This is a genomic window from Spirochaetae bacterium HGW-Spirochaetae-1, from assembly GCA_002839375.1.
In the GTDB taxonomy this organism is placed as follows: Bacteria; Spirochaetota; UBA4802; order UBA4802; family UBA5550; genus PGXY01.
The window spans coordinates 285,731-343,401 of the sequence record PGXY01000010.1 but is presented as its reverse complement, the minus strand read 5'-3'; the positions used below and the strand labels follow the sequence as shown (position 1 = coordinate 343,401).

Below are 57,671 nucleotides of genomic sequence, written 5' to 3'. Positions count from 1 at the left end.
GCCCGGTGAATTGATCCGTATGACAACAGCCTTGATGCTGCTGTTTTTTTCGAGATCATCAAGGCGCTGGATAATAGCCTCGGCGCCCGATTTCAGGCCCAGGGCGCTGGTTCCCGATGACATCTCAATGGGGCCTTCAATCCGCACAAGCCCGATTCCCGGTCCGAACTTGGGAGTTGCCAGGGCGAATTGCGTATCCTGTGTTTTCTGAATCCTGAGGCTGATATCAACGATGGCAATCACCGATGAGAGAACCAGGAGGGCGAGGATCGATATGAGAATTTTTCTATTTCTGTCCATTATTATATCCTGAAATATTTATATGGCTAATATCGGCGGACTTCCATCTATCCCTGAACATACGGTTAACGTGCAATGAATAAAAAATGCCGTGGAGAATTAATATCTATCAGTCCCAACGCAGACACAGCGGAAGACCCTGTTTTTCGGGGATTCGCAGGAACCATATTCGTATTTAAACCCTTCCCGTTCCCAGCTGCCTTTCTTTACTCTGCTCTTCATATCATCGTTCACGCCTTGACAATCGCAGTAGCTGGCCCGGTATAGTTCTTTGCGGCTCACAATGGATTTGGCCGTTATTTCAGCCAGGACCATGCCTTCCTCGCAGATATAGACATCGACGACCTGGTAACTGCTGTATACCACACCACCCATGAAGGTAAAAAGGAGAATTGACGCGATAATAGTTTTTTTCATGGCCAAACCCCGCTGATTATGATGAACATAATGCTTTATCTTTTCTGTATATTATCAAGCTAAAAAAGGGGATCATAAGCCGAATTCTGTTTAAGCTGCCATCTATCTTGGATGCATGTTGCCATACACCTCCTTGCGACCTACCCACAGCCTTGGACGGGCAGTCCTTGAGCGGCTGTCTACTTGGTCTTGCACCGGGTGGGGTTTACACTGCCACCTGCATTACTGCCGGCGCGGTGAGCTCTTACCTCACCATTTCACCCTTACCACCTCACCCCCCTTACCCCCCTCTCCATATGGAGAGGGGGGTAAGGGGGGTGAGGTGGTGGTATATTTTCTGTTGCACTTTCCGTCGCCTCACGACGCCCGGGCGTTACCCGGCACCCTGCCCTTCGGTGTTCGGACTTTCCTCACCGCCCGCTTTACAGCGGGCCAGCGCGACCGCCTGTTCCCCTTTTTTAGCTATGATTTGAAAGACCATTAATATAAATATAAGGAAACTTCCAAAAAACATTAACGGATGTTTCCTTGTGGGCAATTTCAATGTAAAAACTTCTTTTAATGTTTGCCCATATTACAATTTATATATCATTCCAACTAGTGTCCAGTAAAAAACTAAGATAAAATCATGCTCTGACCCCCATGATCATCGTAAAAATACGGCTTTTACCTGATAATCATTGACAAAGCTCCTAAAAATTAAAGTAATGTACCTTTATCATTTTCTGAGCGGATGTTCAGTCTTGAAACCATCTGTTTTATCACGATTTCAGGAAACATTTACCGGATATTTACATATATTTAATACTGGATAGCGTACGAAAAGGAGCATTATGCACAATAATAACGCCACTGATGAATTGATTATAGCAGGGAAAAAATTCAACTCCAGGCTCTTTATCGGCACCGGTAAATTTTCCTCCCACGCAATAATGAAACAGGCCATTGAGGCTTCCGGTTCAGAAATGGTCACCGTTGCCCTCCGGCGTGTCGACCTGGACAATCCCGATGATGACATGCTGAAGACCGTCATGTCCGCTGAATCCATTCAGTTACTCCCAAATACATCGGGCGCCCGTGACGCTGAAGAGGCCATACGCCTTGCCAGGCTCGCACGATCCATGGGCTACGGCAACTGGCTTAAACTGGAAGTAACGCCCGATCCCCGGTATCTGCTCCCTGACCCCATTGAAACACTGAAAGCAGCCGAGGTCCTGGTTAAAGAAGGATTCATCGTTCTCCCGTATATCAATGCCGATCCCATCCTGGCCAAACACCTGGAAGAAGCGGGAACTGCCACGGTGATGCCCCTGGGGGCACCCATCGGGTCCAACAAGGGTCTCAGAACAGAGGATAATGTGCGGATAATAATTGAAATGTCTAAAATCCCCGTAGTGGTGGACGCCGGTCTGGGCTCACCCTCCCATGCCGCACTGGCCATGGAAATGGGGGCCCATGCCGTCCTGGTCAACACGGCCATTGCCGTGGCCGGTGATCCGGTCCTTATGGCACGGGCTTTCAAAAAAGGCGTCGAGGCCGGACGGGAGGCCTTCCTGGCCCGTACTGCCGCGGCCAGAGACACGGCCGAGGCATCAAGTCCCCTCACAGGGTTTCTCCGGTAGGCCGCCATGTTCACGGAAATATTCGACAGGTACGCTCCGGACCAGGTGAGAGAAAGGATATACAATGCCGGCACAGCCGACATGAAGAATATCCTGGAACGGGAGCATCTTCACGACGAGGATATCTTTACGCTCCTTTCGCCCGCTGCCGATTCCTTTCTCGAGGAAATGGCCGGGCTCGCATCGCACATCACCAGAATGCGTTTCGGCAATGTTATCCAGCTCTATACGCCGTTGTACATCTCCAACGAATGCGTCAATTCATGCCTGTACTGCGGATTCAATAAAAACAACACCATCCGCAGGGTTACTCTCACGATGGACCAGATAGAGCATGAGGCCGATATCATCTATAAAAGAGGCTTCAGGCATGTACTGCTCCTCACGGGGGAACATAAAGGGCGGGTACCCGTATCCATGCTGGCCGAAGTGGCGAAAAGAATCCATTCCCGGTTTGCCTCCGTGTCCATTGAGGTCTATCCCATGGAAACCGATGAATACGCACAAATGGCGGCCTCGGGCATTGACGGTCTCACACTGTACCAGGAAACCTATGATAAGGCCGTTTACAGCCATGTTCATCCCGCCGGCAAAAAACGGGATTTTTATTTCCGCCTCGAGGGTCCGGACCGGGGAGGCCTGGCGGGCCTGCGGAAAATCGGCATCGGCGCTCTGCTGGGCCTGTCGGACTGGAGGATCGAGGGATTTTACACGGCATTGCATGCCCTGTACCTGACCAGAACCTACTGGAAAACGCAGATCCAGGTTTCATTCCCGCGTCTCCGCGAAGCGCCGGGAGGGTTCAACCCCTTCACTCAGGTCCGGGACCGCGACCTGGTGCATCTCATATGCGCCTTCAGAATGCTCCTTCCCGATGCAGGCCTGGTCCTGTCCACACGTGAACCGGCGAACCTGCGAGACAACCTGTTCCCACTGGGAATAACCATGATGAGTGCCGGCTCCTCCACGGAGCCAGGCGGTTATTCAGGACTCGATGTGGCCGATTACCAGTTCCATGTCGAAGACGGGCGCTCCCCGGAAGAGATGGCCCGGGTCATCCAGTCACGGGGTTTTGAACCGGTATGGAAAGACTGGGACCGCGACCTCCTGGGCCGCTGATATTTACAATTTGCTGATTTTTCATATCCTTTTGGAAATATTCTTCTTGTCTGTATGGCAAGATCAATTTAACGTGGCACGTGGTAAAATATCATTCATTTTCTTGTAATCTGTTTTTATACAACGTATATCCTTGCAGCACCTGTTCGCTGATATGAATAGTAATTAAATGATATGAAGGAAGGTTATACCCATGCTTTTAACCGCAACCATATTGGGTGGACTTGGGCTTTTTCTTTACGGAATGAAAGTAATGAGCGAATCCCTCCAGAACGCCACTGGCGAGGGGTTAAAAAACGTATTATGGAAAGTCACCAACAACCGTGTTAAAGGCGTCCTCACCGGTTTTGGTATCACCTCCATTATTCAGTCTTCGAGCGCCACAACGGTCATGCTGGTAAGCTTTGTAAGCGCCGGCCTCATCAACCTGGAACAGTCCATCGGCATCATCCTGGGAGCAAATATAGGCACCACGGTAACGGGATGGATCGTGGCCATCATCGGGTTTAAATTCAAGATAACCACCCTTGCCCTGCCCTCTATAGCCATTGGTTTTTTCCTTCGATTCATGAACAAGGAAAAAGTAACCTATTGGGGAGAAGTCCTCCTGGGCTTCGGGATGCTCTTCCTGGGCCTTTCCTTCATGAGTGATTCAGTTAAGGACCTTCGGGGTTCCGAATCGATCATGAACTTCATGGCCACGTATAGAGCCGATGATCTTTTCAGTACCTTCATGGCTATAATGGTAGGTTCAGTCATCACCATGATAGTACAGTCATCGAGTGCCACCATGGCCATGACCATGACCCTGGCCGTAAACGGTATAATCGATTTCCCTACATCATGTGCCCTTATCCTTGGTGAAAACATCGGCACCACCATTACTGCATATATTGCCTCCATAGGTTCATCGATCTCGGCAAAAAGGGCGGCCCGCGTACACATGCTCTTCAATGTATTAGGCGTCACGTGGATGATCTTTCTTTTCAAACCGGTTGTCATTCCCTTCATCGACTGGATTGTTCCAGGCGATCCCTTTTCCATTGACCAGCTTGTCCGGGAGCGGGTCATCGCCGACCACATGGCGGCTTTTCACACCACCTTCAACGTAGCGAACACCCTTCTTTTTCTGCCCTTCACGGGATTTCTTGCCGCCATAGCAACTAAACTGGTACCGGCAAAAAAAGGAAAACCCGAAGAGGAGGAATTCCACCTGAAATTCATTTCCACTTCGCTACTTTCTACTCCCGCCATGAACCTGAACCAGGCCCGTCTTGAAACGAAACGCATGATGGATATCGTCACCCAGATGTTCAAGATGGTCATGGATATATTCGACAATCCCACGACAAAACTGGGCCAAAACGTTGAGAAGATAGAAACCCTGGAAAACCACACCGACCTTTTAGAAAAGGAAATATCAACCTTCCTGGTGAGAATTTCCCAGGGCACCATCTCCCAGGAACAGAGCCATGAAATAAGCTGCATGCTCCAGCGAGTGAACGAGCTGGAACGTATCGGCGACCACTGCGTGTCCCTGCTGAGACTTCTGCGAAGAAAATATGAAAATAAAATCGAATTCACCGAATCGGCCACGCGCCAGGTACACGAGATATCAGGGAAGGTTGCGGACTTCCTGAACCTCATTGGTCACAATTTCAATTCGTCGGCCAACATTATGACCAAGGCCGATGTCATCGAGAACAGGATCAATGAACTGCGACGGGAAATGCGCCAGGACCATGTACAGCGTCTCAGCGAAAATCTCTGCGATGTGGATTCAGGGCTCATCTTCATCGATATGCTCACCAGCTTTGAGAAGATAGGAGACCATTCCTACAACATCGCCGAGGGTATATCGGGCCTGCGGTATTTTTAGGTTGAAAGGTTGGGTTTATGAGTGATTCCCGCGAGACACTGGTTTATTATAGGGACAACGGCATTCAGAAGGAATCAATATCTGAAAAAGAAAAACAGGTTCTTGATTTCATAAATCAGAAAATAGCCGCCGGCAATTCCCTTGAGGAAATTCTGCATTTTTATTTTCACCAGATGCAGCATCTTATTCCCGCGGACCGCATCGGCATCGCCTTTTTTGAGGAAAACGGCAGCCGCATGGTACTCTACCATGTGATTACCGGTTATTCACCGGTATACCTGGACAGCGGCTATACCGCCGACTCCCGGGGCAGCTCCCTGGAACAGGTATTCTCATCGGAGACTCCCCGGGTCATTAACGACCTTGAGGCCTACTACCTGGAACATCCCCTGAGCGAATCCACGCAACTACTGCTTAAAGAAAATATCATGTCCAGCATGACATGCCCGCTCAGGGTAGAAAAAAGGCCTGTGGGTCTCCTCTTCTTCAGTTCAAAGAATAAATCAGCCTATTCAAGCCATGATATCATGCTCCACCTGGCCGTATCGGAACGACTCAGTCAGGCCGTTGAAAAGGCATGGACTATAAACAGGATGGCCCAGTCCATGAGTTCCTACATGGAAATGCTGGGTTTCGTAAGCCATGAGCTGAAAAGCCCGCTGGATTCCATAATTACCCTGGGTACCACCATGGTCCAGGGATACATGGGTGAGCTCAGCGAAAAACACCGGGACTATATCGACAGGATGGTAAAGAAAGCGCAATACCTCCGCGACATGGCGGCGGAGTATCTCACCCTCTCCCGCTTTGAAAGCTCCGCCATGGAACTGAAAAAGGAAAAAACCGATTTCAACGCAGATATATTGCGGGAATCCCTGGAAATCATACAGCCCCAGCTTGAAGAAAAAAAAATAACTCTTACCACAGCTGCCGATCCCGGGCTGCCCGTGATTGCCTGTGACCGCATGCTCATGAAAATCGTTGTAAACAACCTGTTGAGCAATGCCGTGAAATACAGCAATACCAGCGGAAGCGTGGATATCACCTGCAGTGCAGCAGAGAATACTTTTATGTTTACCGTTCGAAATACAGGCCCCGGCTTTTCACCGGATCAGAAATATCGCCTGTTTAAAAAGTTTTCACGCCTGGAAAGCAAGGAGCTCATGAAACGCAAGGGCTCGGGTATCGGTCTTTACACGAGCTGGAAGATCATTCAGTTTCATAACGGCCGTATCCGGGCCGATTCTGATGAAGGCCAATGGGCGGAATTTTCATTTGAAATCCCATTATCATAAAATTGTTTAAAAAAAAATCCGCGTTGTAACGCGGATTAAATTTGTTGTTAATGGCATCTTAGCAGATGTTGTAATAATTGATTAACAAATAAACAAAAAGAGACCTTTACGCTATATGTGCATGTATCTTTCTGACCAGGTCGTCGATATCCACGGGTTTGGTCAGAAAATCATTGACTTCCGGTAAAAAGCTCTCGCTTTCATTCAGTGAAAAACGTGAGTTGGTCACCTGGTTTATGGCCGTAAGCATTATGATGGGTACTTTTTGAACATCCCTGTACCGCGAATTTTCCCGGGCGCTCCGTATCTGGTAGGCCACTTCGAAACCCGCCGTATCGGTTTCCATCATTATATCGAGAATGATCAGGTCAGGTTTTTCCAGGAGGAGTTTTTTCAATCCCTCCGTACCGCTGTATGCCTCCACCACGTCAAAACCGTTGTGCTTCAGCACCGCTGTTATGGTCTGAACCAGGTCCTTGTCATCATCCACTATCAAGATTTTTTTGCTCATAACATATCTCCACAGAAAATTTATAAGGTACAAAGGACTATCGTTCTAATCCTCCAGCAGCCGGTATATGACATTCCTCTCTTCCCATTCTTTCCCCTGTTCGTACATGTCGATGGGGAATTCCATCTGCTTCATCTCTACAGGAGCGGCTTTCTTGTCAACGAGGCCCAGGGCAAGCGCGACACCGTAGATGATGGCTTCCGGCCTGGGAGGGCATCCCGGTATATAGTAATTAACCGGTATGGCCTTAAAGGCGCCGCCGGTAACATTGTAGGTGTCAAACCAGCATCCGCCGCCCGTGGCGCATGAGCCGATGCCGAAAACCAGTTTCGGTGACGGCAATGCTTCGAAGGCCTTCTTCACCAGGGGAAATGTAGGCCTGGTAACGGCGCCGGAAACAAGCATTACATCGGCATGTCGCGGTGAAGCCACCAGTTTTATACCGAAACGCTCAACATCATAATATGGCGTCAGTACATTCAGAATTTCTATATCGCATCCGTTGCACGCCCCGGTATTGCAGTGATACAGCCAGAGCGACTTGGGAAAAGATTTTTTAGCCAGTTTAGATAACATTCTCATCACCTCATTTCACGGGTCTTTGATAATTCTTTGTCGCCTCGAAAAGCTCCCGGTCGAACTGATCGGTAGTTTTTCTTATCAGGGCGCGCGTCTCCAGCGAATCATACCGGTATCCACGCAGATCCATACGTTCGATGGCATTGGTATTCTCCATGTCATAGCAACGGCCGCAGCGCTGGCAGGTGAGCATGAAAAGCTCCAGCCTTTCAGTTACATCCTCACGATCTCCCGTGGCCAGTTCGAATTCCGTTGAAATGGTTATGGCCTTCTCGGGACAAACGTCTGCGCAGCGTCCGCAGTACGTGCATCGAGAACCGTCATAGAGCATGACCCTGATTTCCTGGCAGTAGTCCCGAACCAGGATACAGCGGGCGGAACAGTGATTGGAACAGGCTCCGCATCCTACGCACTTGTGGTGGTCCCAGTGAGGCTGTCCACGGAAATTTTCCGGAGCCGGGTGCGGTGTAAAAGGATACCCCAGCGTGACGACTCCCGGTTTTAATACCATCAGTACCTGTTTTATTTTACTCGTTAACCACACGGTCTTTCTCCTTATTGTTAGATTTTACAATCCATATACTGACAGTCCCACGGCACAGAGCGACAACAGTATGAGAACGGAATAATATCGAACAGCCTGATCGATCCTGAACCGGGGGTTCGTTGAACCGATAAGGGCGATGATCACGAAAACCACGGCTACCCCGACAAGCTGGGTAAGTATATTCAGCGCATATATTCCGGTCTGCAGGAATGGAGCGAATACCGTAACCAGCAGGGACGCGTAGAACATCTGTTTCAGCATCATGTAATACTTGAACATGGCGTAGTTGGGTCCGCTGTACTCGATAAAGGGTCCCTCGAGAATCTCTATCTCGGCCTCGGTGATATCAAAGGGCTGACGGCCCACAAAGGCCTGCAACGCCACAAGGAAAACCACCAGCATGATTACCACGGAGACGGCATACCCGGTCTGGGCCACACTGAACATGGTGCTTCCGATACCAAGACTTTTCACTTTTACGGCCCCCATGATGAATGTCATGGCCAGCACCGGTTCCACCATGATCATGGTGATCATTTCGCGGCTGGCCCCGATCTGGGCAAAGGTGTTTTTACTTGCCAGGGCTCCCAGCAATACGGATACACCGCCCAGCGTGAGCAGGTATATGATGGTGATGACATCGGCATAACTGGTCAGCACATTTTCTTTGTATCCCAGCGGAACAAAGGCTATGACGGCCAGGATGGATGAGAGAGCCATGAGCGGGGCCGCTTTAAAAACCCAGTTTCCTGCCGAATTGATATTCTCCTTCCCTAAAAGCTTCAGCAGGTCGTAATAGGGCTGCACAACAGGCGGGCCCTGGCGGGACTGAACCCTGGCAGTCAGCTTTCTGATAATGCCCTCGAAAAGCGGGGCCAGCGCAAGAAAAATCACTATATTGATCACGATGTACAGGAATTCCATAATTATCTTCCCCTTTTATAGTTTCTTGACATATTTTCCAGTTCCAGGCGGTTCATAACCTTGATTTTGCCCGACCTGACGTTTACAATATTGACCCGGTCCGTGCATGAAAAGCATGGATCTATACTGCCCAGAATAATCGGGAAATCGGCAAACTGATCGTTTGTCAGCATATCCGGAACTCCCTGAAGGTTCGGATAGGTCGGGGCACGCACTCTCCAGCGATCAGGCCTGTTTTCTTCACCGGTGATAACATAATGGACTGATTCACCGCGCGGCGCTTCTACATTGGATATTCCATGCTTCAATGCCGGCAGAGCTTCTTCGACTTCGGTGATCAGTTCCCCTGCGGGCATCTGATCAAATAACTGTCGGATTATTTTTATCGCTTCAAATATCTCCAGAATCCTCACGACCACGGTGCCCCAGACGTCGCAGCTGTCTACAACGGGAACATCAAATTTTACATCGTTATAAGCTGCGTAGGGATGATCCCTTCTCACATCTATATCAACGCCCCGGGCCCTGGCAACGGGACCAACGAGACTCCATTTAACCGCCTGCTCCCTTGTTATGAAACCGACACCCTTGGTTCTCTTATGGATGGCCGTATCCCCTTTTATCGCTTTGAATATGACCATGGTCTCTTCCTCGACTTTTTTGAGGACATCGAGGATTTCTTTCTGCGTCTCCGGCGTCAGATCGCGGCGAACGCCACCAATGATTATCATGCCGTATGTCTTTCGGTTTCCGGTGATCCGTTCGCAGAGCCACATAATCTGCTCACGCACCCTCCATGACTGCATGAAGACCGTATCGAAGCCGATAAGGTGACCGGCCACACCGAGCCATAACAGGTGCGAGTGGAGACGTTCGATCTCCAGCATGGCAGTCCTTATGTACTCAGCCCGGCGGGATATTTTTAAACCAACGGCTTCCTCAACGGCTTGTGAATAGGCCGTTGCATGGACCGATCCGCAAATTCCACATATGCGTTCCGCTATAAAAGGAATCTCATTATAGCTCACCTGGGTTGTGCAGAGTTTTTCAATGCCCCGGTGCGTCATGAATCCGCGGTAATCGGCACCCTTGATTGTTTCGCCATCCACATACACTGCCCAGTGGTTCGGTTCGTGCAATGATGGATGAAAGGGACCAACGGGTATTACAGAACATCCCTCGGGGCATTCATCGAGCTGATATGCCACGTCTTCCGCCGATGGAGGAACCAGGTCATAGGGTACATCCTTTCTGAGAGGATATATGTTGTCCGGCCAGTCGTCGGCCGTAACAAGTTTTTTCGGCTTGGGATGGCCGGTAAACTTCATACCCAGGAGATCCTGATATTCCCTTTCCGACCATCCAGCACCGGGAATCTCGGGAGTCACTGAATCGAAAACCGGATCCTTTTCAGGTGTTGCTGTTCTCAGGTTCACCAGGAGCTTTTCTCCATCATAAGCGAAACAGTGGATCATCCCAAGGGAACCGTCCCTGCTGATGTTGTCGTATCCGACACCCACCAGGTACCGTGCGCCATCTCGCCACAGTTCATAGGCGACGTTTTTGAAACCTTCCTTTTTTACATCTATATAGAGGCGATCGGGTTTGGGGGTTTCAAATCCTGTAATCACACCGCCGAATTTGCTTTTAAGGTCTTTTTGTAAAGTTTCTGATTTCATAATCTACCTCATTTCAAATTATCAAGAGCATGAAGACTACTTCTTAACATTGCCCCCGGTCCACCAGAGTAAATTTTTCAGTGCAGCAAACATACTGCTGTCTTTATACCTGTTCAGGTTATTAAGATCCTGATATCCCCCGAGCCAGGTCGCCGCGGTGCGTTCCTGTGAACCACCCGACTTACTGAAGAGCCAGGAAAACAAGAAGGCCACTGCCACTACCAGAAGTATAACCGCGGGCACAGCTGCAGAAGCGGTAATGCCTTCCATGTTGCTCACCGAGACGCCCATGGATGATTCAAATACATAACCTGAGAGCGTCATGGCCTTGAAGCTTTCGTGAACGATGGATCCTTCCGAATTTTTGAATATATTTATGAATATGGTGTAATAGAACATGGGAATCAGTCCCTGAACGATGCAGAGAACGGTAAGAATAACCTTGGGAACAAGCATCATTACCGGAACTTCCTTTATTTTCTTTTCCACGGTCCATTGGGTTCCTGAAGAAGTGAATGCCATACCGAAAAATTTGACATAACAGGCCAGTGTAACGGCGCTGGTAAAGAGAGCGATGATGCCGAATATAGCCAGAAAAAGCATCTCGCTTCCGGCCAGCAGTGATGTGGATATAATGGTCCATTTACTGGCGAATCCGCTGAAAGGAGGAACCCCGGCAATGGACAGGGATGCCACACCGGCTATTATGGCGCTTATGGGCATGAGGGTGATAAGCCCGCCCAGTTTATTCAGGTCCTTTGTTCCCGTCGCATAAAGAATACTTCCGCTGGTAAGGAAGAGGAGTCCCTTGAATATGGCGTGATTAAGAACATGGTATAGGGCGCCGACTATCGCTATCAAACCCAGCATTTTCACAAAGGGACTGCTGGAGGATATCATGAGAAGCGAGGCCCCGGCGGCGAATACGATATAGCCGATTTGTCCAATGGAGCTGTAGGCCAGGAGCCGCTTGGCATCACTCTGTTTCATGGACTGGACCGTGCCGATAAAGAGAGTCACTCCGCCGCAGGCGGCGATTATCGTTCCCCATATGGTACCGTTAAAATGACTTTCCGTTCCGTGAGGAACCATCCAGAAGAACGTACGGATGATTCCATAGATTCCGGTCTTCAGCATAACACCGCTCAATAGAGCAGAGATGGGCGATGGCGCGATGGAGTGAGCGTCGGGCAACCAGAGTTGTCCAAGGGGGAAAATACCGGCCTTGAAACCGAACCCGATGAGAATAAGTCCATATATGACATACAGTTTGCCGCCCTGTAGCGCTCCCAGTTTTCCCGTTATGGTGTGGAGAGGGTCACCAAGGGCAACGCCGTCTATAAGCATCGTCCCGCCCATGATGAGCAGCCATGCAAGCTCCATGAGTATGAGATATTTGTTGGCGCTTTTCACATTTTCTTTTTTCTTGTATTCAAACTTCACCAGGAAGTATGATGCGATGGTCATGAGCTGCCATGCTACGGTGAAACCGATGGAGAGATCATCAACGGTGACCAGTCCTACCATCCCCATGATGAATAGCGGAAAATGAAAATAATATCCTTTCAACCCATAGTCGGGATAATGCTCCATGTACTGGATGGAGTAGAAGGCGCTCATAACGGCCATGAAAGATATAATTCCCATAAAGAAAGCCGAAAAGCTGTCTATGAGAAGATATATTTTATACTGGCCCAGTGAAAAGCCGTCGGACAGTGCACCGATGCTGAAAACATCCAGATCCAGGAGCGCTGCTCCGCCTCCGAAGAGGAGCACGTACGATATATTGATAAAAATTACGGCTGCCAGAGTGACAAAGAAAAAATTCAGCCACCCGGCCAGTTTTCTTTTACCGGCTAGGACCGGCGCTATGACCGCTGAAATAAGCAGCAATGTCATACCGGTCAAGAGGTTTCCATACATATTCCCGCTCATTGATATACTCCTTTTGGACTGCAATTTATAGCGCGGACCAGAAGATCCACGATCATATCTGCGCTCTTCCTGACTTCCTGTGATATGCCGACGCCGAAGTCCGTCGTATCCGCTTCTATTCCCAGGAGATACGTCTCCTTGTTGTATTGTTCCAGTATATTCCCGCACAGCTTCAATGACAGCTTATGCGTAGAAATATTTTGTATCACATCATCCAGGTCGTCTATTTTACCGAAAATAACGGACCCCGACGGTGACTCCGTCTGCACGGCGTCTATTATGAGCACCCTGTCACAGTTCAGTTCCGCTATTTTAAAAAGGTAGCTTTCCAGAACATCTTCGACATTGATGATGCTTATTCTTTCCGAGGAGACGTTATCTGTCATGGTGTCAACTATATAGAGACCAACGGCATCATCGCAGCGATAGTAATTACCCATGCCCACGACACAGGTTTTGCCGCTCATGATGCTCTCGATGTCTCCCATGAATTCCATCAGATCTGTTCTCCCAGAGTTTTGATCTGCTTGTATGTATAAACCGGGCCGTCGGTGCAGACGAGCGTTCTTCCTATGGCGCAGTGCTGGCACTTACCGATCCCGCATTTCATATGCCGTTCCAGCGTGGAGATGATACTGTCATCCTTGAGACCGCGTGACATCAGCTCTTTGATGACGCTGTTGAACATGACGGGAGGGCCGCACACGAATGCCACGGTGTTGTCCACGGGTACATTGGCTTTTGCGATAAGCTGGTTGACGAAACCCACATGGCCGTTCCACCCTGCGACGGCATTGTCGATGGAGATGAATGTCTCGAAGCCCTCACTCTTCTGCCATTCTTCGATATTATACTGATACATGAGATCCTTGGGTGTGCGCGCTCCGTAAAGCAGGATGATCCTGCCGAAATCCTTCCGATGCTGCAGAACATGGACTATTGAGGAACGCAGCGGAATCAGCCCGATACCGCCGGCCACATATATAACATTTTTTCCCTTGATATCTTCAAAAGGAAAGCCGTTTCCGAAGGGGCCCCGGATGCCCACCTTGTCGCCCACTTTCAGTTCATGGAGTGCGCCCGTGACTTTACCAACGTTCCGGACTGAAATGTGGAAACGGTCATTTTCCGGGCTCGGGGGAAGCGATACGGCGAATTCACCGGCACCGAATATGGTGCACATTACGAACTGCCCTGACCGGATCTTGAACTCCTTCTCGATTTCTTTGTCCTCAAAGACAAGATAGTAGGTTTTTACATCCTCGATCTCGTCCTTAATCTCTTCCACCACCGCTATCTGCGGAATTGTAACTAGTTTGTTAGAACATGTATGATCGCTCATCGTATCACCTACCCTGTAATTTCTCTTCTTATATAGGTAACTACATTGGGAAGACCTATATCACCGGGACATACCCATGCACATCGACCGCAGCCGACACAGCCCGGCCTCAGATATTTTTTCGACTGAGAATATGACAGTTTGCAGAAGAACCTTTTGTTTCTGCGGTCCTCTACGGGTTTCCGGGGATTGTGGTCGCCGGCCATCCGGGTATACCCCTCGAAAGAGCAGGAATCCCATGCGCGGAGCCTCACCACGCTGTGATCGGGCCTGTTGACGTCCTCAATATTGAAACATGAACAGGACGGACACACGAAAGAACAGGCGCCGCACTCGAAGCACTGGTTGCCGATATATTCCCAGATCTCGGGCTTTACAAAACCCGTAGTCATCCGGTTCATAGCCCGGGAGACCCACGCCTTATTGTCCGTGGCTATAATTTCAAATCGTTCAATGGACTCATCAACCACGGTCTGTTTTTTCCCGGCATAGTCATCGCCGGCTTTCTGCAGACCGAGGGATTCAACGAGTTTCTGTCCTTTCTCGCTTCCAACTTCCACCAGGTACTTGTCATCGATGAGGGTCAGGTTGAGATCATAGCCCTCTTTCGCGCTGGGGCCGCTGTCGGTACATACGCAGAAGCACTGTTTGAAAGGGATAGCGCAGGTGTTGGTGACGATAAACATTTTTTTCCGATGAGCAAGATATACCTCATCGACATATTCCTGTCCCATCATGAACCGGTCCAGACACATGATTCCCGTCAGGTCGCAGGACCGCAGGCCGAAAAGGGCCTTGGGCTCGGGCCCGAACTCGGCCTTCACTTTCGCTTCCTTCGTTTCCCTGTTATAGGAATGGGTCATGATCGACTCGATCTGGGGAAAAACGATTCCCTTGGGAGGCATGGAGGGAATGGGAGCGCCCAGGTCTATTTCATCAATGGAAGTAACTTTCTCGAAGAAGGTCTGACCCGATTCTTTTTCCACGACAGGGCCATATACTGCATAGGATTTGCTCAGCTCTTCCGCTATCTTCTTTACGTCATTCTTATTGATTAGATACATGGCTACACCTTCTCAATTTTTACTGGGATTATGGCGTTTTCGCCCTGATCTATGATCTCCTTGTGCTCCAGGAGAAACTCGGAAATCATATCCTGTATGAAATATGGCACATAGGCAGTTCCCGGCTTAACATCACCGGTAACCTTCACGGCGACCTGCATGGAACCGTGGGCTGAAACGACCTTCACGGGCCACTTGTCCCGCACCTCGATTTTCTTCGCGTCTTCGGGGCATATTTCCACGTATCCCCGGGGATAGAGAAGAAGAGTGGCATTATATTCCCTCTTGGGAATGAAGGTCCTCTTCATGATATTGTTCTGATGCCAGAAATGCTGCCCCTGTCCCATCATGAGAAGGAAGGGATTCTGATCCTGGGCTTTCTTTACGATATAGGTTCCGGAAACGGGAACGAACTTCAGGGCTCCCTTCATACCGGCAATATCAAGCCTGGCTGTACCACCGGGATGTTTATCATTACATGGCCATTTAATGCCGCCAAGTCCGGTAAATTTTTCATAACTGATACCGGAATAGGTTTCGGTCACAAGGGAAATTTCTGTCATGATATCCGAGGCCGAGGCATAATTCCAGCTTGCTCCTTTCTTCCCTGCAAGTGCGGCGTATATCTTCCATGCCGGCTGAACATTTTTGTCCGCATCGGTTTTCTGACGGGAGAGCTGCACCCTGCGCTCAGTATTGGTATAGGTGCCGTCATACTCCACGTAACTTGCCGTTGGAATAACCACATGGGCATAGTCGGTAAAGCTGTTTTCAAAGGCACCGAAATACACGATGAGGTCAAGGCTCTTCATCTCCTTGCTGAACCTGACAATGCTTTCATCATGGTCGACGATGAAGAGGGCCTTGAGTTTCGATGAACTGTCACGAAGCAGATCATAGACGCCTTTGCCCGGCTTACTGTTGAGATCCGTCTTCCATGCTTCATTGAATTTTTTTATAACCGCTGAATCGCCAAGTGACTGATACCCCGGCATGAGGTCCGGGGCCAGGCCCATATCATAGCTTCCCTGCAGATTGCAGATGCCGGTGATGGGGTTGACGCCGCATCCTTCTTTGCCCACTTTTCCGGCCAGGAGGAACAGGTTGTAGATGTAGCTTATGGTATCCTCATCGAGTCCTGATATCCCCGATGAAAAAAATACCATGGCGGTTTTTGCCTTTACCAGGTCACGGGCGATGGCCTTGATGACCTCGGACTCCACACCGGTCAAGGCGGGAATATCCTCGTCCTTCAGGGCACCCAGTGCATTGGCGAAGCCGTCAAGACCTTCGGTATGTTTTTTGATGAAATCATTGTCATACAGGGTATCCTCGATGATGGCCTTGGCCATGGCGGCGATGGCGATCTTTTTGGTTCCCGGTTTTACCTGTACGAATTTTTTACTTAATTTGGCAATCTGGGATTCCCTGCTGCAGATTGTCACGACCTGCGCTCCCCTGAGCGCTGCCTTATGAATCTCGCTTCCCACGATGGGATTCTGCTTTGTTATATCGGTACCCACAACCAGGATGAATTCAGCCTTTTCAATCTCTTCAAGAGAGCCCAGCATACCGGCCATGCCGGTGCCCCTGTGCATGACATTGATACTGTTGCGGTGTCCGGACTCGGAATCTATGCTGATATTGTTGGTTTTAAACACGGACCTGGCGAGCTTCATGAGCAGATAACCGTCTTCATTGGACGAACGGGGCGACGCCAGGAAGGCCAGTTCCTCGGCGGGATTCTTTATATCTTTGCCGATTTTATCGGCGATATAACCCAATGCTTCATCCAGGCTCACCTTTTCAAGGACCCCATTTCTGCGAATCATGGGGCTGGTGATTCTTTCCTCAGTCCTCAGAAGTTCATGCATGTGCCATCCCCTGACACAGAGTCTGCCCTTGCTGACGGGATGGTTCTGAGAAACAAATACTCCATCGACTCTGCCATCTTTCATTTTTAATAGATGACCGCAGCCAGTACCACAGAAATTACAAATGCCGGCCTTATAATCCATACTGTCTTCTCCTCAGCTGGTATATTCCCGCTAATTTTAATAGATCCCCGGAATGTTGGCATCATTTTCCGGGGACTTCCCTGCTAACGGAGGTAAGCGGGAAATCCCCGGAACAATGCCCTCTATATATGTACGTCTACGAACCATTCAAACAGACCTTCACCATCTGTGAGGTCTGGTAAATAAATACCATATATGGCAATGTTTGTCTATAGGGGAAAAAACTTTTGTGGCAGGAGGGAATTATCCCATACATTTACATGGTTTTGTTCATATTCAGTGAAATTGATATCCATAAAACCAATTAAAATATTAAGCAATCTATTACAGAGTATTATAATTTCATTTGCTCATGAATGCACCATTTCTTATGTACAAGTGATGAGTTGCCGTTGCCCTGTTATTTTTTTCAGATATATCGAACCTTCTTCTTTGTCAGGCATATTAGTCATTCAACCGACAAAATGACCGATTCCAGGGCATTCCAGAACTGCCGGTTAATATACAGGGATTCAATGTTAAGAGTAGTTCCCATGGTTACCGCCACAATATTCAGGTCGGGGATGATATTGATGATCTGCCCGAAGAAACCCTGGGCTCTGAAGGAATTCTCCGGTGCGTCGCGTATCATCCTGCCTGTCCCCTTTGTCCCCAGGGCTGAGTACCACGTCCCGGCGTCACGGTTCAGCCAGAACAGGAAACCGTATCCCGCGTTGGCTTCGGGGAATGATGGCGTCGTTGCCTCGTTAATAAATTCCTGTGAAACTATTCTCTCGCCGTTCCAGACACCGCCATTGCAGTACAGCTGCCCCAGTCGCGCCAGATTCCGGCATGAGGCTTTCAGTCCTGCACCGAAAAATATATTGCCCTTCAGGTCGCCCAGCCACACATATTTTTTTATGCCCAGGGGATCCATGAGGTACTTTTTGGCAAAATCCTTTGATGGCATTCCCGATGCCTTGCTTACTATTGTCGACAATGTATTGATGACCAATGCACTGTCATATTTAAATTCATCGCCGGGAGGATCGCTTTCGGCAGTCTGGCAGAGCAAATGCCTTATAGTGGCATTCTCATGTATGGCTGAGTATGGCCTCTCTATCCACCTGGTCACAGGATCATCAAGATCGAGGAGGCCCATGGTATAGGCAATTCCGATAAGTGTGGCGCCGAAGGATTTCGTGACTGACCAGGCTATATTCAGGGTGTCCTTGTTACCGTAATAATATTTTTCGTGGATGAGTACATTATCATGGATAATGACATATCCCTGGCGGCCTCCTAATCTGAATACTGCCGCATCGACCTTTTTCAAAACTTCCCGGTCAATTCCATGGCTTTCGGGAGAATCGATGATCCATTCATCACTGGTACCGCTGTAGCAATAACTCACAGCACTGGGATCATTTACCCCGGTATCCAGTCCGAAATATTCGGGGGATTCCCTGTTTTCTGTGTTGGTCGTATTGGAATCGGCAAAACAACCAAATATAAGGACTGGCGTAAAAAACAGGAGGAACATTATTTTTGATACTATCTGAATTTTCATATATACCCACTCTCCTGAATGCATAATATAATCATGTTACTCTTTTATGGTAATCTGTCAATAAAAAACCGGACAGACTGTTTTTGCCAACCTGATTTTAATTCTTGACTTTTATATTCATTATTGTAATAGTGTTAATATTCGTACATTGTTCGACATTGCAGTACATAGCAATTTTCTTTATCAAGGGGATCACTCATAAACTAAAATTAAAAATGGGAGAAACGGAATGGCAGAAACTAAACGGGAAAAGTTTTACGGATGGTGGATCGTTGCCGGCGGTTTTATTCTCTTTTTCTTCGGTATCGGTCTGGGAATCAATACGGTAGGTATTTTCATCGAGGAAGTGGTCTCCACGCTCCATTTCAGCCGCGGCGATTTCAGCCTGTTCTTTTCCATCGCGGCCCTTTCCATGATGGTGGGAGCCATCATCGTGGGCAAGCTTATCGAACGGATCAGCATCCGCCTCATCATGGGCGTCTGCACCGCACTCTTTTCAGCGGGAATCATACTCTATTCACAGTGCCGGACCCTGGGACAGTTCTACGCCGTCTCGGTTATCATGGGCCTGGGAAGCGCCGGGACCCATATCATCCCCGTCACCTCCATGATCAACAACTGGTTTGTAAAAAAACGGGGCCTGGCCACGGGTATCGTTTTTGCCGGAACAGGAATCGGCGGCCTGGTGCTCAATCCCTTCGTCACCTGGCTCATTGAACAGAAATTCTTCAACATGGAATACGGCTGGCAGGGCGCCTATATCGTAAGCGGCATACTGGCCGCGGCCTTCTGCATTCCCATCGCCCTCTTCGTCATGAAAAAGAGCCCGGCGGAAATGGGACAGTTTGCCGACGGCGAAGCCGCACAGACTCCCGGGGAAGACGTTTCCACGGCGGGCTTCACCGTTGGCGAGGCGGTAAAATCTCCCGTGTTCTGGATGGTGGCAGCCATGGCTCTTCTCTTCAGCGTCATCAACATGGGGATAAATCAGCACCTCTATCCCTACCTGAACGGTGATCTGGGATTTTCAAAAAGCGCTGCGGCCATGATCGTCGGTTCTTACCTGGGCATGACTGTCCTGGGAAAGATATCCCTGGGCGCCATCAGTGACCGAAGGGGTCTCGTTTTTGCCATCACCCTCTTCGTGGCCATAGTCATGGCGGGAATAGCCGTTCTTACACAAATCAATTCGCTCTGGCTTGCCGTTGTGTTCATCATCATTTTCGGATTCGGCAATGTCATCCAGACCGTCATACCGCCCCTGGTCACAGCCCACTGTTTCGGTCTCAAGCAGTACGCCCTGATATTCGGCATTCTAAGCATATTCATGACCATCGGCTCCGGGATCGGTACGCCGCTTTCGGGCTACATGAGAGACTACACCGGCTCATATCACAGTGCCTTTTATATCTACATGGGTCTTCTGGTTCTCAGCCTCGCTGCCGCACTTATGGCCCTTCGTTCAGCTGCTAAAAAATAAAATATTTCCCTCCCCCGGACTTCGGGGGAGGGAAACGTTCTCTGTATCTATCATTCCCCGCGGCTGTGATTGATGACCCACTGTATGGCGAACTGGTTCAGATCCGATGAACTTTCAAAATTCATCTTGTTCTTGATGCGGTCCCGATAATTTTCCACAGTTTTTACGCTTATGTTGAGCCTGTCAGCAATGTTCTTATTTGTTTTCCCGTTGCCGATGAGCTGAAATATTTCGAATTCCCGGATAGTCAGGCAATCGATGGCGGATCGCTCCTTGCGCGAATCGTCGAAGGGAAGACGGTTGAGGATGGTCTCTCGTACCCTCTCACTCAGGTACTGCTTTCCTTCAAGAACTGTTTTGATGGCACTCACCACGGTCCGGGGATCTTCCTGTTTCATGACATAGCCCCGGGCACCGGCCTTCAGGGCCCGCTCTGCATAAATTGACTCATCATAAATGGAAAGAACCAGCACGGGAAGCCCCGAAAAGCGGACCCGAAGCGCCTTTATGAGGTCGATACCGCTGGCGCCGTCCAGGGAAATATCCATGACGACCAGGTGCGGGTTCAGCTTCAGCACCTGTTTTATGGCCTCATCGGAATTTTTAGCCTCACCGCAGACAAAGAGTTCTTCGTCACGGTCTATGATCTGGGAAAGCCCTTCCCTGACAATGGGATGGTCATCGACAATGAGCACACCGGCCTTGTGGGACGAACTATCCACCAGGTAATCACCGAGAACGCCTTCCTCACCGGCGACGACCGGCACCTTCCTGCTGTCCCGGAGAACACAGGTTATCACCGTACCGGCCCCCTCATTTTTGGCCACGGTGAGCGAGGCGCCGATAATCCAGGCCCGGTATTTCATGAGCCGGATGGACATGGTGCTTCCGCCGTTTTCCTCAACCTCCGCTTCACCATCATCAGTAATCTTCAAAACCACGTTCCGGTCCGTCTGTCCCAGGGATATTATAACGTTCCTGGCTTTCTTGCCGATAACGGCCGTATCCACGGCTTCTTTCGCTATATAATAAAGATGTGAGGCCTCCAGGTCATCGCGGATTGAAATAGATTCATCCAGGTCCAGGATGCAGGAAACGCTGCACTGACACTCGAGGTTCCGGCGCAGGTCCTCCATGGCGGTCATGATACCGCCGGCAGCCATATCAACGGGGGAAAGCCCCTTGGCCAGCCTGCGGGTTTTGTCGATGGTATCGTTGATGAGACGGACGATTTCCTCCATATCCTGGGCGGCCCCCCGTTCCTTGTCCAGAAACTTGAGTTTCAGAATGCCGCTCTTGAAGGCAATGCCCGCCAGGTTCTGGCCCAGAACATCATGCAGTTCCTGACCGATGCGGTGGCGCTCCTTTTCATTGTTGGATATTAATATCTTCTCCAGCCTCTTGCGCTCCGTGATATCAAGTCCCACGAAAAAGATAAATTCCAGGGCGCCGTCCTTGCCGTAGAAGGGCCTGCCGTGCCATTCCACCAGGAGCTCGGTCCCCCGGCTGGAGACTATCCTGCTCTCCATAATCGAGGGATTCCTGTCCTCCAGGTGCGTGGTGAATATCTGGAAAACCATCTCCCGGTCCGCCGGTGATACAAAATTTTCGATATAATTCTTTTTCATAACATCGCCGCGGGGCATTTCCAGGGCTTCCAGGAGGGACCGGTTAATGGCCAGGATGTTTCCTGACGTGCTGAGAGCTACATAATAGGCCGGCGACGCGTCTTCAAGGCTGTTGATGAAATCCCGTTCCTTGATGAGCTTCTTTTCCGATTCCACCAGGGCGATGGTCCTCTCTGTGACCATGTCCTCCAGCAGGTCCTTTTCTTTCCGGAGCAGATCCTCGGCCCTCTTGATACGCAGCATGACATTTATCTGGGCTATGAGTTCAGCCTCGTCAATGGGCTTGGTAAGAAAAGCATCGGCGCCGATCTCCAGTCCCCTGATGCGGCTGTTGATATCGGTCTTGATGGCTGTAAGAAGAATCACGGGTATATGCCTGGTGGATTCTTCCGACTTAAGTATCCGGCAGACCTCGAAACCGTCCATGCCCGGCATCTTCACATCGAGAATTATGGTATCGGGCTGCTCGGCCACGGCCCTGTCGATTCCCTCCCGGCCTGAATCCGCCGTGATGACCGTGCATTCCTTCATGAAGCTTTTTATCAGGGCCGTTATGGTTATGAGATTATCGTTATTGTCGTCGATCGCCAGGATCCTGATCATGTGGTGAGCTCCATCCAGTAAGCTATTTTTTTCTTCAGTTCATCGATATTATATGGCTTGGGTATGTAATCATCACAGCCGGCCCTGAGAATACGCTCCCGGTCTCCCGTCATGGTCATGGCTGTAAGAGCTATTACGGGAACGCGCCGCGTTCGGTCGTTCGTTTTGAGTTCCTTGACGACGACAAAGCCGCTTTTACCCGGCAGGGACATGTCAAGGAGAATGACATCGGGCCGTTCCTTCATTATAAGATCCATGGCTTCCTGCCCGTCATAGGCGTAGAGTATTTCATACTGGCTCTGAAGAACGGCCTGTACGACTATTATATTGTCATGGTCATCATCCACTACAAGGACGGTCTTCCTTCCATAAACGGAACCCATGGCATTACCGGCCGTCCCGGTCAATCTCCCCGTATCGGGAACCCCCGCAAGGATCTTCGCCTGCTCCTGTTCTTTATTCAGGACGGTTACAGAGCCGTTGACCGCTGCTAGTTCAGGCTCGCGCCAGGCAACGGGTATGATCACGCGGAAACACGAGCCGATCCCGGGAGAGCTCTCCACTTCTATCTTCGATGATATGAGCAGCGCCGATTTTGAGGCTATGGTGAGACCCAGGCCCGTACCGCTATACTTCCGCGAAAGGGTCCCGTCGACCTGGCGGAATTCCTCGAATATATGGGGAAGGTCCGTTTCAGCAATGCCTATGCCCGTATCCTCAATGGCGACTATTACTTCTTCATCTCTCTTCGTTACCGTAACGGTCACCGCGCCTTGTTCAGTGAACTTCACGGCATTGCCGATGATGTTCTGAAGTATCTGGTATATGCGGGACTCATCGCTTTCAACGCGGGGAAGGTCCTCATCGGCGGCAATTACGATTTTTATTCCCTTTTCCTCGGCCATCTGTTCCAGGTTATCAACTATCACCCTCAAAATGGACTCGATGGAGATTTCTCTTATTTTAAGGTCAATTCTTCCCGATTCAATTTTTGACAGGTCGAGGATATCGTTTATCAGGGCCAGCAGCTTGCCGCCGTTCCGGTCGATGATCTCCAGGTATCCACGCTCCTCTTCGTCAAGCTTCTCCTTCGTCTGCATGATGAGCACCCTGGACAGGGCCATGATGGAATTCAGCGGCGTGCGCAGTTCATGGCTCATGTTCGATAGGAACTCGTTCTTCAGCCGGCTGGCCTCCTCTACCTTGACGCGCTGCTGCTCCAGTTCCCTGTTCTGCTTCCTCACCGTATCGCGCTGCCGCGTCAGCTCCATCGCCTGAGTCTCTAACTCTGTTTTCTGATTCATCAGAAGCTGGTTCTTGTCGGAAAGCTCCCTGGCCAGGCGCCGGGTCTCCTCGTCTGAGATGATATTGGCGAAGGCCGTATTCATGACGGGGCGTATGCTTTCCAGGATAGTCATGGCTTCCGGGTCGTACTCCTTGAGGCTCGCCAGGGATATGATGGCCACGGTCCTGTTGTTCACGATTATGGGAATAGTCATGATTTCCGTAGGGACAACATCGCCCACGATGGTCCGCAGCTTCACCAGGGACTGCAGTGAAATATTCCTTGTCTTGGCGATCTCCCTTGTAGCCAGGGCCCTGCCGAATTCCCCCTCCAGGCTCTCGGCATGAAATGTTTCCATGGCGTCGATATCCAGGCCGATGGAGGTGAGGTGCTTGAACTCATTGCCGTCCCTGGTCAGAATGTAGAAGGCGCCGATAATGGATTCCGTTGTTTCCACGAGCTTTCTCAGAACATTGCGGCTGAATTCATCCTGGTTGAGCGTCGACACCATGACATGAATTATTTCCGAGCTGGCTTTCTGTATATTAAGCTGGGAAATGATCAAATCGGCCATTTTATTGAAGGACTCGCTCAGCCTGCTGAATTCATCATCCCGGGAGGTCATTATTCTGAAGGAATAATCACCGCTCCTGATGCGGTTCGATACGGCTATGAGAGAGTTTATCTGTTCCGTGATGTCCCGGGAGAGGAAAAATCCCACGAGGAAAAAAGCGCCCATGATGAACATTAATATTAAAATTTTCTGGGCCACCATGCTGTAAATGGGGGACAGCAGTTCATGAATATCCTGCTTGGCCACGAATCCCCACTTGAGCCGGGGAATATGCCGGAAGGCCGCCAGAACCTTTTCCCCGCGATAGTCGGAGCACTCCAACACGCCCGATTTGCCCGCCAGGGCCTGGATGGACGCCTCGTCCTTGACCTTCAGCGTCAGGGGAAAACCATCGTACTCCCTGAGCCTGTTCAGGGCCGTCAGACTGCTGTTTATTATCATAGTTTCTCCGGTCCCGCCCAGGCCGGTCCTGTCCAGGAGAAAGTTATACAGGGAGCGTTCCAGGTAAATCCTTGCCACCAGTACTCCCGCGGGCCTCGTATCGTAATACCGCGCAGGGGAAAGGGGGATGGAAAAAGTCATGGTGGGAACATTGAGGTTCCTTGAATAGTAAATATCCTTGATAAAAATATCATTGGCTTTCAGGGTCTCGGAAATATAGGCATTGTTCAGTCGTTCCTGTCCCACGTTGTCGCTGCTCGTGGAATAAACAATGGTGCTGCTGAAGGCGCTGACGATGAATATTTCATAATATATGTTATAATTATTGATATAGCTGTCCAGAAGCCTCACCAGGGACTGGCTTTCCTTCTTCCCCACGGGGCTGCCGATACAGAGATTATGCCCCGTGACCTTGATCTCCTCGGTGCTTATCAGGGTCCGCATATCACCGGCAATCTTGTCAATCCAGCTGTCGATTTCCCTCACCTTCAGATCCCGGATTGATTCAAGCTTGGCTTTCTCCCGGTCGAGGATTTCATCGCGCATCTGAACGTAACTGATGACCGTGTAAACAATAAAAGAAGCGGCGAAAATGATTGAAAACCAGAATATGAGCCGCCCCCGGATACTGTTAAAAAAAAGATATTTCATGCCAGAGAGCCCCGGGAAATCATTTGTACTTCTCCATGCTCATCTTTAAAAGATAGATGATATTATAAAACTTCGAGATTCCACCGATATAGCGCTCCTTGACAACTCCCGGCTTCATAGTCTCTATGGTAAACTTGATGTCATCGAGTACCCTGCTCATTTCTCCGAGGACCATACATGACGCCTCATAGCCCATGTCACTGATTAATTCCTTCGCACAGGGATCGATACAGGGGATACTGCCGAACATCTTCCGGATTTTTGCCTGAATTTTTTCTTCACAGGAAGCAACCAGTTTTTCCGTGATGCATATCCTTACCAGTTCATAGCCCAGGAGGACATGTTCACTGTTCCTGTTTTCAAAAGAATCGGGATATCTTTTCAGATAGGCATTGCCAAGACCGGTCATATCGTCGACATCAAAGGGGAAGCGCCCCTCGTGCTGCATGACGTTCTTTCTGAAATCGTCTATAGTCCCGCTTTCCGTGAAAATTTCCGTCAGTGTTTTAACCATCGGGTCTCCCGATCTTTGTTCTTTATAAGCGCAAAAATATTCCGTAACAATCCGACAAAGTCACACTATAATCACCTGCCTCATTTTTCAATTCATTTAAGTTTAATTTTATAACTGTTAGTGCTTGACTACAGGTCATTTTTGATATACTCTTCATAACAATGATGACAATACAGCAATGAAGGATTTTGAACTATTACATGGACACCGATGAAATAAAGATAACAGATTTTTCTGAATTCATACTCCCCCCCGGAGAAAGATATTGCAGCCCCACCCTCAACGAGGTTAAATTCATCTCGGACAAACAAACCCTCTCCCTGGTCTTGGGTTCCTGTATATCCACGGTAATAATCGGCAGGGGAAAAGAATATATCCTGGCAGCCAACCATATAGTCATCGCGAACCCGCATCGGGAAAGTAAAGTTGCCAGGAAAAGTGCACTTCAGCAGATCAATGAGATGCTCTATGTATTCAAAAACTTTTACAAGATAGAAGAAAAAGATCTCATCTGTTTCCACCTTGTTGGAGCAGGAAACAAGCAGGAGAACAGCCACTTCAAGGTAAACCTGACTAATATTGAAGAGACATCGAAGATATTAAAGGACAAGAAACTCCTCACCGTGTTCAATGATACGAAGAGTTATTATGTGACAAAATATTCCCTGGGCGGAGAGAACATGTCGGTCTTTATAGAGAATAAGTTCCGCAGCGAGCACCTGTCCTTCATCGTGGATCTGAAAAAACTCTTCAGGATCGACCCCCTGATAAAACCACGCCTCCCCATCTCATCCATAGATCAGAGCAAGGAATTTGAATACCTCATCGACGAAAACGTAATCGTCTTCATCACCGGTGACAAGAACCGTCTCAGCTGACGGGGATAGAGAAGATAAACCGGACCCATTTCCCCTCTTCCGATTCCACTTTCATGCTCCCGGTGTGTTTTTCTATGATTTTCTTGCAGATATAAAGGCCAAGACCGGAGCCCTTTATGCCCTCGGTCCCCTTCTGCTTCAGCCGCGCGAACTTGTTGAAAAGCCTGTTTTCGATATCCTGTTTTGCAATCCCCACACCCTCGTTGCGAATGGCAAAGCAGGCTTCAGTCCCTTCCTTCCAGACCTCGATAAGTATGTCCGTACCTTCCTTTCCATACTTGATGGCATTGTTCACCAGGTTGGTGACGACTATCTTCAGCAGGTTGGGATCTCCAAAAACCTGGGGGGTCGCCCTGAATAGCGTGACCAGTTTCATTTTCCTGTAATTGACCTGGTTTTCCGGAATGTCAATGACGGGAGCCACGACATCGTTCACCAGGTCGATGTTCTCCTTGAAGGATTCCATGTCATCAATTTCCATCCTGGAGAGGTCAATATAGCTGCGGATTATATCCTCAAGGTACTGGCAGTTTCTTATGATCTTTCCCACGATTTCCTGCTGTTTCTCATCGAGGTTGCCGAAATATCCCCGATACAGGGTCTCAGCCGTGGTCTGCACAACGGCCACGGGACTTTTCAGTTCATGTGACACAATGGCCATGAGATCCAGCATCTTGGCATTGGAGTTCTCCCGACGGGACTCAATGGCGTTTTTCACCACGTCGCGGAATTCTTCCGGCGTAAAGGGCTTCGGGATGTAATCGAAGGCGCCCAGCTTGAGCGCTTCCCTGGCCGTTTCTGCCGTGGCATAACCGGTGAAAATGATAACGGTCACGTCGAGATTGCGCTTTTTTATTATCCGGAGAAATTCCATGCCGCCCATGCCGGGCATCATGAGATCGCTGACAATGATGTCATAGCTCTTTTTATCGATTTTCTCCAGGCCCTCCTCGGCATTGGAGGCCGTGTCCATTTCATACTGTTCGTTTCTCAGGATTCGGAGACAGCTTTTGTGAACTATTTCTTCATCGTCAACAATAAGAATTTTTACTTGTTGTCCCATAGGTATTCTCTCTTTCATTCAGGATTTTTTTTATCAATATATCACATAACGGGAAGCCTAATTGTAAAAGTCGTTCCCTCTCCAACGGTGCTTTCCACGGCTATGGTTCCCCCGTGCCGTTCAACAATCCCGTAGGTGACGGCCAGGCCGAGCCCCGTCCCCTGCCCCGTTTCCTTTGTCGTAAAAAAGGGATCGAATATCTTTTTCAGATTTTCCCTGCTGATGCCCGTTCCCGTATCGGTAATGGACATCACGACCTCATGATTGCCATGCTCGTACCATGTCTGAACCACGAGTGATCCCCCTCCGGGCATTGCATCGGCCGAGTTAATGGCGAAATTATTGATGACCGAAATCATCTGATTGACGTCGATATTAAAGTCAGGTATATCGCCCAGCACTTTATGTATGGTAACGTTCTGGAATCTATAGTTTTTTTCAAGAATTGAAAGGGAATCAATTATTATCTTGTTCAGATTCGTTCTCTGTTTCTCCAGCTTGGTCTCCCGGGCGAAATCGAGTATCCCCCTGACTATGCTCCGGCACCGCATGGTTTCATCCACTATGACCTTCAGATCCTCGGAATATTCCGTTTCCTTCAGATCATCGAGAAGCAGGCTGCTGTAGGTCAAGACACCCGTGAGCGGATTATTTATCTCATGGGCGATGCCCGAGGCAAGGCGGCCCAGGGAGGCGAGTTTTTCCGACTGCATGATCTGCTGCTGGGTCCGCTCCTTCAGGGCCCTATCCTTTTCTTCGATGGCGTCAACCATCTTATCGAAGGCAGTGCAAAGCAGTTCCATCTCTCCCTCGTACCGGCGCCCTATTTTATAGCTGAAATTGCCCTTCGCCACCTCATTGGCTCCGATCATGAGACTTTTAATGGGATTGAGTATGTTGCGAAGAAGATAAATGTTCAGAAAAAACGCCAGGATGCTGGTGAGGAATATGAGGGCCACAAGATATGCAATGGTTTGTCTTTTAATGGCATTAAACTTATCCTCGAGAATCCCCACATAGAGTATGCCGATAACCTTCTCATTTATGTCAAATATGGGAGTATAGGCGGCTATATACCAGGTGTTCACCACGAAGGCCTTGTCAAGCCAGGTGCTCCTCTTCTCCACAACCTGGTGATAGACCTGTTCGGATACGCGCGTACCGATACTGCTGGACCCATCGAGTCGTTTCACGTTTGTGGATATTCTCACATCATCGAGAAAAATAGTGGTGGTGCCCAGATCCTGCCCCTTTATTTTTTCATCCTTGAACACCAGGCTTCTGATCCTGTCCACAAAAGACATGCTGTTGTTGAGTATTTTAGCGCTGTATATTATGCCGACGAGTGTATTATTCTTAAAAATCGGAAAGGCGGCCATCTGGACCAGGGCCCGGTCTTCCGATTCTTTTTTCAGCTTCCTTTCATGAGGAGTGGGTATCACCTTGATAAAGGTGCGCCGGGCCACGTCCTCACCTTCGGCAAGGAGTATATCCCTCGTCAGAATTTCCGAACCGGTGCAGGGCTTCCCTTCTTTCAATACATGGTTTATACAGGCAATATCACCCACGTAATCGCCATAATTGTCACTGTTGTTTAAACGGGCCAGGACACGGCCCCGGGCATCGGTAATTGCCAGTATGTCCGATTCAAGCGAGAGGTTCACTTCCTTTAATTTCGCGATAAGAATACTGCGGTTCCGCGCTTCAGCGGCATCGGCAATCTGGCCTTTATGAGACACATAGAGAAGGAAAAGCGACTGCGTCTTTCCCTCCTGGTCATACATGTACTGTGTCGTTTCCAGGTGCTTCTGTACCTGCTCATAGGCCTGAGCGACAATGTTGTCATTGATCATTTTAATGCCGATAATGACAGCACCGCCACCGATCATGATAATAATCATGATGAAGCTTGCAAATATTTTGCTTCTTATTCTGGAAACCATTCTTATAGGCATAATGATGCTCTGTTACTATCCGGACTGCCGTCTTTAACACGGGAGCAGGTATATTTTCAGCCAATATTCAATTTCCTTTAATTCTGATTATTTGGCAATCATTATTTATAACGCCTCCGGGTAATTATCCCTCAATGCAGGTGTGATATACCGCATAAAATAGAAATTAAGAAAAATTATTTACTTGCCTTCAAAACACCTTTGCGAAAAACTGATAATAATTTATTCTCAAATCCTATTCAATTCCGGTGCTGAATATAACATTATGAACAAAGAAACCATAAAACAGCTCGCCCGCCGGCTGACAGATATCAAGCTTGACCATGAATTGCGCATCATGGAGGTCTGCGGCACCCACACGGCGGAATTCTTCAAATCCGGCGTAAAGGATATTTTCCCTCAGGGACTCACCCTGATCGACGGTCCCGGATGTCCCGTATGCGTCACCGCCAATGAGTATCTCGACAGGGCCATCCAGGTCGGCAAAGAGCATAATGCCATCCTGACCACCTTCGGTGACATGATCAAGGTCCCCTCCTCCTACAGTTCGCTGGGCAGGGAATTGGGCGACGGCATGGATATCCGCGTGGTATACTCTCCCCTGGAATCCCTGGACATCGCCGTGGATAATCCCGGCAGGGAGGTTGTCTTTCTCAGCGTGGGCTTCGAGACCACGGCGCCTACCCAGGCCGCGGCCGTCATGGAAGCGAAAAAAAGGAATATATCCAATTTCTCAATCCTGCCGGGAAACAAGCTGACTCCCCCTGCCGTGGCCGCGCTTCTGAGTCTCGGCGAGGTGAGGATCGACGGGTTCATCCTGCCCGGTCATGTGAGCGCAATCCTGGGCTCCGAGGCTTGGCGCTTTATCGTCGATGATTTCCACAAACCCTGCGTTATTGCCGGCTTTGAAACGCCGGACCTCCTTACAGGCACCATCTCCCTCGTTGAAATACTGATCAGGGGTGAATTGTCCCTGGTGAACGAATATCCCGTGATAGTAAAAAAAGAAGGCAATGTCAGGGCCAGGGAAATTATGTACGAAGTCTTTGAAAAATCCGACGCGACCTGGCGCGGCATCGGCGTTATTCCCGAAAGCGGGCTTTCAGTGCGCGAAGGCTACGCCGATTTCGACGCCTCGAGAAAGCTCCACGTCACGCCGCCGGAACCGAAGGAACACGCGGGATGCAAGTGCGGAGAACTCCTGCGCGGCCTCATTTTGCCTCCGGACTGTCCTCTCTTTGCCAAGGCCTGCTCACCCGAAAGGCCCGTGGGCCCCTGCATGGTATCAACCGAGGGACCCTGCTCCGCCTATTACAAATACTGGAGAAAATGATGACGGATAAAATACAGGCCGGCCACGGAAGCGGCGGCAAGCTCATGAACGACATGATCAGCAACGTTATACGAAAAATCCTCGGTAACGAAAGCATTCAGCTCGATGATTCGGCCGTTCTCAGCGTACCGCCGGGACAGATCGTATTCACCACGGACACCTTCGTGGTGACTCCCATTGTCTTCCCCGGCGGGGACATCGGAAGTCTCGCCGTAAACGGAACGGTCAATGACCTGGCCGTCATGGGCGCCCGCCCCCTCTATCTCTCGTGCGGCCTCATCCTCGAAGAGGGCTTCGACATGGAAACCTTCACGCAGATCATGCGATCCATGCGCAAAGAGGCCGATGCAGCCGGTGTGCAGATCGTCACGGGCGACACCAAGGTCGTTCCCCGGGGAAAAGGCGACAGGATTTATATAAACACCACGGGAATCGGCGTCCTGGAAAACGAGTTACAGAGAAGAGAGATCGCCATCGGTGATAAAATCATCATCAACGGCACTATCGGCGATCACGGCGTGACCATCATGGCCGAGCGGAACCAGCTCTCCTTTTCCCGGGGTCTGCAATCCGACTGCGCGCACCTGAACCACATGATCGCCGGAGTCACGAAAAAATTTCCTGAATCAATAAAATTCATGCGCGATGCCACCAGGGGCGGTGTAGCTTCGGTACTCAACGAGATCGTGAAAGACCGTCCCTTCAGCGCCATGCTCGTGGAAGAAAACCTGCCGGTAAAAGAAGAGGTCCACGGCATGTGCGACATCCTGGGCCTGGACCCCCTGTACGTCGCCAATGAAGGGAAAGTCATATTCATCGTGGAAAAAGACCGGGCCGGAGATATCCTGAAAATTCTTAAAGAGGACGCCCATGGCAAAGATGCCGCCGTCATCGGTGAAATCACCGGGGAATTCAAAGGCAAAGCCTACGTGGAAACCGATATCGGCGGCAAGCGCATCCTGCCCCTGCTCCTGGAGGAACAGCTGCCGCGGATTTGCTGAATTCGGCTTAAGTCATTGTTTCATTTCGGTTTTACGGTAAAATGCCGATACTAAACAACAGCAATCCAGAAATGAAAACGAGGTGCCATGGAAAAAGATCCTCTCCTTTTTTTTGATGAATCAGACCTCATACCGGAATCTTCCTTTTCCGACGCAGAAAGGTCCGTGCTGTCTCATATTAACATGAAGGTGGCCGGAAGCAGATATCTCGACGAAATCCTCGATTTCATCTTTGAAGAAATAAAAAAAATTATTCCCTGCGACAGGATCGATGTGGCCTTCATCGAAGAGGACAACCAGCGCATGGAAATCCATTTCGTCCGGGCCGACTATGAACCGGTCTATCTTAAAAAAGGCTTCGCTTCCGATATAATCGGCGGATCGATCCAGAGGGTTTTTCTTTCCGGAATGCCCAGCGTCATCAATGACATGGAATTACATGTCCGGAACAATCCCATGAGTGAATCGGCTCACATGCTCCTCAGGGAAGGCATCAGGTCATCCATGGTATGCCCTTTAAAATCCGAAGACCGGTATATCGGCATGTTCATGTGCCGGTCACGCCGGACCAATGCCTACAGCCGGCACCAGGTCAGCCTGCACATGGCGTATGCCCACCGGCTCGGTCAGGCCGTTGAAAAGGCGTACCATATTCAACAGCTTTCATACGCCATTTCCTCCTACATGGAAATGCTGAGTTTCGTGAGCCACGAACTTAAAAATCCCCTGGCATCAATCGTCATGACGGCACAGACGCTTTCCCAGGGATATTATGGTGAGATTGCCGATAAACAGAAACAGGCCGTAGACCGGATAGTAAAAAAGGCCGAATATCTCCTCAGCCTGGCCGGTGAATACCTCAGCCTGGCTTCAATAGAAACAGGCCAGTTCCAGCTCAAGCCGAAGAACGTCGACTTCTACCGCGATGTCGTTTTTCATTCGCGTGAAATAGTCGCCGTAATGCTCCAGGAAAAACAGATCGATTTTCAGGAAAACATAGCGCAGGATATCCCCGTTACCAAATGCGATCCCGAACTGATGAAAATCGTTCTGACCAATCTGCTGAGCAATGCCGTTAAATACTCCGAGCAGCAGGCGACCATAAAACTGGATATCAGCGCAGATGCGGGCAGGGTCAGGGTATCGGTATGGAATGAGGGACCGGGCTTTCCCGAAAGTGAAAAGATCCACCTCTTCAAGAGATTTTCCGTTCTGCATACCCCCGAATTATCCGACAGGAAAGGCCATGGCATAGGGCTCTATGTAACATGGAAAATAATTCTGCTTCACGGCGGCCGCATATGGGCTGATTCGATACATGGCAAATGGGCTGAATTTATATTCGAAATACCGCAGCTCATGGATCAGTGCCTGCTTCCTGATCTGCCGCATAAAAAAACTCCACTGGATTGAGTGGAGTTTTTTTATGGGTACCTGACGGGACAGATTTCAAACCTTTATGCAGTATCAGCTGAATGGCAGATGCGGTTCGTAGCTTAACGTGATTCTTTTTTCTGTTTTTTTCTGAGGCTGGACAGATACCGTGACCAATGATGAGACATTTGTTTATCCAGGTCTTTTTTAATATCTTTCTCTGGTTTGGTTTTTTGTTTTTTCATCAATGCTTAATCCTCGCACTACACTCAACAACCGCATTCAGGCCCGAGGCACTCTGATCACATAATACAACGCCATCATTCTTGATGATCACCTGTATATTCCCAGTTCCGGAAATCTCGGCATTAAGAATCATATAATAGGACTCATTATTCATCAGGTCAACATCATGGCTTAAACTAAATGGGAGATTTGGATCACCACCGTCCGGAGCATAAATAGCTGGTCCGTAATCTCCTGATGTGTCACCATCATATCGGTAATAGTTTTCTATGGTTATAGTTGCCTGGGTCATGTCGGAACTCTGCACAATGTATTCAAGACTGTTTCTTTCGATATCCATAGAATCGAAATATTCACAGCTTGCAGCGAACCCAACAAAAAACAACAGAATCCATAATCTCTGCATGACACACCTACCTATATTAATTTATATAATATATTAATTTCTGGTATTAGTGTCAAGTGTAAATCTTGATTATTTTAATTCCGCCAGGCATTGTGAAAAATCCCGGTATTTTTTTGGATCCCCGTATTCTACTGGATTCGGAACTCCATCATCTCTCCATCCAAAAGTCTCCACCTGGCAATTAAGCCGATGTAATTTTTTATAGCATAGTTCCGTTCCCGGTATTGCTCCTGATTTGTCCTTACTGTCGTAATATAGCTTCATCATGTTTAAACTCATATTGCATTCCGGCGGCAAATCCTTTATCCATACCGGTTCAAACGATTTACATGAAACCGTGAGACTCAAAAAAACAATAATACAAAGAATCAGAATGATCTCTACGATCTGAATAATTCGAGATACTCCCATTTTACCACCTCACAAGATATAATACTAAAACAATCCCAGCTCCCACCAGGTAAGATGACACATCGAGGATCCTGTCCGCAACCTTCCATTGACGGCCGTCATTGTACAGGAACTGACATATCTCAATGGTCAGAGCTATAAATAATGATATAAAGATAACTGCCCATATAGGCTGTATCCAGAACACAAAAACCAGAGCCACAAGAATCCCTATAGAGCAATGCACCAGTTGATTTTTAAATTTCTTCATGATCAGTAACCTCGCGGATCCATGACTGGCCCAGAAGGATAATTATATTTACCCTCTCTACGTTCCCGCTCATAGACCTTTGTTTTTTCAATTGTTCCCCAGGGGGTCGGGCACTTCCAGCCGGAGAACGCAACGCCTGCGGCCAACAAGATCAATACAACTTTCCACCAGTGTTTCCTGGTATAACCAAGCAGTTTATCAAGAAACTCCCACTTATTATCTACTTCGTTTTTTTTAGCCATTACTCCTCCAATACAAACATCGAATTCTGCCATTATCGGCAGAGTATTTCTTCAGGTATTCATCCGGATAAACCACCGAATCACCGTTGTCTGAATTATACCCGGTCAACGCATCCCCATAGGGATCATTGACTATGAAACCCTTATCAGTGTATCCGGTAACCAGAATAATGTGCCCTCCCGGCAGGCCTCCGATTTTATTCGTCCCCAAGATGATCGGACCGGATTCAAGCAAATCCCTTATGGAATTGAAGCCTATATCCATGTCCCGAAAAACCGCTCTGCCTCCTACCCCAAAGTCCTTTAACCATTTTTCTATTCCGGCCTGCTGAACCAGCCACCAGAAAGACGTATGACCTTTGATCCAGTTATATTTCCTCCTGATTATCTCTCCGACACCAGGCTTTCCGATGGATACTTCAACATCATCAAGATACAGGGCCAGTCCGTCATCACCCGGAGATGTCCCGGCCATGAATGATATGAGCATCCAGCTGCAGGTGCTGAAACATTGCCAGAATCCTGGGAACTTCCCTCCGAAGTTGATATTATCACGCTGTGAATTGTATTTGACCCTATTATTCATAGCACACCTCTGATCACTATTCTACTGCATTCAGACCGCGTTTGAATGCGCTGAAGGCTCCGTCACGATCTTCTTTGTCGTCATAGAAGGGATTCTGTAGGGCTTCATCAATAGCTGACCTGACACATGTCCCCGTTTTTTTGCCAATCTCTTCCATTGTCTTTTGATCCACATTGCCTCTATAACGAGCAATGAGCAGAAAATATGTACTTTTAAGATAGACGTATAAACGCTCAATCTTCTCCACATTTACCCTCTCCTCATTTCTGATATAATACCCTTTAATTCAGATATGCTTTGTGAAAGCTCCAGTGTTGTGCAGCTGAATTTTTCCAAACTACTCGCCAGTCCTTCGAACTGTTTTCTGTTGTCCATATTAAGTTTGATGATATTCTGTTCAGCAAATCGCACCTTCATTTCCAAGCGAACAAGCCATACAATGAGGCCCACCACAGAGAGAATCACAGGCCAGAGTTTTAATATATCGTCCTGCATTATGTCTCTTCCCTATTGATACCTGATATAGAATTTCGTTCCGAGTGAGTTTTCCCGCGTTGTCGTACCTGTACGCGGTGTTCCGTTTGTTCCATCATCAAGAAAAATATCAATATACTTCTTCGTTCCAGTACCGTCATAGACATACACCGAAGTCGCTCCTGCTGCAAGCGAAACAGTTCTTGTATATAATGGCGCGACCCCAACATCCATTTTGAATTTTTGGAACCGGTCTTCCTCCACCCCACCAAAACCCGGCCCTGTTTTGACACGACCGTTTATCATCTGAGAGCCAACTCCTTTAGAAACCACACCCTGTCGGTTTGGCACATAAAATTCAGTCGAATTAGGTGTCCCATGGGGCACATATCGGAGAGTATGGGTTCCCGACTGTGATCCACTGGTATTAATCCGCCCGGTCGTTCCTCCTGCAACTGCATTTACATATGTATCATAGAGATAAAATGTATTATCATCAATCCGGCCTATATAATAATTGGTATATGCTGTGATCCCAGTAGGCAGTGCCCCTGTTGTCGATAATTCGATACGGGCCCCGGTCTGGAGACCATGAGCGTTAAGTGTGACCACTGCCGGAGATGCGATGCTAATAGTACATGATCCTTTGCTTTTTGTAATTCTGTTATATAACAACGTGTAGGTTTCCCTCGAATAAGCAGCACCATCACACAGAAAAAAATTATCAGGATCATCAATACCATCATACATGATTGTTTGCCCAATAATTACAGCAAATTCATCAATAGTATCATTTATTTCTTTAAGGTTCCTGCTCGGAGGAGCACTCCCGTCCCCGCACAATTCCTGAAACGCGTTTTTCATCATGTTATAATCATCGACGCTGTTGCTATCAACATGCGCGACTCGGTCCGTCATACCTAAAATGCTCAACAATTTATCCCACGCGGCCATTATGCCACCTCCCGCACTTCTTTCAGAGTTATATTTATGTCATTCCCGCCAATCAAATACCGCAACTGAATCCGGCGCTCGCCGTTGCATTTCACCATGATAATATTATCACTGGAAAACACACCGCTCCAGGCCTGGAAAACTCCATTGAGCAGTTCCCGATACTGAATATAAACCTTCTGTAAATATAGAGTCCCGGCCTTAAATTTCAATGTATCAAACCCCTTTGCCGACCCGAACGGCCTGCTATAATACACCGAATGATACCCATACACTCCGTCGCTGTAGTTGACATCATCATATCTCACAAACTCTTCAGGGAGAACATCGCCGGTCTGTCTGTTCAGTAGTGACGATACGCCCAAAAAGACATCCCCGTCGATCCTGTAGCGCGACTCGTAATCTTCGGCATCCTCAACCCGCAGGACAGAAAACACATTCGAGGGAAGTGATTCATTCATTTTATTATCATAGCAGATGATACGCATGTAATACTGGTTTTTAACAAGGCCCGATATATCGGCATAGTACAGTATCACGTCTTCTTCGGGATCAAGGATAACCGGACTGAGCCCCTGACTAGTGATCTCATCATAAAAACCCTCGTGCTCGCCGATCTCCAGTTCATACCGGGTCGCGTCACTGGATACCGAAGGGAAGAACCATATTCGGACCGTGTCCTCGTCGAGAAAACAGGCCTTCACTATCTCAACCGGTACTGGTGGCGTAATATCCCTGTCAATAAATCTGTAAGGCTTATTGAGAAACAGGCACTTCATCGTTACCCGGTTATTATCTTTATCAGGCTTTTTTTCGATGACCCGGAGCGGCTCCCGGCTAAAACTGTTATAAGTAAGGTCTATTTGACTATTGAGCGGTATATACTGTTTTTCTCCATTCAGTTCAATCGTCGCCAGCTGTAGGAATTGATGGTTCCTCTCTATTTTACAGCTACCACACCACGCTGCCCCCGCCTGTGTTTTTAATAAAATTCTAAAATCCGCGGCGAGAGCTGAATCCATATCATCATCAGGAACGCGGAATGTTTTTGATCCATAGGCATCCCGTGATTCCTGAATATAATCCTCAATTGTGCCGGGGTTCGCATATGCCACTGCCGTTACGTTTTTATATGCGATATAATAATTGTTGCTGATATCATCAGTATAATATTCCGTCTTATACCCGGCCTCCCTGATGTCCGATTCCCTGACATGTTCCCCCAGTACACCGGTATACAGCCTGTCCTGGTGGTACCGAATGATGTCGTTCTCAATGTACAGATAAGAGCTGGTAAGGCGGCATAGTTCCTTTATAATTGACCCACATTTTTTCGTGGACTCTTCGGAGTATTTAATTTCAACAAAACAGCTATTCTCAGTCTGGATATCATCGGCATCTTCAAATGTTTTTAGCTTCAGAAACTCTTCTGGAATATTAACGATACTGGTAAGCAGATAATAAATTATTTTTGCCGGGGTGATATCCGTTTCAACGCCATACGAAATGGAACAATCGGCATCAACGATCTCCTTGATGAAGTTTGCCGATTTTACCACCAACTGGGCGTTGGTGCTTTTCTCAATATTTTTTATGCGGCCGCGCCAGATGACATCATCCAGCTCATCGCTGATAAGCAGCGTCGCATCATACCAGCCGGAATAAAACAGCGTTCCCTCGTAATCATCATCATATTTGTGTTCGGCGTTGTCCAGGATAACGGACATCGTCGCGGATATCATATTCGTGAAATTAAAGCTGATGGTCTCGGAATCCCGGCGCTGGACCTTGATAACGTCCGACTCCGGAATCACATGCGAGACGCCGTTTTTTATGACCGATATGTTATACATCGAGATACCTGGCCGCGAACACCATTTTTATGTTCTGCTTCCCGTCACCATCCAGCCCGTAATAATCCGTACTTCCCTGGATGTTCGAGAATTCAATCCTCATCGCCCTGTACTGTTCCGGATGGGTAATAGGATCAGGATACAACCGCACCATTTTTCCTTTCAGCCATACGTCATGCAGGCTCTCCCAGTCCTCTTCCAGTATGCCTTTCCATTCCGCAATGATCGCTATAATCTGCCCCTGCTTGGCCGTGTTCACCGTGCCATCAATCATGATGTTTTTAACGGCCCCCACAGGACGGTATTCAACAATGAACTTCTCCGGCTTTTGTATGAGACATGTATCATAGGTGGATGCCACATAGTTATATAGAACATCAATGGCGCCGGAGTTTTCCCCGTCCGAGGCAAATTTATACGCCGGAGAATCACAGGGATATCCCAGGACTCTAAGTCGGATATCGACATTCAGATCATTTTCATCAATGAATCCATCATTAATGAATCGGGGATCGGCCTGCAGGCAGTTCGCGAAATTGAGCACAGCAACGATCATGAGGCCAGTGGAAATACTATTATTTACAGTCAGGGCTGTTTCTGCGTTCACATCATAATTGAGGTTGTCGTGGAATATCGAGTCATTAACAATTTCATTTCCGTCGTTATTCAAAAGCTTTATCGCGCCATAGTTATTGAAGAAGGTATTTTTAGTTAGGCTAATTCCCGCTCCGGCGCCATCGATTTCAAGGGACGGATTTTTACGGTTTGCGAAAAATATGGACTGATTAACAATAACATCATCCGACTCCAGGAGCATGTTCAGGATATTTTTCCTCATAAGGACATTCTGAAATGTAAATGCATGCCTCCCTTTGTTAAGCGTGAGAGCCATACAATTTCCTGTTGAAAACTCAGGGATATCATGTACAGTGGTATGCTTAATCGTTAAATCGCCACCTTGCAAAAATAGTCGCTCCATTCCAGCTTCTGCCGTTGGTACGGTAATTTTAAAACCATCATATTTCAAATCGCTTTGTGATATCACATATGCAGGTATCATCCGCCCAACACAGTAGTATACTGGTCCATCGCCTGCACCAGAAAGTGCCTCATTCCATACTAAAGCGAACGTGCCATAACCACTCGCGCATATTCTTGGCATCACATCAATCGCGAGCCTGAGTGCTCCAGTCGTAACACTTCGTTCCGGATATACTTCCAGATACGATGAGTTTATAATTTTATAGTATATTGCTAAAATATCTGTTGTCATTGCTTTAGTATACATGAGAACCATATAATCATCCCATGTAGCCAGCCCCCACACAAACATGCCACTTGAAGAAAGCAATGTCTCACCCACAACTGCAACCATGGCCTGAGTGTATTTTCGATAATATATGACAGGATTTGAATATGTAGAGCCGTCTCCATACACAATAGAGATGTTGCCGTCAGGATCAATCGCCACGGCTCTTGCCGATACACCCACCTTAATCAATGTTAAAGAACCCAGAGCGTACGTAGATCCATTGATAATCGCATAGTACATACCATTATTGGTACCATTTGCATAATATGTGATAAGAAGAATATTTCCATTATCTAAGAGCACTGGTTTGTTATAGTGATAATATTCTAACGAACCCGAGTCATAAATCACCTGCCATGTCGTGGTGCTTATAACCAGGTAATGCATATAGTTGTCTTGATTGTGAATCACAAAAACATTCCCATCAGCTGTCAGACAGCATGCAAAATTCTCGTCATTATATGTATAAATAGGAATCGTAGTAGGAGCAATAATATCAGAAAAGTCATCTTTATCGACAACACGAAACGTTAGATAACCTTGTTCACTTGGATGCCATAACAGGAAAAGATTACCATCGGAGAGATAACACGCTGCCAGCCCCGGAGAGTATTCATTTTGACTATAAAGCGTTCTTCCGATAACGGCATTCACACCAGTCATGCTGAGTGTTGGTGTCTCGCCAATTGCTGCATACATACCAGCTAGATTCTCATTAGTTTTTAAGTAATAAATATTATAATTCTCTGAATCCAGAATAACTATCCTGGCATGCGTCACATCAACCAGTTCGTTGGCCCTATTTATTGTCAGAACCGGATCAGCCAGTGTTCCCACACCGCTGTCGCTACCAGTTTTACTCACAAATATGGCATTGTCATTAGATGGCGTAAAATCCAGCGTCCGGAGAGTGGTCGATGCAGTGGCTCCCACAGCATTCTGAGGGATTGCGCTGCTGTTAAACTGCTCATTATATTCAATTTTTATCTTATCATCATTATGAATAATCATTGTTTATCTACCTAATAAGCTGTTTTCAGTGTATATTTTGTCGCGCCCATGTTACGAGCTCGCTCATCCTGCAGCGTATCGACCAATTCAAGCAGGTTCTGGGAATCGATCAAATTACCCGATATATAAATATTTATCCCTCCTAGCATCATAGCTTCCCGGAATTTGTTCATGTACTCATCATTCTCAAATGGAATCACCGCCTCGCTCTTTCCTTTTTCCGCTACAGTGACCATTGTTCCGGCATAACTCCCCTTAATAAATGCTCCTGTCTCCAGGACCGGTGTTTCAATTTTAACCTTCTGCGCAGGAGGTTGTGGCGGTTTCTGTTTGGCAATATCCGCGATATTCAACGCTCCGGCAGCACCGACAATGCCAGCACCTACGAGACCGAGGGGCCACCCCCACTGTGCCCAGGTTTTCATTATGCCGGAGGCGGTATCCTGTGTCGCCTTTGCTATTGCCAGCCCCTGCCCAAATCGGAAAAGCCCTATATTTTCCTGAGCCATGAACGTTGACGCGGTGCTGGTCACCGTGGCAAGCCCCTGGGCGTACCGGCTGTCAAGGCCGAGTTTGGCCCGGAGGACCTGTTCATAATAGTTTACGGCCTGTGTCTCTCGTTCATTCTTTTTCAGCTGCATAAATTCATGCTGAGAAAGTTCATAAAAATTGAATTCATCCAATAACGCCTTTTTCTGAGCATATTCCTCGGCCAGCTTTTCAGCCTCGGATTGTCCAGTATCCCCACCACTAGAAACACGTATATCCACATCCCTGGTTATTATTCCCGATTGTCCGTTGAGTAGAGCCAGTTCCTTCTCCCAAGTAGCAATAAGTTCTTTACGCTTTTTATTCTCCTCTTCTATCGCGGCGATCTTCATCAATGACTGGGCATGTCCCTTCTCTGCAATTTCCCGGCGTTTAAGGGCTGCAGCCGATGCCTGGTCCTCGCTTAACGCAACATCCTTGAGCATATCCGAATATGAATTTAAATCCTTCAGAGCATTATTCGGTCGCTCCTCATTCAGCTTCATCCGGTATTTTTCTGTCTCAATGCGAGCCTCGAGCAGTTTCTTCTTGAGTCCATCGTAGGCGTTTTTTAATACTTCAGCGTTTTTTGGTTCCGCCTTCATGCGCTGCTGAAGGCGCTGCATACTGCTATCCAGCTGATCAATTTCTTTTGCACGATTTTTCGCACTCAGAGCCCGGCCTATAGATTCAACACCTTCAATTGCCATGGCAATAGCCCCGGCCAGCTTACCGATGACCGTTCCCACCATGGAAAACATCTTAATAATGCCCGGCAGCACAATACTGGATTCAGATAATGCGTTGATGAGCTTTTTGAAGTTCGGCGCCATGTTGTCGCCGATGTCCTGCATGGCCAAGCCTATATTGTCCTTCAGCGTAGACCAGAGGCCTCCCAGGGACTGGGCCTGTTTTTCCATGATACCAGCAAATTGACCGGACCCGTTGGTCATATCCTCCAAGGCTTTCTTGACATCGGGAAAAGCAACCTTCCCTGTTTCCACCATTTTGTACAGTTCCTGTGTGGATACATTATACTGCTCTGCCAGGGCCTTCATGAGCGGGACCCCGGCTTCGGTGAACATGTTCAGTTCTTCCATGGAGGCTTTACCCTTGGCCTGCAATTTCCCATAGGCTAAGGTGAGACGACCGAGGATTTCCTCGTTCCCCTGAGCGGCGTTTCCAAGGTTCCGGAGAGTAGGGATCACATCCTTCTGGGCGGTACCGAAGGCGATGAGCTGTTTGGTATTTTCCACCAGGCCGGGAAGCTGCAGAGGCGTGGCCGCTGAAAATTTCTTAAGGTCTCCCAGGAGAGACTTTGCCTTTTCAGCCGACCCCAGCATGGTTCCTAGGGCGATGGTATGCTTCTCCATGGCAGCGGAGCTGGTAAGAGCCCCCTTGGCAAAATCATACAGACTTTTAATAAAACCAAGGGCAAGGAATCCCGCGACAGCGGCCTTGGCAATATTCACGCCGTCGGCAATACCGGCAAAGGCCGATTTACTTTTCTTCCCGGCCTTCTCGGTTTCTTTTGCAAAGTCCTTTATTTCTTCCTGGCTCTCTTTCGTCGCGACCTTTAGCTGGCCGTTCTCCAGGCGGACTTCAAGTTGTAGTACTTGATCTGCCATTCCTTTTCAGATTATCCTGTATGGTTTTTGTAATAATATCCATGACCGCCGAGTCCGGTTCTTCCGAGACCCTTTGCGTATTTTTCTTTTCTTCCGCCCGCTTCCTGTCCTGCCAATCACGCCACCTGGATGACGGACACTGCGTCGGATTCGTTACATCAATTTTATGAGCCGACAAAAACAGTATTTCGTCCTGTATCTTGTCATCGTTGTACCGCCTCATGTACCAGCGGCTTTCCCTGACCTCCATCCCCATGATCTCCCTCAGGGAAAACCCGGACCGCTTCAGGCTGTATATCATCAGCCGGTGAGCTTCATCAATGTTCTCGATGTAGTCCTTCCAGCGAGTGATCCGCTCGGCCGGAGGCTGCTCTTTCGCTTTTAGATTTCTTTTTTTTTATCCACATTCACCACGGGCACATTGAGATCGAGTATCTCCGAGGCCACAAAGTGGACGATGGCGAAATACTCATCTTTCCGAATATCCTGTGCCATTTCCCGCCATGACCGGTACGGCCGCCTGACCGGCCACAGGCCGCGCTTTACCAGAGACCGGTACACCGTCTTGTACCAGAACCAGTCCGGGATGCTGAATGAAGCACGATTGAATATTTCAGCATTCTTCTTGACCAGCTCAGTCATCTCTTCCTGGCTCATGCCCTTCAGGACCTTTTTGTCCGGATAGGTATCATTCACCAGCTTGTTGAACCGGTATGAATAAATGCGGTTATACTGGCGCTTGAACCGGTTCACTTGTCGGTGGCGAAGTATTATTTCTCTGTCAACCCCGCCGATTTTAATTGTCTGCATACTCCCTCCTGCTTCTCCGGGCGGGGATCCCCGCCCGGTCGTTTATCTACTATGATTTAACAGTCTCACGCATGGACGCGTAACTGTTCGTGATCGGATCATCCAGAGGCTCGAATGACAGGTCCCAGGTTCCATAATCGTTTTCCGGGGCATTGAAGGACATGCCGCCTGGTGACGCTTTCGGGAAATTGAACAGAACCGTAACACCGTTATCGCGCTGAATTGTCACGATTACCATGACGTCGTCTACAACGTCATCGCCTGACATGAGGAGTTCCCACGCCTCGGAATATGGAGGCCTGACATAGAATTTTGCTGTGTTTCCCGGAATGAGGGCAATCGTTCCCGATCCACCGGTTATGGTGAGACCAAGTTCCGTCAGATCAACCTCACCTGCCGAGGTGAGGTCTACGGGGTCCTCTGTCAGGAGGCCCTTCTCGTCCAGCAGCTCCTTGTCATCCAGGTTGCTATACGCATAGAGGTTGATTGAATCGGTGTCCACGGCCTCAATAATATACCACCCCTCTTTGAGTTTTGCTATATTGGTGGGGTCGACCACAATGGATGCGATTCCAGTAGTAGCGGCCAGAATAGATGTTCCCAGAATATTCGCCTTTTCCACAACTTCGCCTGCTGCGTTGGACGCATATTTCGTAAGCGCCCCGCCCGTCATGAGCTGATTGAGCTCGGCATAATACTCCTTCATCTGGATTTTCACATTCCTGGTGATCTTGGTCGTTTTCGTTGCATACGTTTTTTTACCCACCACCAGCTTAGCCTTTTCCTCGCTGCGCTCAAAAGAAAAATCCCCCATGCCCCGGATATGAGCCCGGGGTTTCCCGCTTGCGATCTCGGCAATCATCACATCCAATACGCCTGAATAACTGCGCACACTTTTCATTGCATTCACCTCATCTTAAATATTGACGTCTGAAAAGACGTTGAATTTTGTCGCGCCCCGCCCTATCCAGAACCGGCCGCTGTCGATTGATACTGCATCAGTGGCCGTGTCCGGATCATAAGGACTTTTATTAACCAAATCCCCGAATGACAGATCAGCATCCAGCGCCGTATCGATATCATTCTGTAAATCCCATATGCCCTTTATATCAGTTCCCCCTTCCATGGCGTTCTTAAAAGACACGTCCCGCACCGAGAAGGTAATTATCACATTACAAATAATCCTCTTATGCGTTCGCCTGGATAGACTCCCGGCAATTGTAGTTCTCCTGTTCGTGATCTTGACATTCACCCAGGGAAACTTTCCTTTTTTAACCAGGTCATTCTCGTTCTCAGAGGTGTCAAAGTGCTTCACATACGCAAGGCCTGGAGCTGCCGCCAGCTGCGTTTTAATAGCTTTTACCAGATCGATAACATCAGACATTGGACATCTGCTCCGTTAACCATTTTTGAGCGGCCTTCTTATATACCGACCGCAGAAATGCCATGGTGCTTTTAAAAATGGGCCGTACTGCATGGAAATCACGCGCATAATCACCTACGGTCCATCCATCTATCCCGTGCCCCGGTGACGACTCATTTTCGTTTATTCCCCAGGTCAGGTGTGTTTTTGTCACTGCGATCTGGGCATTGACCGTTGCTGCTCTCTTCAAGGCACCGGTTGCCACCCCGATAGTCTCGGGCCATCCCCGTTCCCGTTTCTCATCCAGCCATCCCGGGGAGAGTTCCGCCCAGTTGTTCGGGTTCGCGTCGCTGAACCCATAGGCCACCGCCTGACGCAGTTCAGGAACCAGCTGCTCATAAAGCCCCTGCGCGTCCTGGGACCGGTGCAACGGGGTCCCCACCCATTCCTGTGCAGCCTTCAGACTGGTTTTACTGTTTGGCGCTTGCTCAATAATCATCGGGATCCTCATAATGCCATGTTTCGGCTATACCAAACCGGCTGATCGATACGGTCCTGTTATACCCTGCACGCCCCAGTGAGCGAACAGCGTCATCAATGAAGTCCTTCTCCACATATGCCTTCTGATTCCCCGTTCTCTCTTCAGACACCCGGCGTTCTTTACTGCGCTCGGACTGCACCTGTTTACGGAGGAACTCGGCAACACTATAAAAAATCTCAGCTCGATATATATGATCCTCATACTCTGAGAGGTCCGTTTTATCCATGGCCGCAATCTCATCATACCGCACACTACCGATGACCGGGACCATACGCTCATACATGACATCCTCAACACACAGGGCCAGCTGTTCATCAAACTCAGCATCATCATCGAGGCCGTAATATTCAAAGCTCTCCAGGCGCTTCTTTATATCAGGGATGGTGTTATTTTCAGACAACATCAGGCACTCTCCTCGACTGTTTGTTTTAACAGGAATATAACCTTCTCCAGCTCATGGTGAAACTGGTCATCAACCGGTTTAATGCTGTGCCGGCAGTGGATGTACATAGACCCATCGGCCTGAGCCTGGGCAACGGTGCGGATACCCAGAAGAAGGGAGGTCTCATCATCAAGGGCCAGAAGGGATTTCCCATGAATCTTTTTATGCAGGATGTGTTTGCATATCTCCCGTTCTTCCGATTTGATCATCCGGTGATCCCGCTCATAGAACTCGACGACCCGGTGTCCCATGCTGTGGGCATACCCCTGGGCGGCCGCCCGGTCAATATTGAGGATCGTGGGCCTGGTCATCATGTCTGTGTATTCATCCAGGGTGTAGCTTTTCACCTTGTTATTGTCCGGACCGTACCACCGGGACTTCAGGACCTTCCCGTCCTCCATGGCCTTGTAGAAGGACGGATATTTCTTCCGCATCTGGTCTTTGAATGCCCGCTGCACATCATCGAGGTACTGATCAAGGTTCTCGATATTCCGGATCGATTCATGATAATAATGCAGGTCCCGCTGAAAATTCCGGATATCGTTCAGGATCCTCGCGGGAGTGTTCGCCATGGCCCCGCTGATGTGATGTTCAAACTGTGCCAGCGACGCATCGAGGATGCGTTTTTTCAGCGCGGCGTTTTCGATCTTGTATACATCAAAAAAGTAATTTCCGAGAATCTCCGTGGTGAAATACTTCTGATTCCCATACAGGAGAGCGGTCACTTCCCTGGTGGTAAATGATATCTTCTGACTGAGGAGGTTAATCTCCCCGGCCGTCTTCACTCCTTCGGTTGACCAAACCATAAAGTCCAGGATGGTTTTACCCCACAAATACATCATTTCCGAGGGAGTCCGAGAATTCCACAACCGGACCGCCTCCTCAATTTTCCCGGCATTCAGGAGTTTATACATCTCGCGGAAGAGATCATCATCATAGATGTCAGAATACTTGTATTTCTTCTGCTTTTTGATCTCTTCTTCGAGACGCTTGAAATTTTTATTGATGTATTCGATGGACATGGCCGTTAATTTCCGGATTGCACCTTCTTGATCAGGGCTTCGATAAGATCGTCCTTTTTCATCTTGTCAGGATTTTCAATGCCCATCTCCTTGGCCACCTTGTTCATTTTCTCTTTGTCCATCTCAGCGAGCTCTTTCTTCATCTCCTCAATGGCTGCCGCGTCGGGACCCGTAGTCGTGGGATTCTGCTTTCCGAAAAGATCAACATTTCCGCCACCCCCTCCTTCAGTAACCGGAACCACGTCCTGATTCTTCATCTCCTCGGGTAGATACACAAAACCATCTTTATCGGGCTTATATATCTGTCCTTTACAGATCACGTCTTTACCGCCTTTCACAGCGTGTTTTATCTTTTTCATTGTTTTTCCTCCAGAATACCTTTCAGTATTGTATTGATCTTTTCATTTTTACCGACTTCCTTTTTCATGGCTGCCTTAGCCCGCTCAAATCTTCCCTGATCGGCCTTCACTTCCTCGGCCTCCCGGAGACTCCTGGCATCACACTCAGCCTGCCATTCCTGTTCTCTTTTCTGTTCTGCTGTCACGGTGCACCTCTTTAAAATACCGCCGGGCGGCATTACCACCCGGCGTTCAAAACTTTATGCAGAAGGAGTAAACCGTCCCCACAGGGAAGAATTCGTGAACCTGGCAGTATATTCACCGAGCAGCCTCTTAACAGTCCCGTCAGTGGTTTCAGGCATGTTTTTTACCTGAAACTGCCTGCCAGCCAGAGACTTGACCTCGATGTCTGCCGACTTAAACACATCGATCTTGCCTGCGGTCATGCAGGGATCCATGAACACGTCACAGATGATGCCGTGTTTGGAGAAATACTTCTCGACGATGGGAGTCCCGCGCTCTTTTGAGCCCCACTGAATCTGAATCTTTGTTGAATCAAGTCCAGAAAACCGTGCCATGTCGGTAGGATTGATCCATATCTCAAACACATCGAGGCCGTTGTTTTGAAGCTCCAGAAGAAAAGCATCAAAATTGTCCGTGGAAAATGCCGCCGAAGACGGGACATATCCATTCTGAGCTATAAACCATTCAACACCGCCCATGATGCGGGGATCTGCTTTTGTTGAAGGGGCGACACGCGGATTTTTGCACAGTGCCATGGCGAGCTGGTAATATGCCCGCTCCAGCTTCTTTCTTACCTGACCGGGAAGGTCAGATGCCTCGGGTGCATGCTTCTTGGTCGCCATTTCACTGCCCGACATCTCGACAAAATCGTCGAATATCTGGGTCACATTATAGCGTTCCTCAGTCTGGGCCGAATCGCCGTCCTGCTTCGCTGAATTCTCTGTTCTGGCGTTTCCCAGGAAAGAAACCTTTACGCCACTGTCGTGATTGGCATCGCTTGCGATTGCTGTAACGGCCACATGCGTCGAATCCGTTATACCGGTCACCCGATATACAGAAGTCCCAACCTGCACAATCGAGCCGATCCGAAGCCCGGCGGAACTGGCAACCGTGAGCGATGCGCCACCGCTGGTAAAGGCAGCTCCCAGGGTGGTTGCAATAGGCAGACGCTTGTCGTCATACCACTCATGCTTCACGTTTTCGCATGAATTTCCGAGCGGCACTTTGTTGAGTAAAGGCGTGTGAGGCATGGCAATAAGGTTGAATGCCGCGGAAACGTCCCGTGCGTTATCGGGGACATCGTAGGTTGTTATTTCGCCTGTAATAATCATATAATTGCTCCTTAATTATCTTTAATTTTTTAAAAACCTTCTAGGGCAGTTTTGAGTGCCCCCTGGACTGTGTTCGCCGGTTCACTACTGGAACCAGTCTTTTTCTTCCGTGAATCATGCCCGGGAATCTGTTTGTTTCCAACAAAATTTGGGTTTGCCTCAATGAAGGTCTTCATGACATCGGCAACCGCAACGTCTTTGTCGCCATCCTTAAAAAATACCTTCACCTCGTCGCCGTCCTCCACATACTGGATCGCGCTGCCATGCTCATGCATAAAAAGAACCTCTACCTGTTTGGCGAACTCAGCCGCCTCAACGGGTATCGCTCCCAGGACTGCCGATTTTATATGCATGCCTTTGATACGGCCTTTCAAGGTCTCGTTTTCCTCAGAAAGAGTTTTTGCCTGTCCTGCATAGGTAGTATTCTCCTTTGTCAGTCGCTCATACTCTTTATCACGCTTCTGCTGATCCGAGAGACTGGCGTTCTCGATATCTGCCAGTTTCGTATTGACTTCATCGAGCTGCTTTTGAAGCTCGGATTTTTCTTCGCCAAACTTCTTTGTCAGATTATCTTCCAGCTGTTTCTTCTCGTTCTTGATGCGCGCCGAATAATCCTGATCCACCCATTTGGGCAGTTGAAAGGTCTTATTATCGGGCCCCTTATGGACAACAACGTCCTCACTACCACCACCCGATCCGCCCCCATCGTCAGGGTCTAGAAAACAGGCCACAATTCCCGCAAAAACAAACTGATTCATTATTCTGAGCATATCCTTCACCTCTTCTTTTCTGATCCGTGGATCTCTCATTTATTGCATGAGTGCATTGTGTCGGCCGGTTCTTTTTTGTCTGCCTGCCGGAAAGACAACGGCCTGTTTTACGACTCGCCACCGTCGTTTTTATCATCATCGAATTTCACTTTCGGAGTTTTCACCCCTTCATGAATTTCTTTAATCATTGCCTCGATTACTTTTTTATCCGCCTTCGGGAAGAGCTTCCTCACAATCTGTTCAACCGCGTATTTTGTAATCGTCTCATATGGCAATTCCATCGCCTGGTACAGCCGGTTGAGATCATCATTGAGCTCATCGGGATCGAAATCCTTGTTGTATGTGATCTTCTTATCAGCACTCTTTGATTCCACGCTCTTGTTCATCCACATACCGATATAGCGGACAATCTCATTCTCGATGATTTCCATCTCATCAGCGATAGACAGGAGTATCCCTTTCGTTTTCTGGAAATCGATAGACTTGGCGACACCGCTGTCGCCCCAGTATTTGGTCTCGGTCTCGGAGGTATCCTTCATGCCGAACTGCTTGAAGAATTCTTTTACCATTTCTTTCGCTTTATCGAGATACGGCTGGATATTATCAACTTCAGCCCTTATGAAATCAGGGGCATTGGAACACATCCCGTCAAACTCCAGGACTGCGACTGACCCGAGGCCCTCACTTTTCAGTCCTTTGGGCAGTTCTTTCACGAAATCAGTGAGCGGGTATCTGAGAACTTTAAACGCACCGTCGTAGAGGATCGAGTCGATCAGGGAATCTATGTTATATAGCTTTTTACTGATCTCGGAACAGTTCTCGATGAGGTTGGTCTCGACAATATCCTCATCGAAAAAATCTTTCCCCGCGATTATCGCCGGTATTTCCGCAATCGCCAGTGGCATCTCTTCCTGCGGCTCAACCTTTTTATCCTTGATGATAAAGTCACGCACACTGACCGCTCCATTTTTCACCATCCAGAGAGTGTACCTGGTAATCTTTTTCTCTTTCCCCAAGGGATCGGTTTTATCCACATAAGAATTATCCAGGAGGAGCCATGTGAACCGGCCATTATCGTCAAGACTAAAATCTCGAATCTCATCATACCGGTATACCAGGCAATACGGATTTTTCCCATACTTGTCTTTCTCATATTTGGTTTTGAAATCCTGCACATCGGAAGGAGAATCAACCAAGACAACGAACGGGTATAGCTTCAACTGCCGTGCCACGTTCCGGGTAAACCTCGCATAATCCTTCCCCTTGGCCACACTGAAGAGAGCGTTTTTTACATCACCATCAATATTTCTCTCCGGCTCTGTTGAGTACACGTATCCAATGAGAATATCAATGACCGGCTGGATGTCGTTTCGTGGAGTAGCGATCTCCTGGCGTTGTTTGTAAAACTTGCTGAACTCATTTTTCCCTTTATGGAGATAGTTGCCGTCACGGTATACGCGGCCCGACACGTAGCTGTCGTGATTCAGCTTGAATACACCACTCCACTTATCCAGCTTATCGTGCCGCCGTATCTGTATTATGTTATAGTTGTCTGCCATTACGTTGCTCTGTGTGCCTGCATTTCTCTGACGCCCTGGTTAACCATCTCGGCCAGACCGGTCAGTGCGTCAGGTGCATCAAAATATACGTTTTTCGATTCCTTTTTGAATCGCATGATATCCTTAAAAAACTCAGGCCATCGCTCATGCCAGTTATGAGGAAAATAGACATGCTGCATGATGTAGTTAGATTCAGTGAGTATTCGTGCCAGTTTGTTTTTTGTCTGATGGAACCAGGTAATATGAACACGCCGGGTGCCGTACTCCTCCCAGAGAATACGCTCCACCGCCCTGGCAAATCCACGACCGCCGTTATTTGACTCGATCTTACTGTGCCGTACATCATTCTGTACAAAGAATTCAGCAGTCTGCGGCTCTGTGACTTCCATACCCGCTTTCGTGTACAGTACGTCGAGTATCCATAGTTCCTTCCGGTATTCTCCGGCAACGATTGAGCAGAGATAATCGTCTCCCTCATCTGCCGTGTCCGTATAACTGATGATCCGCTCAAATTCCCCGGGAATATCACTGTATGTCTTCAGCTCACGATAAAGCCTGTCTTTGTCATCGATGGTGACCTGGTGATAGTTGGCCATGAATATGGCCCGGTCCGCGTTGCGCTTCAGGTATTCATATGATTCCCGGGAAAGAAGGTCCGGGCAGAGCATCATGTTCGAGACACTGTCGTACGCTTCACGCTTGAACACATACCAGCTGTGGCCATCAGGCCCGGCGAGAATCCTCCCGCAGGGGTCAAGGTCCGACCAGCGGGTGTGATTCATGATCTCAATCGCGCCCTCTTCCCTCCTGGAGAGGAATGTTCCCGTGTACCACTTCCATATTTTATTCAGGGCCGTCTCTGAATAGGCGATCTCATCGCCTTTGACCGGGTCATCGACGATGAGTATCTTCCCGCCCTTTCCAGTGACGGCGCCGCCTATTCCTGCGCCTTTGTAATTAAAGAACTGTCCATCCAGCGCCCATTTACCGAAACCGGCATCGCCATGTTTTACTTTCGTTCCCGGGAATATATCTGAAAAAACGATATCATTCGCATCAACATCGGATTTCTCTTCCATGATTGTGTCCCTGGTGTACTTCGAGAAATCCTTGGCCTCCTCATCGTTATAGGAGCAGGTAATCACCCGGGATTCGTTGTCATGCCCGAACACCCAGCTGGTAAAAAGAACCAGAGTCCGTGATTTTCCGTGCCGGGGCGGCACATTGATCATGAGGCGGGTGCATTTAATGTGATCCTGCAGGGCCTTTTGATCAACGATCTGCCAGGGATCCTCGGGGGAAAACTTCACAATGCGGCCTTCATACAGAGCCTGCAGGGTCTGACAATACTCACGTAGAAATACCCGGTCTTCCCGGTAGAATTCCGGCGAGTTGATTTTGCAGAACTCCCAGAAGTCCCTCCGGGCCAGCTCTATTCTCAAATCATTTATGTTGAACGCAAATGCCAGAGCATTCATAATGAGTATTATGAAGCTAATCAGGAACAGTATCCGCTTCATCCTTCCCCCTTTTCGCTTTATCATGCAGATCAACGAGTGTCTTCAATTCATCAGTGGTGAGTTTCGACAAATCCAGATTATTCTGCATTGCTATTGGCCCGCCGTCCGGCCCGCTGTGCTCATGTTTCGCTATCTTCAGGCCATGAAAATCATTGAGTTCTTTCAGTAGGGCATACCTGTATTTCATATTCCCATTAGCAATGCATTCAGCTAGTGCGTTTTCCATTCGCTCCTGCTGCACTGCCCGGTGCCGGTTCACATCCTTGGTTTTCGCTTCCTCGAACTCTTTATTGATCTCGGTGATGTACTTCCTCACCGCCTTCTCGCTCACATGGAAATGAACCGTGCAATACTCAATAATCATGCGGCTCTGTATCCCGGCCAGCATGAGGGACCTGATAATGTTCTTCCTGAGTTCCTTCACCGACTTGGAACAACGGTCAGACGGCTGATAATCAATGAGGATATCCAATTCAGGAAACAGGGTTATCTCCTGGTTCTGCCCAACGGACTGCCGGAAATGGTTGGTGCTCCCCTTCCCCAGTATCTCTTCGATGATTTTCAGATCATTTTCTTTCATTGCTTTTTCCAGGCACAAAAAAAGCCCGCAATCTCCAAAAGCCTCACGTGGCACGTGAGACAAAGGGAAATTACGGGCTTTTTAATAGTCTACTTAGTAGGATTAAAAAGAATCCGTTATGTGTTAATTAAGAAATATTCTCCTCAGTGATTTTTTTTATTCCCCGGATGCCGCCCTGGTTAAACCTGATGACAATAGCCCCGGAAAATTTATCCTGTATCAAATGCTTAATTATTTCGATTACTTTATTCATAAATATTATATTTCTTAATTTGTCAATTAATTTCCAAATCTAAAATAAATTTTTTACTATATCTCTACTGAAATTTTAAAGATAAAGAAATGTAACCGCCTATTATCCCAGCCGGTTGTATTCCAGTTTCATCCCCATTCTTGCCTGGCATAATACCACCATAGCCGCCAATAATACCGATTCCAATTGAAAACGTTCGTCTATCTTCTTGCCTAGCTCCGTTAAACCATACATAGTCATAACGGAGTCCTAATATACCTGTGACTCCTACAGTCATTGAAACCGGATTTTGATCTGCATCAGTTAATCCAAGAGCTGTCACACCCATGCCAAATGTTAAATATAATAAATTTGCTCTATCCGGGTCGATAGTAGTTATATATTTTTGTTTCCCAGTTTTAGCATCAACACCTTCATCCTTTATAGAACAATAGGGGTTCATAATCCTCCGATTAAAAGCAAATCCAAATGAGCCACCACCACCATATACAAATTTTGAACTGCCATTTTTCGGAATAACCTCTCCAAAAACCATGAGGCCATCCGTATTTATACCGATATCAATTTTTTCTCCATATACTAAGTCAATTCTTCTTGTTTCCGCGTTTTTATCCATTCGTTTTTTGTCGTTTTCAAAAATTGGAACAAGTACTATTTCAGTAGCCCAATCTGGATCATAATATGTCCCAGTATTTGGATCTAGTGTTAAATTCTTTACTGCTTTTTCTTGGGCAATAAGCAGTGGAGAGAAATAAATTAGTGCTGAAAAGAATGCAATAAAAGAATACATTTTTTTAAATTGTAATTTCATAATAGCCTCCCAATTTTATTTTGATTATTCCGGTAGAGCATATTCCCTGCAAATATCAACTCTTTTTTGACGTTATAATCCTATTATTGCCCTTCTATACCGCTAAAACAAATTACTCCCACAGCCTCCTGAACTCCACGGGTCTCCCGGCCTTCTCCGCTCTTTCAATCCCGATCCTCATCCCCTGACTGATCCCTATATCCGTATATACTACAGTTTTATCAGCCTTCTCACCCCAGCGGAGGCCCGCCTCAATGCCCAGGGCCCTCTCTGCTGGAACAGCGTCATCAAGGATCCCCGGCTGGGTGAAAAACAGATGTGAGGCATAGGGAGACTCGCCGCGATGAAGGCTGTCCAGGACGCACAGCCTGGCATATTCCGTATTTTTATCGATGTCCCCCGCATACGGGCTTTCAATGATTACCAGATTCATGACTAATCCTCAAATATTATTTTTGCCAACTCAATAATTTTCTCATAACTGTATTTCCGAGTTCCCTTGATAAACTGAGAAAGAGAAGGCTGCTTTTCACCTGTCAGGATTTTTGCTTCTCCTGTACCAATCTCGATTATTCTATCGATAAGGTCTTGCTCTAGTTGAGCAAGACCCTCTTCAAGTTTTCGTATATCTTTTATTTTCATTTTGTAATTGCCTTATACATTCTTCTTTTACTTTCAAAAAGAGACTCAAAGCCTGATTCCGGGTCATCATCAATGATCAATATTTCTTTTACTCGTCTTCGAATTTCATTGTAATAATTATCTCCCGTCTCTTTTGCCAGCATCCTTAATTCGAATTCTGCTTGTTTTAGTTTCCCTATTACTTCATCCATTCTTGTGAGTTCCTTTTTTAGTTCCGTCATTTGCTTGCCTCCGCTGTTTGATGTACCCACAATTTAGCATATTTGCTAAATTAAGTCAAGCAAATATTTAGCATTTTTGCTAAATATTTCATCAAAATAATGTCTGCTGCTTTGCCTTAATCTCATAATTACTGATGATCAACTCCTTTCCCTCGCTGCACTTATCACCAACCGTATATAGCAGCTCCACCGGCTTGATATTAAAACCACTGAAAGCATCCCTGATCTTCGGATGATCATTGATGCTGAGAATGAACTTCCCGGCTATTCCCTGCAGGACCTCATTCATCCTGACATAGTCCCCGAATTCAAAGTTATGTTTATAACAGGGATCTGAATAATACGGCGGATCAAGGTAAAAGAACGTCGCCGGTTTATCATATTTCTCCACCACCTTTTCCCATGAAAGATTCTCGATCATCACCTGGGAGAATCTGAGATGCACTTCAGACAGCTCCTCTTCCATCCTCAGAAGGTTAATCCGGGGCCTGCTTTCCGGAGTAGTCCCGAAGGACCGCCCCTTCACCTTCCCGGCATAGGATAACCGCTGTACATAATAATACCGTGCCGCCTTCTGGATATCCGTGAGGCCCCTGGTCTCCAGCTGGTCCTTCCAGTCCTTCCACTGTTCCCGGGACACCAGGAGGTACTTAAACTGCTTTAAAAATTCCTCCAGGTGATTCTGTATCACCCGGTAAAAGGCAATCAGGTCACAATCCAGATCGTTGATCACCTCATACATGGAAGGGTCCTTCCTGAAAAACACCCACAACCCCCCGGCAAAAACCTCACAGTATGTTTTATGATCCGGGATCATTTCAATGATCGATTCCGACAGTTTACTTTTACCACCAATATACGCGAGCGGACTATCCATGTTTTAAAAACTCCTTTTTAAATTCGATGTAATGAACGATATATATTCTGAGAGTAGCAGTTTACTGTATCCCGCGCTCGCAGCGGGATGTCGGAAGTGTTGGTGCACTTCCGGCTTCTCTCATTATTCAGCTTTCTTTCCCTCAATCTTCATATTGTATTCCATCATGGCCATGTTGACTATCTTTCCATATTTCAATCCCGTCTTGTAATGGATATGATAAAGCCATCTTTGAAATAATTCCTTTTCTTCATCCGTATCGAAAAAAACTGTATGTGAATTCATTTGATCCTCTTAAAATCAACCAACTGCATCATAATTTAATGATAACGATATTCTTTCCCTGAATGTTTCTAAAACATTCTTCATCGGTTCAATGACAGCAGCTGCCAGATTTACCGGTACTGCATTGCCTATCATCTTGACCTGGTATTTTTTGGATATATTCAGACCAGCATGATCAAAGTATCCCTCCGGAAACCCGGTAATCTTTGCCAGTTCATCAGGCGTGAGAAATCTCATTTTTATATCAAAATCAAAGCCGGATATCAGTGCATACTTATTCGCTGTCATGATTGTATTGAGTGGTTTATCCAAGCTCTGATTCTGTGTCTCAGGTCGTCCGGAACTGTTAAAATATGCAGAGATGAATTGGAATTTCTCACAGGTTGTTATAGACCCAGCAGGCTTTTCTATACTTTTATCATTCGCTTCAGGCGTTCCGTTGCTATTATAGGTCTCCGAAATAAACTGGCACGTTATCAGCTGCTTTGTCTGCCTAGTCATTTGCGTCTTCATGGGATATTCCACTAGCTGAGAATTCCCACCCCAGACATGATCTGTAATGAATTGCTTTTTCTCGATAGACACTAAGGCATGACGATTAGCTGTTGTGATTGAATGACAAGGTTTATCTATGCTTGCCGTAGCATTATCTCGCCCATAGTATTCTGTTATAAAATGCTTCTTCTCAATATTTACGAGAGCAAATCTATCCTTTGTCGTCACCGAGTGGCAGGGCTCATCAACGCTCTGGTTTTGTGATTCAGGATTGCATGATGAATTATAGTATTTCATCAGGAAACACATATCCGGATAAAACCTTT

The 57,671-nt window shown here is 48.0% G+C and carries 58 protein-coding genes and 1 other RNA gene (2 of these 59 running past the window's edge); 9 read left to right on the top strand and 50 right to left on the bottom strand.

Features of this window, described 5'->3' with window-relative positions:
* The 3 genes from sppA to rnpB all read right to left on the bottom strand — a co-directional run.
* Positions 1-300: the 5' end (the start) of a signal peptide peptidase SppA gene (sppA, locus tag CVV44_20565; protein ID PKL35912.1), read on the bottom strand. The gene continues 651 nt to the left of window position 1, outside the view; 300 of the gene's 951 nt are visible here — the first part of the coding sequence; its start codon is at positions 298-300; the stop codon falls past the left edge of the window.
* A gap of 99 nt (positions 301-399) precedes the next feature.
* Positions 400-717, bottom strand: a complete 318-nt coding sequence (locus CVV44_20560; protein PKL35911.1) for a hypothetical protein — start codon at positions 715-717, stop codon at positions 400-402.
* 60 nt (positions 718-777) lie between these two features.
* Positions 778-1,174, bottom strand: an RNA gene (rnpB, locus tag CVV44_20555) — RNase P RNA component class A.
* A gap of 376 nt (positions 1,175-1,550) precedes the next feature.
* On the opposite strand from rnpB, the gene CVV44_20550 reads away from it, so the two are divergent.
* From CVV44_20550 to CVV44_20535, 4 genes are all read left to right on the top strand, one after another.
* The gene (locus tag CVV44_20550; GenBank protein ID PKL35910.1) at positions 1,551-2,339 is read left to right on the top strand and encodes a thiazole synthase; all 789 of its coding nucleotides are present in this window, start codon (positions 1,551-1,553) and stop codon (positions 2,337-2,339) included.
* Positions 2,340-2,345: 6 nt separating this feature from the next.
* Positions 2,346-3,458, top strand: coding sequence for a 2-iminoacetate synthase ThiH (locus tag CVV44_20545; GenBank protein ID PKL35909.1), 1,113 nt, complete (start codon positions 2,346-2,348; stop codon positions 3,456-3,458).
* A 193-nt stretch (positions 3,459-3,651) separates the two neighbouring features.
* Entirely contained in the window at positions 3,652-5,337 is a 1,686-nt protein-coding gene (locus CVV44_20540; GenBank protein PKL35908.1) for a Na/Pi cotransporter, read from the top strand.
* 17 nt (positions 5,338-5,354) lie between these two features.
* Positions 5,355-6,632, top strand: coding sequence for a hypothetical protein (locus tag CVV44_20535; GenBank protein PKL35907.1), 1,278 nt, complete (start codon positions 5,355-5,357; stop codon positions 6,630-6,632).
* Positions 6,633-6,738: 106 nt separating this feature from the next.
* Here CVV44_20535 and CVV44_20530 read toward each other — a convergent pair whose 3' ends face one another.
* The 11 genes from CVV44_20530 to CVV44_20480 form a co-directional block, all read right to left on the bottom strand.
* Positions 6,739-7,143: a response regulator gene (locus CVV44_20530; protein PKL35906.1), complete on the bottom strand. Its 405-nt coding sequence runs from the start codon at positions 7,141-7,143 to the stop codon at positions 6,739-6,741.
* 45 nt (positions 7,144-7,188) lie between these two features.
* Positions 7,189-7,719 carry a hydrogenase gene (locus CVV44_20525; protein PKL35905.1) on the bottom strand — a complete coding sequence of 177 codons (531 nt, stop codon included), beginning with the start codon at positions 7,717-7,719 and terminating at the stop codon, positions 7,189-7,191.
* A 10-nt stretch (positions 7,720-7,729) separates the two neighbouring features.
* Positions 7,730-8,266 carry a ferredoxin gene (locus CVV44_20520; protein PKL35904.1) on the bottom strand — a complete coding sequence of 179 codons (537 nt, stop codon included), beginning with the start codon at positions 8,264-8,266 and terminating at the stop codon, positions 7,730-7,732.
* A 24-nt stretch (positions 8,267-8,290) separates the two neighbouring features.
* Entirely contained in the window at positions 8,291-9,193 is a 903-nt protein-coding gene (locus CVV44_20515; protein ID PKL35903.1) for a hypothetical protein, read from the bottom strand.
* A 2-nt stretch (positions 9,194-9,195) separates the two neighbouring features.
* On the bottom strand, positions 9,196-10,872 hold the full coding sequence (locus CVV44_20510; GenBank protein ID PKL35902.1) for a Fe-S-binding domain-containing protein: 1,677 nt from the start codon (positions 10,870-10,872) through the stop codon (positions 9,196-9,198).
* 36 nt (positions 10,873-10,908) lie between these two features.
* Entirely contained in the window at positions 10,909-12,807 is a 1,899-nt protein-coding gene (locus tag CVV44_20505) for a hypothetical protein (protein ID PKL35901.1), read from the bottom strand.
* Positions 12,804-13,304, bottom strand: coding sequence for a hypothetical protein (locus tag CVV44_20500; GenBank protein ID PKL35900.1), 501 nt, complete (start codon positions 13,302-13,304; stop codon positions 12,804-12,806). Before CVV44_20500 ends, CVV44_20505 begins: the two co-directional genes overlap by 4 nt.
* Entirely contained in the window at positions 13,304-14,149 is an 846-nt protein-coding gene (locus CVV44_20495; GenBank protein PKL35899.1) for a hypothetical protein, read from the bottom strand. Before CVV44_20495 ends, CVV44_20500 begins: the two co-directional genes overlap by 1 nt.
* Positions 14,150-14,157: 8 nt before the next feature.
* Positions 14,158-15,213, bottom strand: a complete 1,056-nt coding sequence (locus CVV44_20490; GenBank protein ID PKL35898.1) for a hypothetical protein — start codon at positions 15,211-15,213, stop codon at positions 14,158-14,160.
* 2 nt (positions 15,214-15,215) lie between these two features.
* Complete coding sequence (locus CVV44_20485; protein ID PKL35897.1) at positions 15,216-17,231, bottom strand: hypothetical protein; 2,016 nt, start codon at positions 17,229-17,231, stop codon at positions 15,216-15,218.
* A 448-nt stretch (positions 17,232-17,679) separates the two neighbouring features.
* Positions 17,680-18,804: a hypothetical protein gene (locus CVV44_20480; GenBank protein ID PKL35896.1), complete on the bottom strand. Its 1,125-nt coding sequence runs from the start codon at positions 18,802-18,804 to the stop codon at positions 17,680-17,682.
* A gap of 205 nt (positions 18,805-19,009) precedes the next feature.
* Between CVV44_20480 and CVV44_20475 the strand changes: the two genes are divergently transcribed.
* A complete protein-coding gene (locus CVV44_20475; protein PKL35895.1) occupies positions 19,010-20,260 on the top strand; it encodes a hypothetical protein in 1,251 nt (416 codons plus the stop codon).
* A 50-nt stretch (positions 20,261-20,310) separates the two neighbouring features.
* Here CVV44_20475 and CVV44_20470 read toward each other — a convergent pair whose 3' ends face one another.
* The 3 genes from CVV44_20470 to CVV44_20460 are packed head-to-tail and all read right to left on the bottom strand — an operon-like array spanning position 20,311 to position 25,956.
* The gene (locus tag CVV44_20470) at positions 20,311-22,491 is read right to left on the bottom strand and encodes a hypothetical protein (protein PKL35894.1); all 2,181 of its coding nucleotides are present in this window, start codon (positions 22,489-22,491) and stop codon (positions 20,311-20,313) included.
* Positions 22,488-25,442, bottom strand: a complete 2,955-nt coding sequence (locus CVV44_20465; protein PKL35893.1) for a hypothetical protein — start codon at positions 25,440-25,442, stop codon at positions 22,488-22,490. Before CVV44_20465 ends, CVV44_20470 begins: the two co-directional genes overlap by 4 nt.
* A gap of 19 nt (positions 25,443-25,461) precedes the next feature.
* Entirely contained in the window at positions 25,462-25,956 is a 495-nt protein-coding gene (locus CVV44_20460) for a hypothetical protein (GenBank protein PKL35892.1), read from the bottom strand.
* A 200-nt stretch (positions 25,957-26,156) separates the two neighbouring features.
* On the opposite strand from CVV44_20460, the gene CVV44_20455 reads away from it, so the two are divergent.
* Positions 26,157-26,834, top strand: coding sequence for a hypothetical protein (locus CVV44_20455; GenBank protein ID PKL35891.1), 678 nt, complete (start codon positions 26,157-26,159; stop codon positions 26,832-26,834).
* Here CVV44_20455 and CVV44_20450 read toward each other — a convergent pair.
* Both CVV44_20450 and CVV44_20445 read right to left on the bottom strand, forming a co-directional pair.
* Positions 26,827-27,915 carry a hypothetical protein gene (locus CVV44_20450; GenBank protein PKL35890.1) on the bottom strand — a complete coding sequence of 363 codons (1,089 nt, stop codon included), beginning with the start codon at positions 27,913-27,915 and terminating at the stop codon, positions 26,827-26,829. The genes CVV44_20455 and CVV44_20450 overlap by 8 nt on opposite strands.
* Before the next feature lie 23 nt (positions 27,916-27,938).
* Positions 27,939-29,852: a hypothetical protein gene (locus tag CVV44_20445; protein PKL35889.1), complete on the bottom strand. Its 1,914-nt coding sequence runs from the start codon at positions 29,850-29,852 to the stop codon at positions 27,939-27,941.
* Between the two features lie 265 nt (positions 29,853-30,117).
* Between CVV44_20445 and CVV44_20440 the strand changes: the two genes are divergently transcribed.
* The 3 genes from CVV44_20440 to CVV44_20430 all read left to right on the top strand — a co-directional run bounded on the left by CVV44_20440 (position 30,118) and on the right by CVV44_20430 (position 33,599).
* Positions 30,118-31,185 (top strand): hydrogenase formation protein HypD, encoded by a 1,068-nt coding sequence (locus CVV44_20440; protein PKL35888.1) that lies wholly within the window; start codon positions 30,118-30,120, stop codon positions 31,183-31,185.
* Positions 31,182-32,186 carry a hydrogenase expression/formation protein HypE gene (gene hypE, locus CVV44_20435; protein ID PKL35887.1) on the top strand — a complete coding sequence of 335 codons (1,005 nt, stop codon included), beginning with the start codon at positions 31,182-31,184 and terminating at the stop codon, positions 32,184-32,186. The genes CVV44_20440 and hypE overlap by 4 nt, the downstream gene beginning before the upstream one ends.
* A gap of 87 nt (positions 32,187-32,273) precedes the next feature.
* The gene (locus CVV44_20430; GenBank protein ID PKL35886.1) at positions 32,274-33,599 is read left to right on the top strand and encodes a hypothetical protein; all 1,326 of its coding nucleotides are present in this window, start codon (positions 32,274-32,276) and stop codon (positions 33,597-33,599) included.
* Positions 33,600-33,804: 205 nt separating this feature from the next.
* Here the strand turns inward: CVV44_20430 and CVV44_20425 are convergent, their stop codons facing one another.
* The 31 genes from CVV44_20425 to CVV44_20275 all read right to left on the bottom strand — a co-directional run.
* Entirely contained in the window at positions 33,805-34,212 is a 408-nt protein-coding gene (locus CVV44_20425; protein ID PKL35885.1) for a hypothetical protein, read from the bottom strand.
* A 69-nt stretch (positions 34,213-34,281) separates the two neighbouring features.
* The gene (locus tag CVV44_20420; protein PKL35884.1) at positions 34,282-34,623 is read right to left on the bottom strand and encodes a hypothetical protein; all 342 of its coding nucleotides are present in this window, start codon (positions 34,621-34,623) and stop codon (positions 34,282-34,284) included.
* Position 34,624: 1 nt separating this feature from the next.
* Positions 34,625-34,873 carry a hypothetical protein gene (locus CVV44_20415; GenBank protein PKL35883.1) on the bottom strand — a complete coding sequence of 83 codons (249 nt, stop codon included), beginning with the start codon at positions 34,871-34,873 and terminating at the stop codon, positions 34,625-34,627.
* Between the two features lie 2 nt (positions 34,874-34,875).
* On the bottom strand, positions 34,876-35,115 hold the full coding sequence (locus CVV44_20410; GenBank protein PKL35882.1) for a hypothetical protein: 240 nt from the start codon (positions 35,113-35,115) through the stop codon (positions 34,876-34,878).
* Positions 35,108-35,701 carry a hypothetical protein gene (locus tag CVV44_20405; protein ID PKL35881.1) on the bottom strand — a complete coding sequence of 198 codons (594 nt, stop codon included), beginning with the start codon at positions 35,699-35,701 and terminating at the stop codon, positions 35,108-35,110. The genes CVV44_20410 and CVV44_20405 overlap by 8 nt, the downstream gene beginning before the upstream one ends.
* Before the next feature lie 16 nt (positions 35,702-35,717).
* A complete protein-coding gene (locus CVV44_20400) occupies positions 35,718-35,948 on the bottom strand; it encodes a hypothetical protein (protein PKL35880.1) in 231 nt (76 codons plus the stop codon).
* Positions 35,949-35,950: 2 nt separating this feature from the next.
* Positions 35,951-36,196 (bottom strand): hypothetical protein, encoded by a 246-nt coding sequence (locus tag CVV44_20395; protein PKL35879.1) that lies wholly within the window; start codon positions 36,194-36,196, stop codon positions 35,951-35,953.
* 12 nt (positions 36,197-36,208) lie between these two features.
* Positions 36,209-37,129, bottom strand: a complete 921-nt coding sequence (locus tag CVV44_20390) for a hypothetical protein (GenBank protein ID PKL35878.1) — start codon at positions 37,127-37,129, stop codon at positions 36,209-36,211.
* Positions 37,129-38,982 carry a hypothetical protein gene (locus CVV44_20385; protein PKL35877.1) on the bottom strand — a complete coding sequence of 618 codons (1,854 nt, stop codon included), beginning with the start codon at positions 38,980-38,982 and terminating at the stop codon, positions 37,129-37,131. The genes CVV44_20390 and CVV44_20385 overlap by 1 nt, the downstream gene beginning before the upstream one ends.
* On the bottom strand, positions 38,975-41,305 hold the full coding sequence (locus tag CVV44_20380) for a hypothetical protein (GenBank protein ID PKL35876.1): 2,331 nt from the start codon (positions 41,303-41,305) through the stop codon (positions 38,975-38,977). The genes CVV44_20385 and CVV44_20380 overlap by 8 nt, the downstream gene beginning before the upstream one ends.
* Before the next feature lie 11 nt (positions 41,306-41,316).
* Positions 41,317-43,461, bottom strand: a complete 2,145-nt coding sequence (locus CVV44_20375; protein PKL35875.1) for a hypothetical protein — start codon at positions 43,459-43,461, stop codon at positions 41,317-41,319.
* Positions 43,436-43,762, bottom strand: a complete 327-nt coding sequence (locus CVV44_20370) for a hypothetical protein (GenBank protein ID PKL35874.1) — start codon at positions 43,760-43,762, stop codon at positions 43,436-43,438. Before CVV44_20370 ends, CVV44_20375 begins: the two co-directional genes overlap by 26 nt.
* An 80-nt stretch (positions 43,763-43,842) precedes the next feature.
* The gene (locus tag CVV44_20365) at positions 43,843-44,271 is read right to left on the bottom strand and encodes a hypothetical protein (protein PKL35873.1); all 429 of its coding nucleotides are present in this window, start codon (positions 44,269-44,271) and stop codon (positions 43,843-43,845) included.
* 49 nt (positions 44,272-44,320) lie between these two features.
* The gene (locus tag CVV44_20360) at positions 44,321-45,172 is read right to left on the bottom strand and encodes a hypothetical protein (GenBank protein PKL35872.1); all 852 of its coding nucleotides are present in this window, start codon (positions 45,170-45,172) and stop codon (positions 44,321-44,323) included.
* Positions 45,173-45,187: 15 nt separating this feature from the next.
* Positions 45,188-45,655, bottom strand: a complete 468-nt coding sequence (locus tag CVV44_20355; GenBank protein ID PKL35871.1) for a hypothetical protein — start codon at positions 45,653-45,655, stop codon at positions 45,188-45,190.
* On the bottom strand, positions 45,648-46,133 hold the full coding sequence (locus CVV44_20350; protein ID PKL35870.1) for a hypothetical protein: 486 nt from the start codon (positions 46,131-46,133) through the stop codon (positions 45,648-45,650). Before CVV44_20350 ends, CVV44_20355 begins: the two co-directional genes overlap by 8 nt.
* Positions 46,123-46,578 (bottom strand): hypothetical protein, encoded by a 456-nt coding sequence (locus CVV44_20345; GenBank protein ID PKL35869.1) that lies wholly within the window; start codon positions 46,576-46,578, stop codon positions 46,123-46,125. The genes CVV44_20350 and CVV44_20345 overlap by 11 nt, the downstream gene beginning before the upstream one ends.
* Positions 46,578-47,639: a hypothetical protein gene (locus CVV44_20340; GenBank protein PKL35868.1), complete on the bottom strand. Its 1,062-nt coding sequence runs from the start codon at positions 47,637-47,639 to the stop codon at positions 46,578-46,580. The genes CVV44_20345 and CVV44_20340 overlap by 1 nt, the downstream gene beginning before the upstream one ends.
* Before the next feature lie 5 nt (positions 47,640-47,644).
* Entirely contained in the window at positions 47,645-47,998 is a 354-nt protein-coding gene (locus tag CVV44_20335) for a hypothetical protein (protein ID PKL35867.1), read from the bottom strand.
* Complete coding sequence (locus tag CVV44_20330) at positions 47,995-48,216, bottom strand: hypothetical protein (GenBank protein ID PKL35866.1); 222 nt, start codon at positions 48,214-48,216, stop codon at positions 47,995-47,997. The genes CVV44_20335 and CVV44_20330 overlap by 4 nt, the downstream gene beginning before the upstream one ends.
* 21 nt (positions 48,217-48,237) lie before the next feature.
* Positions 48,238-49,332, bottom strand: coding sequence for a hypothetical protein (locus CVV44_20325; GenBank protein ID PKL35865.1), 1,095 nt, complete (start codon positions 49,330-49,332; stop codon positions 48,238-48,240).
* Positions 49,333-49,361: 29 nt separating this feature from the next.
* Positions 49,362-50,102, bottom strand: a complete 741-nt coding sequence (locus CVV44_20320) for a hypothetical protein (GenBank protein ID PKL35864.1) — start codon at positions 50,100-50,102, stop codon at positions 49,362-49,364.
* Between the two features lie 107 nt (positions 50,103-50,209).
* Positions 50,210-51,661 carry a hypothetical protein gene (locus CVV44_20315; protein PKL35863.1) on the bottom strand — a complete coding sequence of 484 codons (1,452 nt, stop codon included), beginning with the start codon at positions 51,659-51,661 and terminating at the stop codon, positions 50,210-50,212.
* Positions 51,661-53,139, bottom strand: coding sequence for a terminase (locus tag CVV44_20310; protein ID PKL35961.1), 1,479 nt, complete (start codon positions 53,137-53,139; stop codon positions 51,661-51,663). Before CVV44_20310 ends, CVV44_20315 begins: the two co-directional genes overlap by 1 nt.
* A gap of 16 nt (positions 53,140-53,155) precedes the next feature.
* The gene (locus CVV44_20305; protein PKL35862.1) at positions 53,156-53,761 is read right to left on the bottom strand and encodes a hypothetical protein; all 606 of its coding nucleotides are present in this window, start codon (positions 53,759-53,761) and stop codon (positions 53,156-53,158) included.
* 317 nt (positions 53,762-54,078) lie between these two features.
* Positions 54,079-54,825 (bottom strand): hypothetical protein, encoded by a 747-nt coding sequence (locus tag CVV44_20300; GenBank protein ID PKL35861.1) that lies wholly within the window; start codon positions 54,823-54,825, stop codon positions 54,079-54,081.
* Between the two features lie 112 nt (positions 54,826-54,937).
* The gene (locus CVV44_20295; GenBank protein ID PKL35860.1) at positions 54,938-55,258 is read right to left on the bottom strand and encodes a hypothetical protein; all 321 of its coding nucleotides are present in this window, start codon (positions 55,256-55,258) and stop codon (positions 54,938-54,940) included.
* 2 nt (positions 55,259-55,260) lie between these two features.
* Complete coding sequence (locus tag CVV44_20290; protein ID PKL35859.1) at positions 55,261-55,467, bottom strand: hypothetical protein; 207 nt, start codon at positions 55,465-55,467, stop codon at positions 55,261-55,263.
* Positions 55,464-55,688, bottom strand: coding sequence for a hypothetical protein (locus CVV44_20285; protein PKL35858.1), 225 nt, complete (start codon positions 55,686-55,688; stop codon positions 55,464-55,466). The genes CVV44_20290 and CVV44_20285 overlap by 4 nt, the downstream gene beginning before the upstream one ends.
* A gap of 91 nt (positions 55,689-55,779) precedes the next feature.
* Entirely contained in the window at positions 55,780-56,565 is a 786-nt protein-coding gene (locus CVV44_20280) for an adenine methyltransferase (protein ID PKL35857.1), read from the bottom strand.
* Between the two features lie 300 nt (positions 56,566-56,865).
* A protein-coding gene (locus tag CVV44_20275) for a hypothetical protein (protein ID PKL35856.1) crosses the window boundary here: on the bottom strand, positions 56,866-57,671 show its 3' portion. 742 nt of this gene lie beyond the right edge of the window; 806 of the gene's 1,548 nt are visible here — the last part of the coding sequence; the start codon falls outside the window, past its right edge — the gene reads right to left on this strand; the stop codon is at positions 56,866-56,868.

What these genes read in the sequence shown, in the direction of transcription:
- hypE (PKL35887.1), top strand. Translation starts at nt 31,182, where the DNA reads ATGATGACGGATAAAATACAGGCCGGCCACGGAAGCGGCGGCAAGCTC.
- CVV44_20420 (PKL35884.1), bottom strand. Translation starts at nt 34,623, where the DNA reads ATGGGAGTATCTCGAATTATTCAGATCGTAGAGATCATTCTGATTCTT.
- CVV44_20530 (PKL35906.1), bottom strand. Translation starts at nt 7,143, where the DNA reads ATGAGCAAAAAAATCTTGATAGTGGATGATGACAAGGACCTGGTTCAG.
- CVV44_20490 (PKL35898.1), bottom strand. Translation starts at nt 15,213, where the DNA reads ATGTATCTAATCAATAAGAATGACGTAAAGAAGATAGCGGAAGAGCTG.
- CVV44_20540 (PKL35908.1), top strand. Translation starts at nt 3,652, where the DNA reads ATGCTTTTAACCGCAACCATATTGGGTGGACTTGGGCTTTTTCTTTAC.
- CVV44_20380 (PKL35876.1), bottom strand. Translation starts at nt 41,305, where the DNA reads ATGATTATTCATAATGATGATAAGATAAAAATTGAATATAATGAGCAG.
- CVV44_20360 (PKL35872.1), bottom strand. Translation starts at nt 45,172, where the DNA reads ATGAAAAGTGTGCGCAGTTATTCAGGCGTATTGGATGTGATGATTGCC.
- CVV44_20525 (PKL35905.1), bottom strand. Translation starts at nt 7,719, where the DNA reads ATGTTATCTAAACTGGCTAAAAAATCTTTTCCCAAGTCGCTCTGGCTG.
- CVV44_20330 (PKL35866.1), bottom strand. Translation starts at nt 48,216, where the DNA reads ATGCCGCCCGGCGGTATTTTAAAGAGGTGCACCGTGACAGCAGAACAG.
- CVV44_20495 (PKL35899.1), bottom strand. Translation starts at nt 14,149, where the DNA reads ATGAGCGATCATACATGTTCTAACAAACTAGTTACAATTCCGCAGATA.
- CVV44_20315 (PKL35863.1), bottom strand. Translation starts at nt 51,661, where the DNA reads ATGGCAGACAACTATAACATAATACAGATACGGCGGCACGATAAGCTG.
- CVV44_20340 (PKL35868.1), bottom strand. Translation starts at nt 47,639, where the DNA reads ATGTCCATCGAATACATCAATAAAAATTTCAAGCGTCTCGAAGAAGAG.
- CVV44_20310 (PKL35961.1), bottom strand. Translation starts at nt 53,139, where the DNA reads ATGAATGCTCTGGCATTTGCGTTCAACATAAATGATTTGAGAATAGAG.
- CVV44_20550 (PKL35910.1), top strand. Translation starts at nt 1,551, where the DNA reads ATGCACAATAATAACGCCACTGATGAATTGATTATAGCAGGGAAAAAA.
- CVV44_20475 (PKL35895.1), top strand. Translation starts at nt 19,010, where the DNA reads ATGGCAGAAACTAAACGGGAAAAGTTTTACGGATGGTGGATCGTTGCC.
- CVV44_20405 (PKL35881.1), bottom strand. Translation starts at nt 35,701, where the DNA reads ATGAATAATAGGGTCAAATACAATTCACAGCGTGATAATATCAACTTC.
- CVV44_20285 (PKL35858.1), bottom strand. Translation starts at nt 55,688, where the DNA reads ATGACGGAACTAAAAAAGGAACTCACAAGAATGGATGAAGTAATAGGG.
- CVV44_20560 (PKL35911.1), bottom strand. Translation starts at nt 717, where the DNA reads ATGAAAAAAACTATTATCGCGTCAATTCTCCTTTTTACCTTCATGGGT.
- CVV44_20535 (PKL35907.1), top strand. Translation starts at nt 5,355, where the DNA reads ATGAGTGATTCCCGCGAGACACTGGTTTATTATAGGGACAACGGCATT.
- CVV44_20460 (PKL35892.1), bottom strand. Translation starts at nt 25,956, where the DNA reads ATGGTTAAAACACTGACGGAAATTTTCACGGAAAGCGGGACTATAGAC.
- CVV44_20500 (PKL35900.1), bottom strand. Translation starts at nt 13,304, where the DNA reads ATGGAATTCATGGGAGACATCGAGAGCATCATGAGCGGCAAAACCTGT.
- CVV44_20370 (PKL35874.1), bottom strand. Translation starts at nt 43,762, where the DNA reads ATGATATACAGCCTGAAGCGGTCCGGGTTTTCCCTGAGGGAGATCATG.
- CVV44_20445 (PKL35889.1), bottom strand. Translation starts at nt 29,852, where the DNA reads ATGCCTATAAGAATGGTTTCCAGAATAAGAAGCAAAATATTTGCAAGC.
- CVV44_20350 (PKL35870.1), bottom strand. Translation starts at nt 46,133, where the DNA reads ATGATTATTGAGCAAGCGCCAAACAGTAAAACCAGTCTGAAGGCTGCA.
- CVV44_20410 (PKL35882.1), bottom strand. Translation starts at nt 35,115, where the DNA reads ATGGCTAAAAAAAACGAAGTAGATAATAAGTGGGAGTTTCTTGATAAA.
- CVV44_20455 (PKL35891.1), top strand. Translation starts at nt 26,157, where the DNA reads ATGGACACCGATGAAATAAAGATAACAGATTTTTCTGAATTCATACTC.
- CVV44_20440 (PKL35888.1), top strand. Translation starts at nt 30,118, where the DNA reads ATGAACAAAGAAACCATAAAACAGCTCGCCCGCCGGCTGACAGATATC.
- CVV44_20355 (PKL35871.1), bottom strand. Translation starts at nt 45,655, where the DNA reads ATGTCTGATGTTATCGATCTGGTAAAAGCTATTAAAACGCAGCTGGCG.
- CVV44_20385 (PKL35877.1), bottom strand. Translation starts at nt 38,982, where the DNA reads ATGTATAACATATCGGTCATAAAAAACGGCGTCTCGCATGTGATTCCG.
- CVV44_20415 (PKL35883.1), bottom strand. Translation starts at nt 34,873, where the DNA reads ATGAAGAAATTTAAAAATCAACTGGTGCATTGCTCTATAGGGATTCTT.
- CVV44_20425 (PKL35885.1), bottom strand. Translation starts at nt 34,212, where the DNA reads ATGCAGAGATTATGGATTCTGTTGTTTTTTGTTGGGTTCGCTGCAAGC.
- CVV44_20325 (PKL35865.1), bottom strand. Translation starts at nt 49,332, where the DNA reads ATGATTATTACAGGCGAAATAACAACCTACGATGTCCCCGATAACGCA.
- CVV44_20485 (PKL35897.1), bottom strand. Translation starts at nt 17,231, where the DNA reads ATGGATTATAAGGCCGGCATTTGTAATTTCTGTGGTACTGGCTGCGGT.
- CVV44_20395 (PKL35879.1), bottom strand. Translation starts at nt 36,196, where the DNA reads ATGCAGGACGATATATTAAAACTCTGGCCTGTGATTCTCTCTGTGGTG.
- CVV44_20465 (PKL35893.1), bottom strand. Translation starts at nt 25,442, where the DNA reads ATGAAATATCTTTTTTTTAACAGTATCCGGGGGCGGCTCATATTCTGG.
- CVV44_20430 (PKL35886.1), top strand. Translation starts at nt 32,274, where the DNA reads ATGGAAAAAGATCCTCTCCTTTTTTTTGATGAATCAGACCTCATACCG.
- CVV44_20375 (PKL35875.1), bottom strand. Translation starts at nt 43,461, where the DNA reads ATGGCAGATCAAGTACTACAACTTGAAGTCCGCCTGGAGAACGGCCAG.
- CVV44_20450 (PKL35890.1), bottom strand. Translation starts at nt 27,915, where the DNA reads ATGAAAGAGAGAATACCTATGGGACAACAAGTAAAAATTCTTATTGTT.
- CVV44_20280 (PKL35857.1), bottom strand. Translation starts at nt 56,565, where the DNA reads ATGGATAGTCCGCTCGCGTATATTGGTGGTAAAAGTAAACTGTCGGAA.
- CVV44_20300 (PKL35861.1), bottom strand. Translation starts at nt 54,825, where the DNA reads ATGAAATTACAATTTAAAAAAATGTATTCTTTTATTGCATTCTTTTCA.
- CVV44_20305 (PKL35862.1), bottom strand. Translation starts at nt 53,761, where the DNA reads ATGAAAGAAAATGATCTGAAAATCATCGAAGAGATACTGGGGAAGGGG.
- CVV44_20335 (PKL35867.1), bottom strand. Translation starts at nt 47,998, where the DNA reads ATGAAAAAGATAAAACACGCTGTGAAAGGCGGTAAAGACGTGATCTGT.
- CVV44_20345 (PKL35869.1), bottom strand. Translation starts at nt 46,578, where the DNA reads ATGTTGTCTGAAAATAACACCATCCCTGATATAAAGAAGCGCCTGGAG.
- CVV44_20505 (PKL35901.1), bottom strand. Translation starts at nt 12,807, where the DNA reads ATGAGCGGGAATATGTATGGAAACCTCTTGACCGGTATGACATTGCTG.
- CVV44_20480 (PKL35896.1), bottom strand. Translation starts at nt 18,804, where the DNA reads ATGCATTCAGGAGAGTGGGTATATATGAAAATTCAGATAGTATCAAAA.
- CVV44_20320 (PKL35864.1), bottom strand. Translation starts at nt 50,102, where the DNA reads ATGCTCAGAATAATGAATCAGTTTGTTTTTGCGGGAATTGTGGCCTGT.
- CVV44_20390 (PKL35878.1), bottom strand. Translation starts at nt 37,129, where the DNA reads ATGGCCGCGTGGGATAAATTGTTGAGCATTTTAGGTATGACGGACCGA.
- CVV44_20515 (PKL35903.1), bottom strand. Translation starts at nt 9,193, where the DNA reads ATGGAATTCCTGTACATCGTGATCAATATAGTGATTTTTCTTGCGCTG.
- CVV44_20295 (PKL35860.1), bottom strand. Translation starts at nt 55,258, where the DNA reads ATGAATCTGGTAATCATTGAAAGCCCGTATGCGGGGGACATCGATAAA.
- CVV44_20290 (PKL35859.1), bottom strand. Translation starts at nt 55,467, where the DNA reads ATGAAAATAAAAGATATACGAAAACTTGAAGAGGGTCTTGCTCAACTA.
- CVV44_20545 (PKL35909.1), top strand. Translation starts at nt 2,346, where the DNA reads ATGTTCACGGAAATATTCGACAGGTACGCTCCGGACCAGGTGAGAGAA.
- CVV44_20365 (PKL35873.1), bottom strand. Translation starts at nt 44,271, where the DNA reads ATGCAGACAATTAAAATCGGCGGGGTTGACAGAGAAATAATACTTCGC.
- CVV44_20470 (PKL35894.1), bottom strand. Translation starts at nt 22,491, where the DNA reads ATGATCAGGATCCTGGCGATCGACGACAATAACGATAATCTCATAACC.
- CVV44_20510 (PKL35902.1), bottom strand. Translation starts at nt 10,872, where the DNA reads ATGAAATCAGAAACTTTACAAAAAGACCTTAAAAGCAAATTCGGCGGT.